This is a genomic window from Bradyrhizobium sp. 187 (assembly GCF_023101005.1).
GTDB classification, from domain to species: domain Bacteria; phylum Pseudomonadota; class Alphaproteobacteria; order Rhizobiales; family Xanthobacteraceae; genus Bradyrhizobium; species Bradyrhizobium canariense_D.
On sequence record NZ_CP064694.1, the window covers coordinates 346,028 to 403,698 of the forward strand.

General features: G+C 60.5%; 40 protein-coding genes and 21 pseudogenes (2 of these 61 running past the window's edge). 31 read left to right on the forward strand and 30 right to left on the reverse strand.

The features are described from left to right. The 6 genes and pseudogenes from IVB19_RS38780 to IVB19_RS38805 form a co-directional block, all read right to left on the reverse strand. Window positions 1-431, reverse strand: partial view of an ABC transporter permease gene (locus IVB19_RS38780; RefSeq protein ID WP_247821802.1) — the 5' portion only. It extends 388 nt beyond the left edge of the window; 431 of the gene's 819 nt are visible here — the first part of the coding sequence; its start codon is at window positions 429-431; the stop codon falls past the left edge of the window. Continuing rightward, a complete protein-coding gene (locus IVB19_RS38785) occupies window positions 428-1,228 on the reverse strand; it encodes an ABC transporter ATP-binding protein (RefSeq protein ID WP_247821809.1) in 801 nt (266 codons plus the stop codon). Before IVB19_RS38785 ends, IVB19_RS38780 begins: the two co-directional genes overlap by 4 nt. Window positions 1,229-2,239: 1,011 nt before the next feature. Next, window positions 2,240-3,158: pseudogene (locus tag IVB19_RS38790) on the reverse strand (integrase core domain-containing protein). A gap of 305 nt (window positions 3,159-3,463) precedes the next feature. Beyond that, the gene (locus tag IVB19_RS38795) at window positions 3,464-4,465 is read right to left on the reverse strand and encodes an ATP-grasp domain-containing protein (RefSeq protein ID WP_247821811.1); all 1,002 of its coding nucleotides are present in this window, start codon (window positions 4,463-4,465) and stop codon (window positions 3,464-3,466) included. Window positions 4,466-5,204: 739 nt separating this feature from the next. Further along, window positions 5,205-6,116 (reverse strand): dihydrodipicolinate synthase family protein, encoded by a 912-nt coding sequence (locus tag IVB19_RS38800; RefSeq protein WP_247821813.1) that lies wholly within the window; start codon window positions 6,114-6,116, stop codon window positions 5,205-5,207. An 11-nt stretch (window positions 6,117-6,127) separates the two neighbouring features. Continuing rightward, window positions 6,128-6,481: pseudogene (locus IVB19_RS38805) on the reverse strand (ATP-binding cassette domain-containing protein); the annotation flags it as partial. Between the two features lie 773 nt (window positions 6,482-7,254). Between IVB19_RS38805 and IVB19_RS38810 the strand changes: the two are divergent. The 5 genes and pseudogenes from IVB19_RS38810 (at window position 7,255) to tnpB (IVB19_RS38830) (ending at window position 11,896) form a co-directional block, all read left to right on the forward strand. Continuing rightward, a complete protein-coding gene (locus IVB19_RS38810; RefSeq protein WP_247821815.1) occupies window positions 7,255-8,271 on the forward strand; it encodes a Rossmann-fold NAD(P)-binding domain-containing protein in 1,017 nt (338 codons plus the stop codon). 72 nt (window positions 8,272-8,343) lie between these two features. Next, window positions 8,344-8,613, forward strand: coding sequence for a hypothetical protein (locus IVB19_RS38815; RefSeq protein ID WP_247821817.1), 270 nt, complete (start codon window positions 8,344-8,346; stop codon window positions 8,611-8,613). 1 nt (window position 8,614) lies between these two features. Further along, window positions 8,615-9,541, forward strand: a complete 927-nt coding sequence (locus IVB19_RS38820; protein ID WP_247821818.1) for an ornithine cyclodeaminase family protein — start codon at window positions 8,615-8,617, stop codon at window positions 9,539-9,541. 739 nt (window positions 9,542-10,280) lie between these two features. Further along, a pseudogene (locus IVB19_RS38825) lies at window positions 10,281-10,942 on the forward strand (IS5 family transposase); the annotation flags it as partial. A gap of 561 nt (window positions 10,943-11,503) precedes the next feature. Continuing rightward, entirely contained in the window at window positions 11,504-11,896 is a 393-nt protein-coding gene (tnpB, locus tag IVB19_RS38830; RefSeq protein WP_247821820.1) for an IS66 family insertion sequence element accessory protein TnpB, read from the forward strand. Window positions 11,897-12,139: 243 nt separating this feature from the next. Here tnpB (IVB19_RS38830) and IVB19_RS38835 read toward each other — a convergent pair whose 3' ends face one another. Together IVB19_RS38835 and IVB19_RS40980 are read right to left on the reverse strand one after the other, a co-directional pair. Continuing rightward, window positions 12,140-12,505, reverse strand: a complete 366-nt coding sequence (locus tag IVB19_RS38835; RefSeq protein WP_247821821.1) for a hypothetical protein — start codon at window positions 12,503-12,505, stop codon at window positions 12,140-12,142. A 525-nt stretch (window positions 12,506-13,030) separates the two neighbouring features. After that, window positions 13,031-13,979: pseudogene (locus IVB19_RS40980) on the reverse strand (IS5 family transposase). Between the two features lie 281 nt (window positions 13,980-14,260). Here IVB19_RS40980 and IVB19_RS38850 point away from each other — a divergent pair. Together IVB19_RS38850 and IVB19_RS38855 are read left to right on the forward strand one after the other, a co-directional pair. Continuing rightward, a pseudogene (locus IVB19_RS38850) lies at window positions 14,261-15,321 on the forward strand (IS256 family transposase). Continuing rightward, the gene (locus IVB19_RS38855) at window positions 15,318-15,641 is read left to right on the forward strand and encodes a hypothetical protein (RefSeq protein WP_247337951.1); all 324 of its coding nucleotides are present in this window, start codon (window positions 15,318-15,320) and stop codon (window positions 15,639-15,641) included. Before IVB19_RS38850 ends, IVB19_RS38855 begins: the two are co-directional and overlap by 4 nt. On the opposite strand, the gene IVB19_RS38860 is transcribed toward IVB19_RS38855, so the two are convergent. After that, window positions 15,620-15,883, reverse strand: a complete 264-nt coding sequence (locus IVB19_RS38860) for a hypothetical protein (protein WP_247821824.1) — start codon at window positions 15,881-15,883, stop codon at window positions 15,620-15,622. The genes IVB19_RS38855 and IVB19_RS38860 overlap by 22 nt on opposite strands. 152 nt (window positions 15,884-16,035) lie before the next feature. Further along, window positions 16,036-16,365: a hypothetical protein gene (locus tag IVB19_RS38865; RefSeq protein ID WP_247821826.1), complete on the reverse strand. Its 330-nt coding sequence runs from the start codon at window positions 16,363-16,365 to the stop codon at window positions 16,036-16,038. 515 nt (window positions 16,366-16,880) lie between these two features. Between IVB19_RS38865 and ectB the strand changes: the two genes are divergently transcribed. Beyond that, window positions 16,881-18,128 carry a diaminobutyrate--2-oxoglutarate transaminase gene (ectB, locus tag IVB19_RS38870; RefSeq protein WP_247822302.1) on the forward strand — a complete coding sequence of 416 codons (1,248 nt, stop codon included), beginning with the start codon at window positions 16,881-16,883 and terminating at the stop codon, window positions 18,126-18,128. Between the two features lie 525 nt (window positions 18,129-18,653). On the opposite strand, the pseudogene IVB19_RS38875 reads toward ectB, so the two are convergent. Then, window positions 18,654-19,448, reverse strand: a pseudogene (locus IVB19_RS38875) (IS110 family RNA-guided transposase). Between IVB19_RS38875 and IVB19_RS38880 the strand changes: the two are divergent. Together IVB19_RS38880 and IVB19_RS38885 are read left to right on the forward strand one after the other, a co-directional pair. Further along, a pseudogene (locus IVB19_RS38880) lies at window positions 19,447-19,885 on the forward strand (IS66 family transposase); the annotation flags it as partial. The pseudogenes IVB19_RS38875 and IVB19_RS38880 overlap by 2 nt on opposite strands. Before the next feature lie 789 nt (window positions 19,886-20,674). Then, window positions 20,675-20,941, forward strand: coding sequence for a hypothetical protein (locus IVB19_RS38885; RefSeq protein WP_247821830.1), 267 nt, complete (start codon window positions 20,675-20,677; stop codon window positions 20,939-20,941). Between the two features lie 557 nt (window positions 20,942-21,498). Here IVB19_RS38885 and IVB19_RS40985 read toward each other — a convergent pair. Next, complete coding sequence (locus IVB19_RS40985) at window positions 21,499-21,663, reverse strand: hypothetical protein (protein WP_524536803.1); 165 nt, start codon at window positions 21,661-21,663, stop codon at window positions 21,499-21,501. On the opposite strand from IVB19_RS40985, the gene IVB19_RS38890 reads away from it, so the two are divergent. Continuing rightward, on the forward strand, window positions 21,662-21,913 hold the full coding sequence (locus tag IVB19_RS38890) for a hypothetical protein (RefSeq protein WP_247821832.1): 252 nt from the start codon (window positions 21,662-21,664) through the stop codon (window positions 21,911-21,913). The two genes, IVB19_RS40985 and IVB19_RS38890, sit on opposite strands and share 2 nt — an antisense overlap. A gap of 82 nt (window positions 21,914-21,995) precedes the next feature. On the opposite strand, the gene istB is transcribed toward IVB19_RS38890, so the two are convergent. The 3 genes and pseudogenes from istB to IVB19_RS38905 all read right to left on the reverse strand — a co-directional run. Then, on the reverse strand, window positions 21,996-22,757 hold the full coding sequence (gene istB / locus IVB19_RS38895; protein ID WP_247821834.1) for an IS21-like element helper ATPase IstB: 762 nt from the start codon (window positions 22,755-22,757) through the stop codon (window positions 21,996-21,998). 15 nt (window positions 22,758-22,772) lie between these two features. Further along, entirely contained in the window at window positions 22,773-24,311 is a 1,539-nt protein-coding gene (istA, locus tag IVB19_RS38900; RefSeq protein WP_247821835.1) for an IS21 family transposase, read from the reverse strand. 807 nt (window positions 24,312-25,118) lie between these two features. Beyond that, window positions 25,119-25,336 (reverse strand): annotated as a pseudogene (locus IVB19_RS38905) (ATP-binding protein); the annotation flags it as partial. A gap of 303 nt (window positions 25,337-25,639) precedes the next feature. Here IVB19_RS38905 and IVB19_RS38910 point away from each other — a divergent pair. The 11 genes and pseudogenes from IVB19_RS38910 to IVB19_RS38960 all read left to right on the forward strand — a co-directional run bounded on the left by IVB19_RS38910 (window position 25,640) and on the right by IVB19_RS38960 (window position 36,827). Then, window positions 25,640-26,491, forward strand: coding sequence for a recombinase family protein (locus IVB19_RS38910; RefSeq protein WP_247821836.1), 852 nt, complete (start codon window positions 25,640-25,642; stop codon window positions 26,489-26,491). Further along, window positions 26,491-26,736 (forward strand): annotated as a pseudogene (locus tag IVB19_RS38915) (recombinase family protein); the annotation flags it as partial. The gene IVB19_RS38910 and the pseudogene IVB19_RS38915, both read left to right, overlap by 1 nt. 30 nt (window positions 26,737-26,766) lie before the next feature. Next, window positions 26,767-27,585 (forward strand): recombinase zinc ribbon domain-containing protein, encoded by an 819-nt coding sequence (locus IVB19_RS38920; protein ID WP_247822303.1) that lies wholly within the window; start codon window positions 26,767-26,769, stop codon window positions 27,583-27,585. Window positions 27,586-28,239: 654 nt separating this feature from the next. After that, a complete protein-coding gene (locus IVB19_RS38925; RefSeq protein WP_247821837.1) occupies window positions 28,240-29,475 on the forward strand; it encodes an NAD(P)/FAD-dependent oxidoreductase in 1,236 nt (411 codons plus the stop codon). Window positions 29,476-29,568: 93 nt separating this feature from the next. After that, window positions 29,569-30,411, forward strand: coding sequence for a transporter substrate-binding domain-containing protein (locus IVB19_RS38930; RefSeq protein ID WP_247821838.1), 843 nt, complete (start codon window positions 29,569-29,571; stop codon window positions 30,409-30,411). Between the two features lie 70 nt (window positions 30,412-30,481). Further along, entirely contained in the window at window positions 30,482-31,384 is a 903-nt protein-coding gene (locus IVB19_RS38935) for a proline racemase family protein (RefSeq protein WP_247821839.1), read from the forward strand. Between the two features lie 11 nt (window positions 31,385-31,395). Beyond that, complete coding sequence (locus tag IVB19_RS38940; RefSeq protein WP_247821843.1) at window positions 31,396-32,049, forward strand: amino acid ABC transporter permease; 654 nt, start codon at window positions 31,396-31,398, stop codon at window positions 32,047-32,049. Next, window positions 32,049-32,888, forward strand: a complete 840-nt coding sequence (locus tag IVB19_RS38945) for an amino acid ABC transporter ATP-binding protein (RefSeq protein ID WP_247282772.1) — start codon at window positions 32,049-32,051, stop codon at window positions 32,886-32,888. The genes IVB19_RS38940 and IVB19_RS38945 overlap by 1 nt, the downstream gene beginning before the upstream one ends. Before the next feature lie 11 nt (window positions 32,889-32,899). Then, the gene (locus tag IVB19_RS38950) at window positions 32,900-33,799 is read left to right on the forward strand and encodes a dihydrodipicolinate synthase family protein (RefSeq protein WP_247821844.1); all 900 of its coding nucleotides are present in this window, start codon (window positions 32,900-32,902) and stop codon (window positions 33,797-33,799) included. 169 nt (window positions 33,800-33,968) lie between these two features. After that, window positions 33,969-35,402, forward strand: a complete 1,434-nt coding sequence (locus IVB19_RS38955) for an NAD-dependent succinate-semialdehyde dehydrogenase (RefSeq protein ID WP_247821846.1) — start codon at window positions 33,969-33,971, stop codon at window positions 35,400-35,402. A gap of 36 nt (window positions 35,403-35,438) precedes the next feature. Next, window positions 35,439-36,827, forward strand: coding sequence for an aminotransferase-like domain-containing protein (locus IVB19_RS38960; RefSeq protein ID WP_524536777.1), 1,389 nt, complete (start codon window positions 35,439-35,441; stop codon window positions 36,825-36,827). A 213-nt stretch (window positions 36,828-37,040) separates the two neighbouring features. Here IVB19_RS38960 and IVB19_RS38965 read toward each other — a convergent pair whose 3' ends face one another. From IVB19_RS38965 to IVB19_RS38985, 5 genes and pseudogenes are all read right to left on the reverse strand, one after another. Beyond that, entirely contained in the window at window positions 37,041-37,253 is a 213-nt protein-coding gene (locus tag IVB19_RS38965) for a hypothetical protein (RefSeq protein WP_247298893.1), read from the reverse strand. Between the two features lie 45 nt (window positions 37,254-37,298). Continuing rightward, window positions 37,299-37,879 (reverse strand): annotated as a pseudogene (locus IVB19_RS38970) (LLM class oxidoreductase); the annotation flags it as partial. Window positions 37,880-37,891: 12 nt separating this feature from the next. After that, a pseudogene (gene tnpC, locus IVB19_RS38975) lies at window positions 37,892-39,475 on the reverse strand (IS66 family transposase). Window positions 39,476-39,544: 69 nt separating this feature from the next. Beyond that, complete coding sequence (gene tnpB, locus IVB19_RS38980) at window positions 39,545-39,898, reverse strand: IS66 family insertion sequence element accessory protein TnpB (RefSeq protein WP_247821849.1); 354 nt, start codon at window positions 39,896-39,898, stop codon at window positions 39,545-39,547. Beyond that, window positions 39,895-40,317 carry a transposase gene (locus tag IVB19_RS38985; protein ID WP_247821852.1) on the reverse strand — a complete coding sequence of 141 codons (423 nt, stop codon included), beginning with the start codon at window positions 40,315-40,317 and terminating at the stop codon, window positions 39,895-39,897. The genes tnpB (IVB19_RS38980) and IVB19_RS38985 overlap by 4 nt, the downstream gene beginning before the upstream one ends. A gap of 403 nt (window positions 40,318-40,720) precedes the next feature. Here IVB19_RS38985 and IVB19_RS38990 point away from each other — a divergent pair. Further along, window positions 40,721-40,876, forward strand: a pseudogene (locus IVB19_RS38990) (IS3 family transposase); the annotation flags it as partial. A 287-nt stretch (window positions 40,877-41,163) separates the two neighbouring features. On the opposite strand, the pseudogene IVB19_RS38995 reads toward IVB19_RS38990, so the two are convergent. Beyond that, window positions 41,164-41,407, reverse strand: a pseudogene (locus IVB19_RS38995) (IS256 family transposase); the annotation flags it as partial. A 268-nt stretch (window positions 41,408-41,675) separates the two neighbouring features. Between IVB19_RS38995 and IVB19_RS39000 the strand changes: the two are divergent. After that, window positions 41,676-42,893: pseudogene (locus tag IVB19_RS39000) on the forward strand (IS110 family RNA-guided transposase). On the opposite strand, the gene IVB19_RS39005 reads toward IVB19_RS39000, so the two are convergent. The 4 genes and pseudogenes from IVB19_RS39005 to IVB19_RS39020 all read right to left on the reverse strand — a co-directional run bounded on the left by IVB19_RS39005 (window position 42,872) and on the right by IVB19_RS39020 (window position 45,224). Then, window positions 42,872-43,195, reverse strand: coding sequence for a hypothetical protein (locus tag IVB19_RS39005; protein WP_247821857.1), 324 nt, complete (start codon window positions 43,193-43,195; stop codon window positions 42,872-42,874). The pseudogene IVB19_RS39000 and the gene IVB19_RS39005 sit on opposite strands and share 22 nt — an antisense overlap. 5 nt (window positions 43,196-43,200) lie before the next feature. Continuing rightward, window positions 43,201-43,517 (reverse strand): annotated as a pseudogene (locus IVB19_RS39010) (transposase); the annotation flags it as partial. 329 nt (window positions 43,518-43,846) lie between these two features. Continuing rightward, window positions 43,847-44,626 (reverse strand): annotated as a pseudogene (locus IVB19_RS39015) (IS256 family transposase); the annotation flags it as partial. Window positions 44,627-44,867: 241 nt separating this feature from the next. Continuing rightward, window positions 44,868-45,224: an RNA-dependent RNA polymerase family protein gene (locus IVB19_RS39020; protein ID WP_247822328.1), complete on the reverse strand. Its 357-nt coding sequence runs from the start codon at window positions 45,222-45,224 to the stop codon at window positions 44,868-44,870. Between the two features lie 21 nt (window positions 45,225-45,245). Between IVB19_RS39020 and IVB19_RS39025 the strand changes: the two are divergent. Beyond that, window positions 45,246-45,769 (forward strand): annotated as a pseudogene (locus IVB19_RS39025) (IS701 family transposase); the annotation flags it as partial. A 403-nt stretch (window positions 45,770-46,172) separates the two neighbouring features. Next, on the forward strand, window positions 46,173-47,999 hold the full coding sequence (asnB, locus tag IVB19_RS39030) for an asparagine synthase (glutamine-hydrolyzing) (protein WP_247821859.1): 1,827 nt from the start codon (window positions 46,173-46,175) through the stop codon (window positions 47,997-47,999). 273 nt (window positions 48,000-48,272) lie between these two features. On the opposite strand, the gene IVB19_RS39035 is transcribed toward asnB, so the two are convergent. Further along, the gene (locus IVB19_RS39035) at window positions 48,273-48,602 is read right to left on the reverse strand and encodes an RNA-dependent RNA polymerase family protein (RefSeq protein ID WP_247821861.1); all 330 of its coding nucleotides are present in this window, start codon (window positions 48,600-48,602) and stop codon (window positions 48,273-48,275) included. Further along, window positions 48,599-49,609, reverse strand: a pseudogene (gene ltrA, locus IVB19_RS39040) (group II intron reverse transcriptase/maturase). Before ltrA ends, IVB19_RS39035 begins: the two are co-directional and overlap by 4 nt. A gap of 569 nt (window positions 49,610-50,178) precedes the next feature. Between ltrA and IVB19_RS39045 the strand changes: the two are divergent. Together IVB19_RS39045 and IVB19_RS39050 are read left to right on the forward strand one after the other, a co-directional pair. Then, window positions 50,179-51,111, forward strand: a pseudogene (locus IVB19_RS39045) (IS256 family transposase); the annotation flags it as partial. 59 nt (window positions 51,112-51,170) lie between these two features. After that, a protein-coding gene (locus tag IVB19_RS39050; protein WP_247821865.1) for an IS3 family transposase occupies window positions 51,171-52,306 on the forward strand; the annotation gives its coding sequence in 2 pieces (ribosomal slippage) (window positions 51,171-51,435 and window positions 51,435-52,306; 1,137 coding nt in all). Here IVB19_RS39050 and IVB19_RS39055 read toward each other — a convergent pair. The 3 genes and pseudogenes from IVB19_RS39055 to IVB19_RS39065 form a co-directional block, all read right to left on the reverse strand. Further along, the gene (locus IVB19_RS39055; RefSeq protein WP_247821867.1) at window positions 52,276-54,345 is read right to left on the reverse strand and encodes a recombinase family protein; all 2,070 of its coding nucleotides are present in this window, start codon (window positions 54,343-54,345) and stop codon (window positions 52,276-52,278) included. The two genes, IVB19_RS39050 and IVB19_RS39055, sit on opposite strands and share 31 nt — an antisense overlap. Next, window positions 54,335-54,505, reverse strand: a complete 171-nt coding sequence (locus IVB19_RS39060) for a hypothetical protein (RefSeq protein ID WP_164988433.1) — start codon at window positions 54,503-54,505, stop codon at window positions 54,335-54,337. Before IVB19_RS39060 ends, IVB19_RS39055 begins: the two co-directional genes overlap by 11 nt. A 621-nt stretch (window positions 54,506-55,126) precedes the next feature. Then, window positions 55,127-55,552 (reverse strand): annotated as a pseudogene (locus IVB19_RS39065) (transposase); the annotation flags it as partial. A gap of 498 nt (window positions 55,553-56,050) precedes the next feature. Between IVB19_RS39065 and IVB19_RS39070 the strand changes: the two are divergent. From IVB19_RS39070 to IVB19_RS39080, 3 genes and pseudogenes are all read left to right on the forward strand, one after another. Beyond that, entirely contained in the window at window positions 56,051-56,395 is a 345-nt protein-coding gene (locus tag IVB19_RS39070) for an FAD-dependent oxidoreductase (RefSeq protein WP_247821869.1), read from the forward strand. A gap of 28 nt (window positions 56,396-56,423) precedes the next feature. Continuing rightward, window positions 56,424-56,741, forward strand: a complete 318-nt coding sequence (locus IVB19_RS39075; protein WP_247821871.1) for an FAD-dependent oxidoreductase — start codon at window positions 56,424-56,426, stop codon at window positions 56,739-56,741. A 157-nt stretch (window positions 56,742-56,898) separates the two neighbouring features. Beyond that, window positions 56,899-57,671, forward strand: a pseudogene (locus IVB19_RS39080) (IS630 family transposase); it runs 295 nt beyond the window's last position.

Sequence of the window (57,671 nt, forward strand, 5' to 3'; positions counted from 1 at the left end):
GCATAAACGTTGAAGTGAAACAGGAACAACGCGAGCAGCGTCATCGGGATGACGCCGATCGCGAGCCGGATCAGGCTCATGATCATCAGGGACAGCAGAAATTCGATCGGCTTCAACGGGCTCATCATGAGATTGCCGAGGTTGCGCGCCCACATCTCTTCCAGGAACGAGATCGAAAAGCCGAGCTGGCCGCGAAACAGGATGTCCCAGAGGATGACGGCGCCGATCAGGGTGCCGCCGGCACGCGCGAAGAAGTTGGCATTCTGCGCGATATAGAGCTGCAGGAAGCCCCAGGTGATCACCTGCAGCGCCGGCCAGTAGAGCAGCTCGAGCAGCCGCGGCCAGGACGCCATCAGCAAATACCAGTAGCGCAGGATCATCGCGCCGATGCGGTGCATGGAGATACCGCGGTGGAGGGAGATTTCGGTCATCGTGCCGCCTCCTGCGCGCCGTTCACCCTTCCGCGCGCGACGTCGAGAAACACCTCTTCCAGCGTGGTGCGGTTGTAGCGCGCCATGATGGCCTCGGGCGTATCGTCGTCCTCGATACGGCCGCGCTTCATGATGATGACGCGGTCGCAGAGCCGCTCGACCTCGAGCATGTTGTGCGAGGCCAGCAGGATGGTGGCGTTGTTCGCCTTGCGATAACGCTCCAGATGCCCCCGGACCCAGTCGGCGGTGTCGGGATCGAGCGAGGCGGTCGGCTCGTCCAGCAACAGCAGCTCGGGCTGATTGATCAGCGCCTTGGCAAGCGCAACGCGCGTCTTTTGTCCTGCGGAGAGCTTGCCGTTGGCGCGGTCGATGAACTCGGTGAGATCGAGATCGCAGGCCAGCTCAGCGATGCCCTCGGAGAGGTTCTTCACCGCATAGAGCTTGCCGAACACGGTGAGGTTCTGACGCACCGTGAGCCGCATCGGCATGTCGACATAGGGGCTCTCGAAATTCATCCGTCCCCGCACGGCGGCGCTGTCCTCCGGCATCCGATGCCCGAGCACCTGCACGCGGCCGGAGGTCGGCAGCACGAGGCCCATGATCGTCGCGATGGTTGTGGTCTTGCCTGCGCCGTTGCCGCCTAGCAGCCCGGTGATGCTGCCGCGAGGAAGCGAAAAGGAGATGTCGTTGACGGCGCGGGTCTGCTTATAGACCTTGACGAGGTGATCGACCGCGATTGCCGCGGACGTGGGGCGGCCGGCGACAGCCACGCGGCAAGCCTTGTCATTTTCGGTCATGCGGGCCATTTTTGCTTACCTCTGGACGGACAAGTGCTCGGTGAGCAGCAATTGGTCGCGAGTCTCAACCCCAGCCAATCGCTAAGATGGCACAGTCGGTCGGAGAGGATAGGATCGGTGTGTCGCTCATTGCCGACCTCCACAGGCGGAACCAAGAGATTTAAACCGAGCATCGGATGGGGCACCAGCGTTCTCAATTGGGCAACAAGTCGCTGGTCGGCGTCCTTGGATGACTCTGGTCGCGAAAGAAGGTCACTTTGTGCTCGAACAAATCTTGATCTCGTCTGGTTTGGCAGATCGCCCGAGAGCTGCTACTGCTGCCGCGAATGCGCAGCGTGTCCGATCCCACGAGGCTTCTGTTCAAAGGCCGTTTCACTCGTGGCATCCAAGGGGTTTCCGATGACTTCGCCATACATGTGCATTCAGCCATGCAGCACCATATTGAACTGATTGGTTCGACGATCTGGCAGTTCAACTGCTTCAATGCACGCAATTTCCCACGTTCTAATCATTCGCTCCGGCTCAAGAAGGTGCGAAACGGCGCGTCGTCGGCTCGGCGACGTTACTGACCCTCACACGCAGGCGCGCGTATGGTGGTTTCCAGCAAACACCGTGCCAGCTGCAAGACCGTGCCTTGACCGGCTGCCTACGATCGGATGCTGAACGGATCGGCCCCCGTTCAATTGATAGTTGGACCAGCTCGTCAAGCAGCTCAACGTCACGTTCTAGCCACCGGATGGAAGAAATCGAACAGAACCCGTCGGAATCCTCTCGCCAGCGCGTTGCGCACGCCAGCATGCCTTTGGGGCCCCGCGGGTTGATACTTCGCGATCAAAGATGCCTTACACTAGAAGCAGTGGTCGCTATCTGATGGTTGTGGCCTTTCGCGCCAGCCGAACGGGCGCCTGCCGAATCCACGCGCCTTCGTTGTTCTTAACTGGGGCGTATCGTTCGTTGGCTTTCGAGCATGCGCCGCCTGGACGTTTAGTCCTGGCATTTTCCTGGAGTGGATTAAGTTTGAATCATTCTGGCTGGCAAGTCCACTATTTGCAGATGTATTCGAGCGCGTGAGGCCTTCAGGGACTTCAACTCCCGTGCGTAGTTGTGCGCATCAATGAAGTCGCAAGGTGTGCTTCGTTTCGATCGTAATGGTAGTATTGGACAGTCGCTTCCTTGATCGTGCGGTTCATGCGCTCGACCTGCCGTTGGTCCATGGATGCTTGATCTTGGTCAGCCGATGTTCGATGCCATTCTCTTGGCGGCGCATATCGAACATATCTGTTGCGTATCTTGCCGTCGCGCCGTCCGCGTAGCGCGGGTGGAAGTGAACTGGATCCCATTGTCGGTGTGAGCCGGTGGATCTTGTAGGGGACAGCAGCGATGAGAGTTCGAGGAAGGCCGAGGCGGAGGTCCTTCCCGCCTTCCTGACCAGTTGTACGAAGGCGAACTTGCTGGTGCGATCGATTGCGCCGTAGCGGTAGAGCTTGCCTTCGGCGGTCTGGAGCTCAGCAACGTCGTGTGGAAATAGCCGATCGGCAGCCTTGAACATTGGAACATTTTCTTCAGACGCTTGCTCGCTCGACCTCCGGCAATAGGCTGATGCCGTGGCGCTGTAGACACCGAAGCAGGGATGATTGCGTCGATGCGGGGATGGCTGGCCGGAGCGAATAGAGCCAATCATCGATCGGCAATAGCGTATGCGGCCCGAAAGCGACGATGATCGCCTCCTCCTCGATGGAAAGCACGGTCGAATTTGGCTTCCTTCGGGCCTGTCCGGGAGATAAGCAAGGCCTCGCGCTCCTTCCACTTCGCGACGGTCTTTTGATTGATCCCATAGCGCCTAGCGAGCGCTCTCAGGCTCCCTTGACTTTTGTATTGCTCGACGGATTGCCTCCGTCGTGGTGGCGCAGCCGTGTAAAACTTGCCCCACAGCGCATCCTTCGAATCGCGATAAAAATGCACCGTCAAAGCTTGGGACCAAACACCCGACCGGCTCTCCTGATGGGCCGTCCAAATGGACGTCCCTTTTGCTGTCCAATCCCGTCCCAAAGCTCCGTCAAAGCTCGGGGCTTCTGCACATTCATCCGTGGTATCCGCTTCCCCTTAGGGACCAACGAGTTGGCCGCACCGGTTCCCCGATGCTATCTTATTCGCTCCGAACCCAGCTGCTCCGGCGAACGTGCCTCGGGATACAGACATTGGGCGCACTGCTCTCCCGAGCGAAACCCAACAAAATCATGAAGGCCAATGCTTGGTAAAATGAGCAATGATCAGTTCCACAGCCTGATCCGAGCGGTCCACCCCAGAAACTCGTTTGCCGTCGTAAAAGCCACCTGGGAATCCAAGATCGAATTCAATAACATACGGATAAGCCATATCCATCGCACCGAAATTGATTCCGTGGGCCATCAACTTCTTGCCAATCAACTCAGCAAGTTTCATTTCGTTGGAATTCAAATCGACCGGGATCGCTTTTCCTCCTTGCGTTAGATTTGATCTGTGATCATTTGGATCGGCTTGCCGACCATGCCAAGCAACGACCTTACCACAAACAACGATGATGCGTTTTTCGCCTTGCACGACCTCGGGAATAAACTTCTGGAGAATCGCATATTCAGCTTTGAATCCACCGAGTCCGCCATAATCCATTTCGCTTTGCGCGACAGTGTTTCCAGTGAGGCATTGGAGGATTGTTCGAACGTTTGATCCGTTGTGAGGAAGCATGAAAACGTTCTGCCCACAGCCGGAGTTTGGCGGCTTCGCCACCCACCGCTGTTTGGGGGCCTTCTGATAGCGCTCCCACAGCGAGAAGAAATCATTCGATATATATGAAAAAACTCGATTCTCTTTTGGGACAACATGGCCGATTGCATGCTTACTATTTAGGAAGACCAGCCCGTCAATGCTATTGACAAAAGGCGTCTGTTGTGAAGCTAACCACAACATGCGCCAGACATCTCGATACACGCGAGCTTGGGGTGACCCTAGGACCCAAATAAGTTGGCATTCATCCAAAAAATATATTTCTCGAGTCCAAGGCGCAACTGACCCCGGAGAGTACGGCTCAGAGTTTTCTGGTATGAGCACTCCTCGTGTGAAATAGCGGTAGTCATCCGCCGCAACGGCATTGATTTCGCCGAGAACAACTTGCCAGCCGAACCGACGAAACGCGCTGCTAAGAACTGCATCATTTTCGCCTAAGCAATCGAGGCTGTTTATGAGCATGAGCAATCTCATCACCTTCTCCTATATAGCTAACCGACGGCCATTAACCGCACAGCAGAGCTCTTGTCCTTGAAGCGTCCTGGTAAATCAGGTTAACATCGGGTCATTTCGCAACGATCTGACTGTCTCTGTGAAGTTCGGGGATCTAACTACGCCATCGCTCAGTGTTGCAGGATCATATTAGCAATCGCTGTGCCAGTCTTATCCGCGCGGTGTAAGCTTCTGACCCTACTTCGAAAAGTCAACACTCACATGACGTATTTGAACCTGACAGAATGATCTGCCGTTGTTGGAAAGGGGACAACGACCACACAGTCGGTCCGCGTCACTCTACGTCGATGGGGTTCGGCGCGCGTTGCACAGGAACAGCTGAACCGCTCGACGATGAAAGCTGTGACAGGAACTGGCGTAGGCGATGATTTCAACACCCACCAGCTGCTCTCCGCTATGTGGTCAGGACTCACGGGTTTGCGGCTCAAAACGCATACCTGCCGAACCGGCCGCTTGTGCGATAACCTGGTCAATGTCTTTGTCATTGACAAATCTGTTCTTGCAACAGCGTCACGTGTGTTTAGAACGCCGATAGTCCGGAGCACGGGTAGACCAAAATCTTTGAGCCGGAGTGTGCCGATACAAAAGGTTCGCGCTAAGCCCCGCAGTATCTGCTTTCCAACACCGATCACTGCGTCGAAACCAACGCATTTGCTAGTCGGCATGGTGTCGATGATCTCGCGTATGACAGGGTTGAAGCCTATGCTGCTCCTCCTTCCTTAGCCCAGCGAGTAAGACCAGCATCGGAGATGATCTTCGCGATGGCCGCCTTCTGTTCGTCTGCCAACGGCAGCAGCGGCAGACGCGGGTCACCCACGCTCCGACCGAGCTGGCTCATGGTCTCTTTGATGGCCGCGTAATAGGATCCGGACTGGAAGCAACGATAGAAGGCGAAGACATCGCGGCCGAGATCATCCAATGCCTTGTCACCATTCAGGGCCTTGTCCCAGTAGTCGCGGATCAAAGGCCCTGCGATTTGATGCGCCATGGCGACAACGCCGTGGGCACCAACAGCGCGGGCGGGCACGATCATTGTCTCGTAGCCGACGAAGACACGAAGTCTGTTCCCGACACGCTGCACAAGTTCAGTCACTTGAGTAATGACGCCGGAGCTATCCTTGATCGCGACCACCGTTGGCAGTGCGGAGAGCTGCTCCACAAGGGCTGGCGTGATGTCGACGCCAGCGCGCCGCGGGCTGTTGTAGAGCATCAGCGGCAGTGACGTGTTACGGGAGATGTGTTCGAAGAAGGTGACGATCTCACGCGGACTCGGCATGGCGTAGATAGGTGGCAGGATCATGCCCCCCGCGCATCCCGCTGCCACGGCCGATTGGCACGCTTCAAGCACGTCCTCGACACGCAAGTCGGCGACGCCCGCCAGCACGGGAACGCGGCCGCCCACATGGTCAACGGTCAACTTGTAGAGACGCGCGCGCTCGGCCTTGGTGAGCGCATAAAATTCTCCGGTGCTGCCGGCCGCCACGACGCCCTGCGCGCCATTGGCGATCGCATCGTCAATGAGCGCCTTATATCTGGTCTCATCAATCGAGCCATTGACGCCGAAGGGAGTGACGAGCACGGGGAAGATACCGCCCCAGTTCACGTTGGTCATGATCTACTGTCCTATGCTGGAGATGTGGTTGAAGGTGCGGCCGCCTGCGAAGTGAGGGGGCCGAGAAGACGGGCCTGCTCAGTGAACCGGCCGACGAAGGCAGCGAGCCTCGGGTTTGCGTTCGAAAGCAGGAGTTCACGCGGAGCTCCGCTGGCTGCAACGACTCCTTGGTCCATGAAGACCACTCGATCGGCTAGCTCATAGGCGAAGCCGATTTCATGGGTGACGATCACCGTGGTCATTCCTTCGGCGGCGAGCTGGCGGATCGCGGCGAGCACCTCGCCCACTAGTTCTGGGTCCAGCGCCGAGGTCGGCTCGTCGAAAAGCATGATGGTGGGCTGCATAGCGAGCGCCCTAGCGATGGCAGCGACGACTATCAGGTGTTGGAAGCCAGCGTAGCTTTGGAAGCCGTTCGCCAGCTCTGCGGCTCGCGGAAGCTTGGCCTTCACGGCTTGTCGGAGAGGGTATCATTGGATAATTTCTTTCCACACCGTGACGCAATCGCGGACATTCCTGCATTTATTGAGCCAGACCAGAGACTCTGTTTAGGAGCAATCGGAAGGCTCGCTGCTGCTGTGCGCATGTTCCACAGCGGACAATGGGGGCGCGGTTGCATGATACGTAAATCTACGGTTTCCTGCGGAAGATCAGCCACTCCTTAAAGACGCGCAGAAAACCGACAAGTGTCGGGTTTGTCGAACGGAAAACGGAGCGGTATTCGGCTCGCCTCCTTTCGCTCTCTCGCGCTAGACCTTTGACAAACATGCAGAAGGTTTCTTCTGAAGCTCCTTTCTGCGCAGTTGGCACGATTTTTGGAATTCTCTTGTTGCAGACAGGTGTAGCTCCAAATGAAACGGCATCGCTCCATGCAAAAAGGAAATCGACGTGTCAGGCATCGTGAGGTTGCGTTCCATGGACATGTATATCGGAAAGTCTGTCCGTCCTCCAAAGAACGCGCGGACCTGGACCAGAGGTTCCTCATTTCGGGCACCACAAAGCCGAATTCACCTGCCTGATCTAAATCGACGGGCCGCGATACCGGCCTGCGTCTACCGCCAGCGATCGGCGGAAGACCTCGATTTCGAGGGCGTTCGTCGTCAACTGCTCCTTGAGCTTCAATAAACTTCGGAAGGTAACAATGACCGAGCTCCATGGCGTTTATGTTGATCACCAGATGACCACACCCTTCGCAATGGCGCAGCTTTCGGCGAAGACAAAGCCACTTGCGACGGAACTTGCGAGCAGTGGAGTTCTCCTGCTCACAACCTGTGTACGAGTTGAAGCCTATGGTGAGAGATCTGCACTCAACAATGTCGATAGCACGATATTTTCTGGCTTATCATACGACCGCATCGAGGGCACCGTCGCAGTTGCTCAACGTCTCGCCGAGATCGCATCCAGCGCTCATTCCCAGATCCTCGGTGAGAGTTACGTGAGTCATCAGCTTGCGAAGGCTATCGGACTTGTAAGTCCAAACCTTCCGATTTTCCATGTCGCACGGTTTGCCCTTGACGTTGGTCGTGCCGCGCGCGAGCGACTAAGATTCATCGCCTCGTTCAACTATGATCAGATCGTCCGAGACATCATAGCTGACCGACTTCCGAATGGAGAGCAACCCGACAGACTTTACATCATTGGGGCAGGTATGCTTGGCCGCGGGCTGATCAGAAGCGGCGTGGGAGAACGATTCCATTCTACCATAGTGGTGACGCGAAACCCTAAATCTCTTCGCAAACGTCTCCGGTCTTGCGCTGATATAGGAGTCACGCTCATGCGCCCTGAAGAAATTGGACAAGAACGCGAATCACGTTCGATCGTTATTATCGCAACCGCCGACGTCAATGATGAATACGCGACCATCCTTCTGAACGGCCTTCAGCGGCTAGAGCCGCGCACGATAGTGGATCTATCGTCAATCCCGGCGTTATCGAACGCAGAGGTCAGAAAGCTCAACTATGTGAACATGTACAGCGACGAATTTCTCCGCTTCATCAAACACAACAATAAAAAGCTAGCTCCAAAATTGCCGCTCTTGTTTTCCGACATAGAGGCAACACTCCGAACAGTGCAGATCTATCTCTCCTCGAAGACAACGAAGCCCATAGCAGTACGGGGAGAAAATGATGCTCAGACCTCGAATGATCACGCCAAATAACTTGCGTCCGAGGGCATGACATTCGCAAGCCGCTCCAATCGCTGGCCTGCCGGCATTCACAATCAAGACTGATTGACCAGTCTCGGCGAGAGTTACTGTCGCAAGCACCCAGCAAAAAACAACACCGACGTTCGCTTCGGCCATGAGTTGGTTCTGGATGTACGTGAGGCGCGCGTGTCACCGGATGATCAGCAGCAAATCGCCGAACCTCAGCTGAAATTTTGCTTGGACCAATTCGGCGCGATCCCTCCTCCAAAACGGATGACCAAACCGTTCCAAGGCGATCTCGACATCAACAGACGAGGTAACGATGTGTATCGTAAGATGGCTAAGTCGAAATGATGTGACGCGGGCTAATCTGCCACTCGCCTCAGCACTAGACGTTATCGAAGAGACTCTTCGTGATCACGGCAATGGCGCATTCGAGAACCCACCTAAGATCGGAATCCATCCAACTCGCGACACATTCATTCACGCAATGGCTGGCTGGCTTCCAAAGCAACGCCGAGCTGGCCTCAAATGGATTGCTGGTTTCTCAGGTAATCAGCAGGTTGGCTTGCCGAACATGGTTGGACTCTTGGTATTAAACAGCCCGGAAACGGGCCTACCTGTCTGCGTGATGGATGCGACTTACCTCACAGCGGTTCGGACGGCGGCAGCGTCGGCTATCACCTGCAAGTACTTGTCGCCGGACCGCGTGGATAGGATAGCGGTAGTCGGTGCCGGTCTTCAGGGCCTGTACCATGTAAAAATGCTCTCATTGATTCACCCCGCCGCGGAGTTCCAAGTGGTGGATATCAACGAGACTGCCGTAAGCCGGTTGGCTGAACAGACCTGCTCCGAACAAACGATCGTTCGCGCGAAAGGAGCTGAGGCCGCGATCCGCACCGCTGACATCGTCGTGACCGCTACAAGTCGATTGGAGGACGTGGCCTTCCAGTTCGGATGGGTCAAGGAGGGCAGCTTGGTTCTGCCCGTCCATGTTCGTGGATGGTCACAGGATATAACGACGGCTTCGGATTTATTGTTGGCTGATGACGTTGAGCAATTCAAAAGCTACGTTATTGCTACAGGCTCCCCTTATAGGGATATTTCCCGAGTTCTCGGATCTGTTAGCGATGTCATCGTAGGAAGGATCGCCGGCAGAGCTCAGAACGCCGATCGCGTTGTTGTTTTCAACGTCGGCCTTGCATTGCATGATATCGCGATAGGTTCCGCCATACTCGACATCGCAGAGCAGCACGGCTTGGGGACAATTGTATCCTACTAGCGGGAACGTCTTAAAATGGTCGAAGCTCAAGGGCGATACCAGCGCCGGGCAAGCTCGATCTCTGCGCCCCCTTGAAGAGGTGATCCCGCATATCGGCAGGGAACTCGGTGCCAGTCATCTGTTCGACGCAGTGGCCATGGTCTGATTTCGCCTTTCTCGGGCCGTCGTTCCAGCAATCCGAACAGAATGCACGTCAGGTTCTTCGCCCACTCGAAGTAGCTGACAACCACGTCGCAGACGTTAGCATAGAGATCTGGGAGCGATTGTCACTCCGCGAGAATGAGCATCTTTTGAGCCTCAAAGTGGCAGGGCCGGTTGACGGCTACTACTACGCCGCATGCTGCCCGCCGCGACCCAGTTTCCTCTCACCCAACCCGGGTCTATCCCGACCTCTCGCCTGATTTGCTTTCACAGCGGGAGCTTTAAGGTTGCTCACCTCCAACCCGTCCCTCCAAAGGCTGCGGCAATGCCGCACCACCTGACGTGAGGCTAGCATTCGAAGGATTACGAGCGCTTCCGAAGTGGACCGTCTCTAACGTCTTTCATATTCCGGAGTAGTTGGTCCCTTCAAGAATGCGAGATCCCGCTGCCTGGATGCGCAGCAGCAATCCACGTTGTCTGTTTGTTGCCAGTTGTTCTTCTTGCCTCCCCTTGCGGTTGGCAGCTTGAGCATTGGCTTCTGTACTCAATAGACGCTTTTCGTACCATCGAACCGTCATTCAAGCTCTGAAGCTTCGGACTGCGATACGATCTGACTGGTTTCGAGTGGAGCGCTATAGAGCTGCTGCTGCCAATGGATCGGCGCGGGCCGAAGCCGAAGGAGAACGGTAAGGTTCTCAACGGCATCTTCTCGATATTGCGCGCGGGTGCACCCTGGCGCGATCTGCCTGAGCGACACGGGCCTTAAACGACGCATACAATCGCTTCAACCGCTGGCGCAAAGCAGGAACCTGAGATCGGCTGATGGTTGCCGTCGTCAATGCGCACGACGGCAAGGTTCAGTTGATCGACATTTCGATCGTGCGCGTGCATCAGCAGGCCGGGGTGGAGATCGTTGCGTGGGCTGAAGCCGGGGCGACCTCACCACGAAAATCCACGCGCGCGTCGACGCGAAAGGTCGCCCGGTCCGCCTGATCATCACGCCCGGCAAGGCCCACGACGTCAGATGCGCCGAGGCCCTGCTCAAGGCCTTGAGCCCTCGCACCGTCGTCATCGCCGACCAAGGCTATGATGCCGATCGTGTTCGTGCCTACATCCGTGATCAAGGTGCGATCCCCAACATTTCCCAACAAATCCCACCGGAAGAAGCCGTTCCGCTGGAAGAAAGCCACCTGTCGTGAGCGCAACCACGTCGAGCGCTTCTTCAAAAGGCTGAAGCAGTTCCGGCGTATCCCTACCCGATAAGAGAAACTGGGCGCCACCTTCTTCGCTTTTCGTAAGCTCGCCTCCGTGCTTCAGCGCTTTTGTCGTGCGAAAACTACCCGTTTCGCGCAAAATCCGACGTGCGCGCCATGCGCTGCGCAGATGGCGGCGTGCCGTGTGGCGGGGCCAGCCTCGACTTTTGTGCAGTTCTGTTGCCCCTCGACGAAGACTGACGCGTTCGCGTGATATCACTTGTGAATGCGACCCGAAGATTTGCCGCCGAGTGACACCAGCCCACGCTTCCATCGATCGTCTGAAGCGCAAAATTGATCGTCATCGTTTTGTCGTCTGCGGCTTCTTCGATCAAACCGCTCCCTTTGTGCGTGCAGCCGCAATCAGCTGCTGTCGAGTAAGGCGCTTCTGGGCCCAACTCCTGCACAAGCTCGACGCTGAGCACCGTAGAGTCCACGATTGTCAGTGAGCCCTCGGCCCGCTGGGCCGCACGATTTCTCCTTCACGGAGTGAACGTGCATGAAGCGGGTACGAGCGGTTCGCTGCTGCGGAGTGGGGCGATCTGCGGCGGGTCGATCGAGATCGATTTTGCTGCCGGGCTCGGATGCGGATCACGGGTACGGTCGACGCGGCGACGCTGAAGGCCGCCGTCGCGGCGCTGGCAGATCGACGCTTACGGTGATCCCCATTGCGTCGGGCGTGCGGGTGTGGATTGCGACCGACCACACCGATATGCGTCGCGGCATGAACTCGCTGGCCTTGCTGGTGCAGGAAGCGTTCACGCGAGACCCGCACGGCGGCGACCTCTATGTGTTCCGTGGCAAAACCGGCAAGCTGATTAAAATCCTTTGGCACGATGGACTGAGCATGCCGCTTTATGCCAAGCGGCTGGAGCGCGGCCGCTTCCTGTGGCCGGCGCCGGCTGATGGCGTGGTGACAATCACCAACGCCCAGCTTGGCTACCTGCTCGATCCATGTTGATGCCCTTTCTTCCTAGGCTGACAGATTCTTGTTGCGCAATGACCTGGCTTCGAAGGTCTCCGATAGCGCCAGATGGTGTATTCGGACAGGGATAGGCGCGGCTTGACTGCGATCAATCAGCAAACGCTTACTTCGGATCTGCACATACATCCAGTTCACCGGGATCTCAAGCGTTCGGGCCAGTTCGGGCGGGCTGAGGAGTGAGTCGGCATGCACCGAGTCGGTTGCGCTGGGTAGTCACCTTCATGGTAGCGGCACGACGGAGCCGCCCAACGTTGATGGGCAGCACCTTTCGGGGCAATGAGGAGAGCGGTGGCTTTCCTGAGTAAGGAATGCGGCGATCTCGTCGTCTGGGACGCCGTCGCGGGCAACCGTGAGCGCCCGCATTTCTGTGCCTCGCGTCAATCTGGTGACGGAGTTGACGCTCATCCTCACCTCGAGCTCCGTCACGGCGCCTCCTCGCCAGACGATCCTGGCCAGGGCCAAGTCGTGCTCACCGCGGTCGAGGACGACCTTTTCGATGAGGCATCGCAACGACGCCTTGCGATGCGCATCCGAGATAGTCTCGTCAGCCCATATCTGCGGCAAGCGGCGGGTGAGGCTGATCACCTTGTTGTCGAGCTCCTTGCTTATGGCCCTTGTGTGATGGCTTTGGAGGGCGTCTGTCGGGCAAGCGCCTCTTCGGCGGCGCGCACATCGGTTAGCGCCGCTTCCCATCGGCGCTCGAGTTCTGAGGCGACCAGGCGATTGGCTGGGATCAGCTCGATTGAACTGCCGCTCGGCGAGCGCCGCCGTGTATCACTTGTGTTCGAGCTCTCGTTCTGCGCTGGCCGTAAGGCACCCGGCGGGAGTGCGATAAGGATCAAGTTCGGCCCGCGCTAATGCAGTTAGGAATGCATCGGCAACGGCCGCATCGATAGGGGGGGCCCGGATGTGTTGCAGGTCGGCTGGCCTTCCTGGGTCCGCAGGTGATTGCATACATGCTCGCCGCCCCCCCTGTAGCGGACGTACATCTTATGGCCACGTCGTGCACACCAGGCGATGCCGTGGAGCAGAAGCTCGCCATTGCGAGGCGCCTCGGGTTCTGATGCGCATGTATTCGGCTCGGTTTCTCTGATGACGGCTCGGAGTTTTTTATAAATTTGGCCAGTCGATATAGGGAGGATATCGATCTTTGACGACGATCCGCCACTCCTCAATCGCCCGCTGAGCCTTTTGCGGCAGGGCGCCCTCCCGCCTCGGTGGCCGGAAGCGGGTTCGTCCATAGACGAAGGCACCCGCGTATGCGGGGTTCTTCAAGACGGGCCACCGCAGGACGCTGTTGCTGCTCGCGCACGCGCCGCGCCAGCGGCAGCAGCTTTGCAAACGCGGCTTCGAGCCCGCTGTTGCCATCTTGCGGCCGATTTCGCGGATCACGCGGCCGAGATAGGTCCGCAGTGTCTTGAGCGCCCGGTTGGCGCGCTTGAACTGCTTGGCGTGGGCGTAGCGCTGATGCTGGATCAGGGCGAACTTGCCCACCCGCGCATAGGATTGACGCAAGCTCACCCCATGGCGCTGCGCCAGCCGCACCGGCTTCTCGCGCGCCCCGTTCAGAAGCTTCGCATCGGTGGGGAACGTCACGTTCTTGGGCTGAACCGTGGTGTCGACGATCACCCGAGACAAGTCAGACGGCTTGATCGCCTTGGTCCTGGCGGCAAGAGGCTCTCCTGAATCAGCGCAGCCAGTCGCTCCTCGCCCATGCGGTTGCGCCAGCGCGTCAGCGACGAGCGATCGAACACCAGCCGGTGCTGGAAGAACTCCTCGCCGCAGAAGTATGGTAATAGGGGTTCTCGGCCCAACGCTCGCACAGCACCTCGTCGGACAGGTCGTAGGTGTGCTTGAGGATCGCCAGCCCCGCCATCAACCGCGTCGGCAGCGGCGGCCGCCCGGGATCATCGGTGTACACCTCGCCGAACCGCTCCTCCAGGAACTCCAATCACCGTGCGGCCCAGCGCGACCAGCGGATGCTTCATGTCGATGATCTGATCGAGCCGGGACCGGAAAGGTCCTGCGCTCCCGTCTGGATCCGCTCCCGTGGTCGCATCTCGTTCCTCGCCAACCCAGTCAAAGGCGAGTGAATCACAAATCAAGTTTGCAAGGAATCCCGATCGAAAAACCGATTTCCGGCAAATCCGGTCACGGCAAAACGCCGTTTCCAGATTCCAAATCAACAGCTTGGGAGCTCTTCACGGACGACTAGCTCAAGCTCGGAGATCGAACCGCCGAGGAGCTATCGCCCAAAGTTGGTGACGGCGGGAATCGGAAAGGCGGCATATCGTAGGGGTGCTTGACGCCTCCACTTCTCCACCGAAGGAGCGATATGCCGTGTCCAACGATAACGTCATCCATCTGATTCAGCCAGGAATCTTCGACGATCAACTCACAGAAGTCTTGCGCAATGGAGCGCGTGCCCTGCTGGCCCAGGCGGTCGAGGCCGAGGTTGCAGACTTTCTAGGCCAGCATGCCGATTTGAAGACCCTGGACGGCCACCAGCGCGTCGTCCGCCACGGTCACCTGCCGGAGCGCGAGGTTATGACCGGCATCGGTCCGGTCGCCGTCCGCCAGCCGCGTGTACGCGATCGCGAAGCGGACGCCGCCGATCCTGCCCGCATCCGGTTCTCGCCGTCGATCCTGCCGCCCTACATGCGCCGGTCGAAGTCGATCGAGACGCTGCTGCCGATCCTTTACCGGAAGGGTGTCTCGACCGGCGACTTCGCTGAGGCGCTGGCTGCGCTGCTCGGCAAGGATGCTGCCGGGTTGTCGGCATCCGCCATCGGTCGCCTGAAGGATGGCTGGCTCGACGAGCACGCCGCGTGGCAGAGGCGCGATCTGTCGGCGAAGCGCTACGTCTACATCTGGGCCGATGGCACCCATCTTCAAGCGCGCCTCGAAGACGAAAAGCAGTGCATCCTGGTGCTGATCGGCGCGACCCCGGAAGGCCGCAAGGAACTGGTCGGCTTCACCGATGGCGCCCGCGAGAGCGCGCAGGACTGGCGCGATCTGCTGCTCGATCTGAAGCGGCGCGGGCTCGACGTGGCGCCGCAGCTTACCATCGCCGATGGCGCACTCGGGTTCTGGAAGGCGGCCGGCGAGGTCTGGCCGAAAACGCGCGAGCAGCGCTGCTGGGTGCACAAGACCGCCAACGTGCTCGCCAAGTTGCCGAAGAGTCCAAACGCGCGTTGCAGGAGATCTGGATGGCTGAAACGAAGCTCGCCGCCGAGCTGGCGTTCGACACCTTCATCGAGAGCTACGCGCTGAAGTACGAGAAGGCCGCCGATTGCCTGAGCAAGGATCGAGACACGCTACTGGCGTTCTACGACTTCCCGGCCGAGCACTGGAAACACTTGCGGACGACGGATGAGATGGACAAGCGATTTTTTTCATGACCGAGATGACGATTGCAGAAATCGCGTACGTCCATTCTTTTGTTCGGCTGCGCCGCGGGCCATTCTTCCGTCCCGGCCATCGATCTCGCAGCCGCCGCGCGCAGGGGCGGTCAAGGCTGGCCGCGTTTGCGGCCACCGCAAGGCTTGGCCTTGACCGGCCCGAGCACGGCGGCATGCTGGCGTGGAACGGGACTGCATTCCTGGCTGGCACTTGCCGTCAGGCGGGATTATCCTGGGTGGGCGCGGGCGACCTCGTGGCGAAGCGTGGCGCATCGGCTGCAAGCGCCACCAGGCTGCCCTATTTTGTCTTGCCGAGCTGAGGCGCCCGCGCGCCGGTTTTTGGCCGCCGTGGTTTCCATTGCCTCACCAGGCGCTCGTAGCTTTGCTCCGCCTGTGCGGCAATCAACACCTCGCGGTCGCGCAATGCCTTGATGTTGTAGGCATACGCTGGCCCACGCCGGCTGCCTTTCTGTTGCGGATGTCCGGCTTGAAGTTGCATCGCGCGGGTCTTGATGGCGACCAGTGCCGGGCGTGCCCACAGGTAATCCTCGCCCTTCGTCAACAAATGCCAGCAAAGCACGCCAGGGGGCCGCTCCCCGGATGCGTAATTTTGCGCGGAGTTGGCTAGGTGTTGACCATGACGTACTCACGCTGCCGAAATTCATCGATCCGCAATAGCGGCTATGACGCATCGACACTGGCGCTGGGGACATCCTACATTTTGACGGTGGAGCGCTGGTTGTAGCTCGCCGCCGGCATGGACCTCTTCAGTCGCAAGATCGAGGTTTGACGAGCGCTGCCATAGCCCGGGATAACAGACGAGTTGCTGTGATGGATCACCCTAAAGTTCAAGGTGGCGACCAGCACTTGAAAGCGACGAATCAGCACGGTCAGGACGATCATGATTTGAATTCGTCCACCCAGCAGCCGGCGCGTAACTCCGCAGGAGCTACGCGACCCGGAAGTGCTCGAATTAAGGCGCGACACAGCACCAGCTTGGCTGGCTGCCGCTTGCCGCGTGGATATATCGATCTGCTTGTGCATTGCTGCTCCTCGATCGTCGGCCTCCTTTCCTTTCGAGGAAGAGTAGTGCGCGAGCCTCACCTGCAGCGAGCTTTGCCAGCTGCCCGGTGCCATTCCTGCGACCACCTCTACAATCCCGTCCGATTTCTGACGTGGCGCAAATGATGTCCGGTCTAAGACACCGAGCGTCAAATCCTGTTTGCTGGCAAATTCTCAGGACTACGCTCTGAATCTGGCTGGCATGGCTATTGCTTTTTTAGGCACAACACAAGCGAGGGAGTATCGCATGCGCAAAACAGCTGGCTTCTGCGACAGGGAGAGACCCATATTCTTCCTGGTGGCTTCTGGCATATCCGACCGCGCCTACCGTACTGGGCTCAAACGCTGATGAACCGTCCACTTTGGGGGCAGGAGTTTCTCACGGCGCTAAGTAGGACCGCCAGAGCGAACACGTGCTTTCCTTCCGAAGAGATAACGCGTTGGCAAGCGCTTTCGGTAACGCGCTTTGTTAAACAAAGGCAGGTACACACATGAGCATGACCACCATTGAAGCTCTAGAATCCGCTGTGCGCACGTACTCACGCTCCTTTCCAGCTGTTTTCACCACAGCGCGAGAGTCCATCATGCTGACCGACAGCGGCCGCAAAATTATCGACTTCCTCTCCGGTGCGGGAGCACTAAATTACGGCCATAACAATCAGGAGATCAAAGCTGCTCTAATCGAGTACCTGGCATCGGATGCCGTGATTCACGGTCTCGACCTAGCCACTCCTGCTAAAGGCGAGTTTATGGAGACCTTCAACTCTGTTATACTTAAGAAACGCGATCTGCAGTACCGTTTTCAGTTTACGGGGCCGACCGGGGCTAATGCTGTTGAGGCAGCTCTAAAGCTGTCCCGCAAGATCACCGGGCGTCAAAATGTCATTTCATTCACGAATGGATATCACGGCATGAGTTTAGGAGCCGTTGCCGCGAGCGGAAATCGCTGTTACCGCAAAGCAAGCGGCATTTTACTATCTGGCGCAATTTTCATGCCGTATGATGGCTATCTTGGTCCGGCTGAGAATACGTCCGATTACCTGCGAAAGGTGCTGAGGGACGAGGGCAGTGGTATGGACAGTCCGGCTGCCATTCTCGTCGAAACTGTTCAAGGCGACGGAGGCATAAACGTCGCCGGCAAGGAATGGTTGCACTCAATTCAGACCATAGCAAACGATGCTGGCGCCGTTTTCATAGTAGACGACATTCAAATGGGCTGTGGTCGTACGGGCGATTTTTTTAGCTTCGAGTTCGCGGGGTTGAACCCAGACATTGTCGTAATGTCAAAGTCGCTAAGTGGATATGGTTTACCACTGTCAATGTTGTTAATTAAGGAGGAGCTCGACGCATGGCACCCTGGAGAACACACAGGCACCTTCCGGGGAAATAACCTTGCGCTCGTATCCGCAAAGGCTGCTCTAGATTTATATTGGCGCAGCTCGACATTCGTGCAGGAGGTGAAGCGCATGGGATTGCTTATGCGAAACCGGCTGGAGAACATTGCATACAAGCACGGAAACGGTTTTGCTGTTCGGGGGCGAGGCATGGCGCTTGGGTTCGATTGCAAGACGACCGAGATCGCGCAGGCGACCTCACGGAGGGCATTTGAACACGGATTAATGATTGAGCGATGCGGAGCGATTGATCAGGTCCTGAAATTTCTTCCTGCACTCACGATCGACCGTGAAACGCTGACGGAAGGTCTGGATATATTCGAGTATGCCTTGAGCGGGCCGAAGCGTTGAAATCGAGAACGATCGGAGCGAGCTGATCCATTCTCGTGCAGATGCCGCACACACCTCTGAACTTACGGAGATTGGCCGAACAATCCTTCCGTCGCACTCAAAAAAGCTCGGCAAATTCTTTGTGCGGCAGGTCGTCACCGTTAAAGGCTGGGATTCACCAGAATAGATTGTCAATCGGCCCTTTAATTGCGGTTTGTTGTCAAGCTACCCTTCTTTTTCTCTCCAGTGACACGCCGGTAGCGATTGCTCCGTCGGAGCGGGTCAGGTTGCGGAGTCGGAGCGATCGCGGGTGGCGAGACGATTGCCTGGCGGGATTGGCAACCGACGTCGTTGGCCGCTTCAGCGGAGTTGGGTTGATGTCGTAGCTGGGGTCATGGTCCTTTCCGAGGTCGCGAGCGCCTCATGATATGTCCGGATCGGGCGCCTCAACGTTTGCAGCGGAGTGCGGGCGAACCGCCACCACGACCACCGCCCAGCGGGACATCGCCAGTCCGGCGGACCGGACCAGGAATTTGCGAGCAAATATCAGATTGGCTTCGGCTGGCCCCAGTCAAACGATGTACCATCGACCCAGATGCAGGGGAGAATCACGGCGATCTTTCGGGCGATGGCGACCTTTGCCTTCTTCATGCCGATCCGCTTGGCGAGCTTCATGCCCCAGGCCGTTACGGAGGACCACTTTTTGGTTCGATAAAGAAGGACAGTGGCGGCCTCGAACAACTAAGTTCGGAGAAGCCGGTCGCCCCATCGAGATATCTTTCCATTGGCGTCGGTTTCGCCGGATTGGCTGCGCCTCGGAAGGCCGAGGTAGGCGCCGACCGTCGAAGCCGATCGGAAGCGGGAGGGGTCATCGATCGTGTGGCGGAACGTTAGGGCCGTCACGACATCGACCCCCCGGACCGTCATCAGGCGACGCGTTGTCTCGTCCAGCTTTGCCAACCGGTGGACCTCGTTGTCGAACTTACCTTGTTGTTGACAAACGTTCTCATGGATCGAGGGCAGCGGCGATACTACCCTAAGAAGCAAATGATCAACGCCCAAGAGTTCGCTGACCTGGTTGCGGAACTGTTGGCCGATCGCGCGAGGGAATAGTAATCCACGTTCCTTGATCAAACTGCGAACCTGGTTCTCGATGTCTCGGCGCATGGACACTAGCCGAGATCTGGCGACGAGGATCGCTCGGATCTTCTGGCTCTCCTCACTTTTGACTTTGACCTCTCGATACCATCCAACCCGCACCAGTTCGGCAAGCCCTCGCGCATCATTCTGATCGCTCTTGGCGAGTCCCATCTCGTCCATCTGTGATTCACTGCGCCGCATGGATGCCGACCGCGACGCTGTTCCGGATGAGATTGCCGCCCTGAAGAAAGCACTGGCAGTCGAGCGCACGAAGGGTTTGGAGATCGCCGCCGAACTCGCGGTCGCCCGCGCGAAAGTGTCGGAAGACGAGGCGCTGATCGCACAGCATAAGCTGCAGATCGCCAACCTAAACCATCAGATCTATGGTCTGCGGTCTGACCGTTCGACGCGGCTGATCGAGCAATTCGCGTTGGTACTCGAAGAGCTGGAAGCGACGCCACCGAGGACGAGCTGGCGGCAGAACGGCCATGGCGAAGACGGCCACGGTGCGCGGATTTACGCGCAAGCCGCGCCGGGCGCCAGACCTTCCCCGTGCACCTTCCCGGGAGCCCGTAGTGATCGACGGGCCTACGGCTTGTCAATGCTGCGGCAGCAATCGCCTTCGCAAGCTCGGCGAGGCCGGAACTCCTCGGTGTTCTGCGGCTCTGATCGCGGCGGACGGCCCGCGGAGCCCATGTACAGCCTAATCGTCACGGCGAAAATGAACGGCGCCGATCCGCAAGCGTAGCTTTCCTTGCAAGCGTTGCCACCCATTCGGCTCATCGGCTCGACGAGCGATGCCGTCCAGAGCCGCACACGCAACGCTGCCGTAGATCGCGCGCAAGGAGCTCACTTGGCTGATTCATGGATCTAGGCCAAGCAGCATAACGCCTCATCGCCTAGCGTATGCCAATGTGGTCCTGAGCGGCGGTTGGTATCGTCTCTTGCGATCGATGTTCGCTACCAGACCGCTGATGGCGAAGAACCGACACAATTGGTTGGGCCACTCCCTAGGTATGCTGGGCCGCGTGCATCTGGTAAGCAAGACCTATTCACCATGAGCAAAATGGCACGTCTGTTGCTTTGAGGTAAACGAAAAAGGTGTAGCGAACGCAGAGCAAGCCTCAATCAGGTTGCCGATAACTGTTTCTCGAGTGGTTCGGACGAATGTGCGGCTTCTGGACACATTTTTTAGGCAGATCACGCCAACTGCGCGGTCCCGGCGCTTTTGTCGGCCTAAGACGGTGAGTATCGAGTTGGTTGTCTCCCAACGTGAGCTAAGTGTACCAAGGACTCCGGGCCCTGCGGCTGGCGCGGTGCCGACGCTTAGCACAGCAGCGTTTATGAGATCGGTAGGGCCTGGGCTCGAAGTTATACGGGACGAACGAGTATGCTACGGCAGTCGTCAACGAGTATGCAGCTGACCGATGGACGAGCCCTTCAAAGCTATGACACACAAAGTCGAGGAGTGCCCTTCTGCCAGCCGCAGACCATTAGTCGTCTTTGTTGGCAAGAATAGCCGCGGGAACTGGGTCGCCCGCGAGCAAAGCGGTATTTTTGGAGGCCTGTTCCTGACACGTGCTCAAGCGCTCAAATACGCATTGGCGGAAAATGACCATCATGCAGAAGCCATTGTCGAGGTTTCAGTCGAAATGGATCTGGATATCCCCGGAGGCCGGTCGGAAGCGGTGTGATATGCCGTCCCAATTGGCCCCGTTTCGAGAATTCTTCCGACCAGACGCACATCATCAACAGGATCACACCACAAGGAACAGGTCTTCGGCTATCGTGATAGATCGCCATGGCGAGTTGCCGCATGAGTGCCGACGCTCCGAGATGCCCAAATCAGAGCGGCCAACCGCGCAGGGTGATTAGTAGCGAAAGAACTCTCCCTCCCATGGGCAGCGTCATACGGATGCGGACTGCTAGAGCGCGATGCTTTTTACACGGAAACGTAGGCTGACTTTTTGAGGTAGTTGGCGCACTCCTCCGCAGAGAAGAGGCCGAGGAGTTCGCCCACCTTAGGCCAGGTTGCCTCGAGATCGCGCGGCTCCGCAGGTCGCATCATGTGTTTGAGCTTGACGAATACCTATTCGATCGGATTGAGATCAGGGCTGTAGGGCGGCACGAAGAGCAGGTGCGCTCCGGCGGCGCGGATCGCGATTTCGAGCGGACTGGCCCTTGTGGCTGCGGAGGTTGTCGAGGATGACGACCTCGCCTTTTGCCAGAGTTGGAGCCAGCACCTTCTCGACTAGAGGGCGAAGAGTTCGCCATTGATGGGGCAGTCTATAACCCAAGGTGCGCTGATCTGGTCGTGCCGCAGAGCTGCGATGAAGGTCATCGTCTTCCGGTGACCGAAAGGCGCGGATGCTTGGAGCCGCGCTCCACTTGGTCCCCAACCGCGCAGTGGCACCATGTTGGTCTTGATCCAGGTCTCGTCGATAAAGATCAACCGTGAAGCGTCAATCTTGGCCTTGATGGGCCTTCCAGCGGGCCCGTTTACGCGCGATGTAGGGACGATCCTGTTCGGCTGGCAGTCTCGTTTTTTTGAAACTCAGCCCTTCGGCATGCACAACACACCGACCCGCACGTCTGTCTTGATACGCCGCGCGGCCAGCTCCTGTGTCAGCTTCCGCAAGGTGAACGGTTCTTGCGCATTTCGCTGATGGTGAGCGGTGATTTCACGCGATGGTGAGCAGGGATTTCGCGCGATCGTGAGCAGCCGCTTTGGCCGACATGGTTATTGGGTCAGGGGTTTGAGTTGGCGTCAAGAGTGTGATTGCGGGCGTTTTGTTTTCGCATGCTTTCTCCGGAGAGTTGAAGGCGGTGAGCGTTGTGAACGAGGCGGTCCAGGATGGCGTCGCCGAGGGTTGGGTCGCCGATAACGTCGTGCCAATGTTCAACAGGGACCTGACTGGTGACGATGGTGGAGGCGCGACCGTGGCGATCATCGAGGATCTCCAGAAGGTCGCGCCGTTCGGGCGGATTTAGAACTGACAGGCCCCAATCATCGAGGATCAGAAGTTGAACGCGGCCGATGGTTTTGAGCAGCCGGCCATATCGGCCGTCGCCGCGAGCCAGGGCGAGCGCCTCGAACAGGCGCGGGACGCGGTGATACTGGACCGAACGATTGTCGCGGCAGGCCTTGTGGCCGAGGGCGCAGGCAATCCAGCTCTTGCCGAGCCCGGTTGCCCCTGTGACGAGCAGGTTCTCGTTGCGGTCGATCCAGTCGCCGCCGACGAGCCTGGCGAAGACGGCGCGATCGATACCGCGTGGCGTGCGCAAATCGACGTCTTCCACGCATGCGCTCTGGCGCAACGCGGCGAACTTGAGACGGGTCGTGAGACGTTTGGTGTCGCGCTCGGCGGCTTCCCGATCGACCAGCAATCCGACGCGCTGCTCGAACGACAGGGCATCGAGATCCGGTGATCGTCGCTGCTCCTGGAGGGCCTTGGCCATTCCGGTCAAGCCGAGCGTAATCAGCCGTTCATGGGTCGGATGTGTCAGCATTGGGGGGTCTCCCTATCAGTGGAAATAGCCCTGACCGCGGATGTTGCCGTGGTGCAGGGGCTGGTGGTCGGACGTCTCGTCGAGAAAAGCGCGATCAAGGCCATTCTTGAGGATCGAACGGATCGAGGCGACGGAGCGAGCCTTGATCAGGATGCCGCGTCGGCAGGCGGCATCGACACGCGCGTTGTCGTAGCTCCTGGCCAGCGACAGGATACCGAGGCAGGTGCGAAAGCCTTGCTCGGGATGCGGCCGGGCCGCGATGACGGCCTGGAAAAACGCCGCGGCAGAGGGACCGATCTTCTCGCCGGCAGCGATCAATCCTCCCGGCGTCCATTTGCCGTAGCGGCGGTGGGCGCTCGGCATATGATCGGCGATGGTGGTATGGCCACGCCGGTTGGGCGCGCGGGCGTGGCTGGCGATCCTCTGTCCCTTCTGGAAGACCTCGATGGTCTTGTCGGCGATGCGGACATCGACGAGTTCACGGATCAGCCGATAAGGGGTGGAATACCAATGGCCGTCGATCTCGACATGATAGTCGGGCGCGACGCGGCAACGCTTCCAGCGCGCAAAGACGTAGGGCTGGTCCGGCAGTTCTCCCAGCTTGGGACGATCGATCTCGGCGAACAGCTCGGTCCGGCTGGAGCCAAAACCGCGCATCTGGCGGGCGTTGAGTTCGACGACGAGGCCGCGGATGGCCGCATTGAGCTCCGCCAGGGAAAAGAAGCGCTGGTTGCGCAGGCGGGCCAGGATCCAGCGCTGGGCGATCTGGACGGCGACCTCAACCTTGGCCTTGTCCTTTGGCCGCCTCGGCCTCGCCGCCAGGATCGCGGTGCCGTAATGACCGGCCATCTCGGCATAGGTTCGGTTGATCCCGGGATCGTAGCGATCGGGGTTGGTCACGGCGGCCTTGAGATTATCGCAGACCACGAACTTCGGCACGCCGCCGAGATACCTGAACAGGTTGGCATGCACGCCGATCCAGTCGGACAGGCTCTCGCTTGGGCAGGCCTCGGCGTAGGTGTAGTTCGAGGCCCCCATCGCCGCGACGAACAGCTTCATGGCGCGCACTTCGCCGGTGATGGGATCGAAAATGTCGATGGTGTCGCCAGCGAAATCGACGAACACCTTCTCCCCACCGATGTGGGTCTGACGCATGCTCGGCTGCGCCCGCTGCTTCCAGGCCTCGAAAGTCGTGCAAAACCAGGTATAGCCAAAGCCGTCTGGATTGGCGGCGCGATACTCTTCCCACAACAGCAGGCGTGTCACGCTGCGCCGGCGTAGCTCCTTCTCCACATAAACCCAGTCGGGGGACGGTCGTCGGTCGCTTTGCGAGGCAGCCTTTGGCGCCGGGAACAGCAGCAGCTCCAGGCCCTCGTCATCCATGCCCTCCGGCAGCTGCCAGCTCAGCCCGGCAAGGCGGGCGCGACGCACGTAGCCATGCACGACACCATTGCTCACTCCCAACGTCCGCGCGATGGCGCGCTCGGTCAGGCCCTGATGCCTCAAACGTAGAACTTCTCGGATCCGGCGCATCGACAATCTCTGGGTAGGCATCAGGCTTCCTCATTGGTTGAATGAGAAACCCGTAGCCCGGTTGAGTTGTCGGCCGAAGCGTCCGGCACCGCCAAACGGTGCTCATGATCGCCTGAAATCGCTGCTCACGATCCTCTGAAATCGTTGCTCACGATGCGGTGAAATCTGTGCTCACGATCCCGCGAAACACGCAGTTCCGAGAGAACGCGCTTGCGCAGCCGGTCAGCATCGGCGGACAGAACCGGCTTCTTGTGAGCGCCAATCTTGCCTGGCGAAACACCTCGTTCTACCGTGGCAGAATCTTCCACTTCGTTACACAGCATGGGTGATCTGAAGCGCTTCTGCGATCGAGCGAACCGTCTCTCCCGCATTCGCCCGCGCCAGGGCTCGTTCAGGAAGGTATTCTGAATACGGTCGCGTCTTCCCTGCTGGCGCGCCGTTCTCCAGCATGAAGTTTGAATCAGAAATCACGCCCGCTGGGAATCACGATTCTGGTAAAACAATCTGGTTCTTCGCGCATGTCGAGCTCGCGGCTGGCATCGGTGGAACTTGCGTGGCTCGGACCACGCGCGCCAAAGCAGCCTGTCTGTCCTGAAGTGCCGTGCTCGCTTCAGCCAGGCGCCACGGGCTCCGGCATTGCGCCAAAGCAGCGATATTCTTGGAAGTTCTCCGGACCGGGCTTGCGTTCGATCCGTCGTGCTTGGACGTTACGTGCGAAGAACTTCGAAACGCGCGAGCGAACGGGGCGTGTAGCGCGACAAACCGGATAAGAGGCGGGCGACAATCAGGATGAGAATCCGTTGTCGCGGGAGAACGATAATTGCGGCGTTAATTGTCGCGCGCAAGGACTTTGTCAGGTTGATTGTCGCGGCGCGTCAATCAGCAGCGATATTGGCAGGTCTGACGTATGAGGCCGGCCGCCCCGAACCTCGCTTTCGTTCGATGGCCTCGCGCCGGCGGTAGCTCTCGACATTCATCTCGAAGATGCTGGCGTGATGGACCAGGCGATCGACAGCGGCGAGCGTCGTGGCGGGATCACCGAACACGTCAGAGCACCCCTATTCTCGAGCGGTCGTGTCTCACGTCACCATTACTGACCCGCATCATTTTCTGTTCGGGCACCGGCTTGAGGTGCTGAAGGAGCGGTCGGGGCGCGGTCCCGCCTATGTCGTTCGCGCTGCCGGACGGCCGGCCGCGGGCGGTTCGGATCGCGTCGACGGATCTTGCCGAGACAATAAGTTCTGGCCCGAACGCCACCGATCTGCCGCGCATCAGCGCACGTACGCTGATCCCATTGATGCAACATTTGAGCGCGAGTCTGAGCCTTCTTGACGAGAAGGTGATTCGCGATGACCACCGACCGCTTCGAGGTCGCGTTGCGTATCGACCCCTGCCGACGTTGGCAACTCCAGCTTGCCGTCCGGCCGACATTCCGCGCCTGTGGCGGAATCTGTCGACCACGACGCAAACCCAGATCGCTCAAATGTTCGCCGCGCTGCTGCGGCGAATGCAAGCGGTTCCCGGCAAGCCCGGAAGGGGACTGGGTCGTGCTGAGCAGCTTGAACGTCGCTGACGAGCAGCTCACCACTGCGCACCGAGCCAAGTTGGCCTATGTTTACGTGCGGCAGTCATCCGTGAACCAGGTGCGCCAGCATCAAGAGAGCACGGAGCTGCAGTACCGCCTCGTCGATCGGGCCATCGGTCTGGGCTGGCCGCCGGAGCGCCTCCAGGTCATTGACGAGGACCTGGGCAAATCCGGTGCTGGCGGTGTGGATCGTCATGGCTTCCAGAAGCTCATTGCCGAGATCGGTCTTGGCAACGCCGGTCTTGTGGTGAGCCTCGACGCTTCTCGCTTGGCCCGCAACAACCGGGACTGGCATCAGTTGCTCGAACTGTGCTCGTTGTTCGGTGTGCTCATTGCGGATGGCGAGCGGCTTTACGATCCGCGCGCCTACCACGACCGCCTGATATTGGGCTTGTCCGGCATGATGAGCGAGGCGGAGTTTTGCATCAGCTTCGAATGCGCCTTCACCAAGGGGAACGCCAGAAGGCGGCGCGGAGCGAACTGCGGCTGCCCCTGCCAGCCGGGCTCGCCTATGGTCGCGCCGGCACGATTATTCTCAATCCTGATGAGGAGGTGCAGGCCCGTCTTCATCTCGTTTTTGCCAAATTCCAGGAACTGCAAAGCGCCCGCCGTGTGATGCGGTACTTGGACCGGAACGGATTGTCCTTGCCGGTTCGGCCGCTGCTTGGACCAGCTCCACACGAGACCGTCTGGCGTGTGCCAGATAGTGCACGCGCCCTTAGTATCCTTCAAAATCCGGCTTATGCTGGGGCGTATGTATATGGCTGCCGGCAAAAGGATCCGAGCCGATGCCAATCGGGATCGCTGACAGGAACGGTCAAGGTGGCGATCGCCGACTGGGCGGTTTGCCTCCGCGCTGCTCACCCGGGTTATATCAGCTGGGAGGAGTTCATGGCCAACCAGCGCCGACTGGCAGATAACGCCGCCCACTTTGAGGCAGGACATTCTGGCGTGCCGCGCAAGGGGGCAGCCCTGTTACAAGGAATTGCGATCTGCGGCCGTTGCGGACGGCGCATGAGCATGCGCTACACTGGCCCGAATGCCGATTATCCGGTCTATTGCTGCCGGTCGGATCGGGATCAGGAAGGCACTGCACTTTGCCAGGAACTCCGGGCCTCAGCGGTTGACGCGTTGGTCCAGCGGGTGGTCCTCGACGCCCTGTTACCGGATCAGGATGAGATCGCACTCGCGGCAGCGAGCCAACTGGCGCAGGACAGCCGTCAGCTCGAGCGCCAATGGGCGCTTCGCGTAGAGCGCGCCCGCTACGAGGCCGAACGCGCTCGACGTCAGTATGATGCCGCAGAGCCCGAGAACCGTCTCATGGCGCGCTCACTTGAGCGGGCTCGGGAAGAGAAGCTGCGTGCCGTCGAGGCGGTCGAGCAGGAGCATGCGCGTTTGGCGCGGGCAACAGCCGCTTCTGATTGGCCCGGTGGAACGCGCAGGGCTACAAGCACTCGGCGAGAACCTGCCGCACATTTGGAAAGCGGCCACCACGTCGGCAGCCGATCGCAAGCGCATTCTGCGATTTGTCATAAAGGAACCAACTCGGTCCCGGCCATCACCTCTAAAACCGTTTGGACTGCCCCGGACTGGGCAAAGGGAAATATCCGAACGGAGGATGCGGCTGAGATTGGTATCTCGCAGACGGAGCTTTTGGCGATCGCGCCTTTCCATCTGGCGGGAGGGCGTGTCGCGGAGCGAACGCGGTAGTTCAAGCAAATACTGGCGATCCATTACCTCGCTTGGGCGGGCGAGCTTGGAGCTGTCTTTCGACATCTGAAGAAGATCGTAGAACGCACGGTAGCGATCGGCATAGGCGGCATCCTTCGGGGCAATTGTTACGCTCACCCTACGGAATATCAAGCCTTCCGCGAGCTGTGCGTCCCCTGAGCCCTCTGCGTCGGGCGGCGGCTTTCGAGGGCACTCCAAAACCATGCTCAAAGCGTCGCGGAGAGGCGCTCCGGGTTTTCTTTAAAGACCCCCTTCTTTGAGAAGTTCCGAAATAACAAGGCAGGCTTCGCTTGCCGAGGCTTCGCCGGTCTCGACCTTTGCTACGTCCTGCCCTACATCACCACTGTCCGGATCATTTGCAACTTCACTCTGATTTTTAGCCCTCGGAAAGCGTTGGGTTGGACGTACGTTTGGGCGGTCGCCCGGTTGAGTTCGACCTCGCGGTCACCGCGACAGCTCAGGCGATGCCCCGACAACCTGCCGGTGAACAAGATAATCATTGAATAGCGCCGCGCGCCATGATTGTTATATATCAATAGTATGTGTTGCGTTCGATAAACTAGATCAATCGTAACGCAGGGCGCGTGGACGCGGCGGCTTCGGTCGCGACGTGGCTCGAACAGGAGATGCTACATGGCTGAATCGCGTGCGGTCGCGGTCATAGGTGGGGGCGTGGTCGGCGTAAGTTGCGCGCTCATGCTGGCGCGGGAAGGGCACAACGTCACCGTGGTCGAGGCGGGGCGCATCGGCCATGGCTGCTCTTGGGGCAACGGCGCACAATACAATGCGGGGTCGGCTCTCCCCATGGCGCATCCCGGTGTCATGTGGCGGGCGATGCGCTGGTTTGCTGACGCTAATGGCCCGGTGCGCTTGGCCCCTCGGGAGTTACCTCGCATCCTACCTTGGCTCGTCCGCTTCCTGCGTACGGGGCGCCCGCAGGCTTGGGAGGCGGCGTATACGGCTTTGCACGCTCTGAACCAGCCGTGTTCCGCGCTTTATCACGACATGCTCGGCGACACCGATTGGAGACGATTATTCCGGCCGAACGGTGCGCTCCACGTGTGGCGCGACCTAACGCCAAGTGCGCTAGATGAGCGAGTGGACAATCTGCGGACCAAGCATGGCGTGACTTTTGAGAGGCTGAGCGCCGACCAGCTTCGCGAATTGGAGCCAGCTTTATCCCGCGACTACAAACGCGGGATATACTTTCCAAACAGTGGTCATGTGACTTCCCCTCTGGCTCTCGTGGAGGGTCTGATGGAGCGAGCCGCTGCGCTTGGCGTTTCAATTCAGGCCGCGCGGGTTGAGGCCGTAGAGCCGAGCACGGAAGGTGTAACGGTGCAGACCAGTGCCGGGCCCTACCGCTACGACACGGTCGTTATCGCAGCGGGTATCACTAGCCGCGATCTGGCCCGCTCCCTGGGAGTTTCCCTGTGGCTGGCCAGCGAGCGTGGCTATCACATTACAATGCCGGGGACGTTCGGCGCCATCAGCCGCCCGGTTACCGACGCAGCGGCAGCCTTCGTTGCAACGCCCCTCGACGCAGGACTGCGCATCGTCGGCATCGCCGAATTCGATGGGCCCGATGCGCCGCGTGATGCGAAGCAGAACAAGAAGCTGCAAGCATACGCCCGCACAATGCTCCCGGACATATCCATCAGCCAGGTGAATGACTGGATGGGCGTAAGACCATCGACTCCAGACAGCCTCCCGATCATCGGCGCCCATCCCAAGCACGCGTCCATCTTGTTCGCCACTGGTCATGGTCACATGGGCATCAGCGGAGCCCCCATGACTGCGGCTATCATCTCCGACCTTGTCGCGGGCCGCGCACCACGTATTTCGAGCGCGCCATACCGCCTGCGATAACCAGTAGGCCGCGCAAGTTTAACCTTGCGCGGCCAAACAGTTATGTTATGGTTCATTCAGTAAATTGACCTAGTTCAATGCGAGGAGGCCCTGATGAGCCGTTGGATCTGTATGATCATCGCTGCTGTGATTGGTGCGGTCGCGCTGTGCGGGCCGGCTTCCAAGCCGGCCCGCGCCGAAAACCCCTCCCTGGTGCTCGACCGCATCAAGGCGAGTGGCAAGCTCAAATTTCCGGTCATGGTTGCGGAAGAGCCAGGCTACATCAAGGATCCGCGCACGGGCGAATGGTCCGGATTTTTCGTCGACTGGGGCAAGGACATCGCGACACTGCTCGGCGTTCAAGTCGAATATTATGAGACGACCTGGGGCAACCTCGCTGCCGACTTTCAGGCGGGTAAAATCGACCTTGCCGTGGCGCTAAATCCGAACCCTCGCCGTGGCCTCGTCATCGATTATGTGCCGGGCTCCATCGTCGAGGGCATCTGGGCGCTGGTCGCGCGTCCTGGCTTTACGCCCAAGACCTGGCGCGAGATGGACAAGAAGGAAGTGCGCATCGCCGTGCAGAAGGGCGGCACAATGCAAGTCATCGCCGAATCCGTGATCCCGAACTCCACCATCGTCGTGGTGCCCACGCGCGACCAGGCGGTACTCGAGCTACAGTCAGGCAAAATCGATGCGATGATCATTGCCGACCAGGATGCGGCCCTTCTCGACTCCAAGGGCGTCGGCAAGGCCGTGGTTCCGACACCGATCCTGCGCAACCCTGCGACGATCGGTATCCGCCGCGAAGCCGGAAACGAGGGCTTCTCCAACTTCCTCGCTAATTGGATGTCGCAGCAGAATTCGCTCGGCCTCGCTTGCTCGCGCATCACTCGTTACATGCTCGAGCGCGGCATCGACATGAAAGTGGTTCCCCAGTCCGGCAAGTATTGCTGACGCCATGCGTACGAGCCGTCTCTTCACAGTCATCGACAGCCACACGGCAGGGCATCCCACCCGAACAGTCATGGCAGGCATCCCTGTGTTGCGCGGGAACAGCGTCCGCGAGCAGCGGGACGATTTCCGTAACAATCATGACGGCTTGAGAACGTTACTGCTCCATGAGCCGCGCGGGCATGCCGCCATGGCTGCGGCCGTGCCGGTGGCTTCCCGTGAGGCGGACCAGGGGCTGTTTTTCATCTTCTCCTACGTCTACGCCGACATGTGCGGGCACGCCACGATCGGCTACATCGCGAGTCTGGCTGCAACGGGGGCTCTGCCGCAGGGCTTTGAACAAAACGGCATGTCGATCGAGACCCCGGCGGGTATCGTCCGTGTGACCGGCACGTTCGACGCCGGCCAGCTCACGTCCGTCTTGTTGCGCAACGTGCCCTCTTTCGTGCTCGCCTCCGATGTTGTTTCCGAGGTCGAAGGTCTCGGCACGGTGACCTGCGATATTGCTTACAGCGGGATTACCTACGCATTGGTCGACGCTGATAAACTCGATCTTCCATTCAGCATTGATCACGCCAGCCGCTGGTGCCGTGTGGGATTGGGAATCAAGGAAGCGCTGAATCAAAGCGGAGTGCCGAAGGTCGACAGCGTTCTGTTTTATCAGTCGATCACGGGTGGCGGCCGCCATCTGGTGATTTTGGCCGGCAATAAGTTCGACCGTTCGCCTTGCGGCACCGGGACCTCCGCCCGATTGGCCCAGCTTCACGCCCGCGGGCAGCTGGCCGTGGGCGCGCACTACCGAGCGGAGAACATTCTTGGCGTGCCCTTTGAGGCCAAGATCGCCGAGTTGGGCAGAGGGCATGATGGCCAGCCCGCGGTGATCCCGGAGGTGCGGGGCATGGCTCATATAACGGGATTCTCCACGCTCGTGCTGGAAACGGACGATCCGCTGCCAGCCGGCTTTCTTCCCAATTGATGGAGAGTGCCATGAAATTCGATCCCTCCATCGTCTTCGCGAATTGGGACATTCTGGCCTACGGGCTGCTCGTCACTCTGAAATACACGATCTACACCTGCGCCATCGGGCTCGCGATCGGCCTCTTTGTGGCGCTGCTTCAGCTCACCCCATGGATGATCTTGCGCTGGACCGGCCGTGTCTGGGTCGAGTTCTTCCGCAACATCCCGCTGCTCGTGCTGCTGATGTGGACCTATTATGCCCTGCCGATCTTTCTTCAGATCCAGATCGGAAAAGAAACTGCGGGCATTCTGGGTCTCGGATTCTATGCCAGCGGCTTCTATGCCGAGATCCTGCGCGCTGGCGTCCAGTCGATCGACCGTGGCCAGACTGACGCCGCAATCGCCTTGGGAATGGGGTACGTGCAGCGCATGAAGCGGATCATCCTGCCGCAGGCACTCCGCCGCATGGTGCCGCCGCTGATGGGCCAGACCATCATGCAGCTCAAAAATACGACGCTGCTCTCGGTGCTCACCATCCCTGATCTGCTTTATCAGGCAGGCTACATCGCGAGCTTCACCTACCGGCCAATGGAGGTCTACACCGCGATCGGCGCCGTCTTTATCCTCTTGCTGTTCCCCCTCAGCGCTCTTTCTCGCCGCTTCGAGCGCAAGGAGGCCGCGTGATGACCGTGACATCCGCCGAAATCGTACTGAGCGTTCGGGGCATCGAGAAGTCCTATGGTAAAAACCATGTACTTCGCGGCGTCGATCTCGACGTCCATCGCGGAGAGGTGGTCTGCCTGATTGGCGCGAGCGGCTCGGGCAAAACCTCGCTGCTGCGATGCATGAACCTGTTGATGGAGCCAGACCAGGGCGAGATCGTCATCGAGGGGGCGCCTCTCTTCCGTCGCTCCGGGGCCGAGCGGCTGAAGCTCTCTGGCCGGCAGGTCAGCGCCGCGCGCGTCAAAACCGGAATGGTGTTCCAGAGCTTTAACCTGTTCCCCCACCGTACGGCGCTAGAGAACATCATTGAAGCCCCAGTGGTGGTGAAGAAAGTGTCGCGCGCCGAAGCCGAGGCTCGGGGTCGCGAGCTCCTCACCCGTATGGGTCTTCCCGAGGCCGGGCACAAATATCCTTCGCAATTATCGGGCGGTCAGCAGCAGCGCGTTGCCATCGCTAGGGCGCTCGCTATGCAGCCCACCATCATGCTTTTCGACGAGCCGACCTCGGCGCTGGACCCAGAACTAGTTGGCGAGGTGCTCGCCGCGATCCGCCAGCTCGCCGCCGAAGGAATGACCATGGTGATCGTCACCCATGAAATCGGCTTCGCCTATGAGCTAGCCGATCGAGTGGTCTTCATGGACCAAGGAGTCGTTGCAGCCAGCGGAGCTCCGCGTGAACTCCTGCTTTCGAACGCAAACCCGAGGCTCGCTGCCTTCGTCGGCCGGTTCACTGAGCAGGCCCGTCTTCTCGGCCCCCTCACTTCGCAGGCGGCCGCACCTTCAACCACATCTCCAGCATAGGACAGTAGATCATGACCAACGTGAACTGGGGCGGTATCTTCCCCGTGCTCGTCACTCCCTTCGGCGTCAATGGCTCGATTGATGAGACCAGATATAAGGCGCTCATTGACGATGCGATCGCCAATGGCGCGCAGGGCGTCGTGGCGGCCGGCAGCACCGGAGAATTTTATGCGCTCACCAAGGCCGAGCGCGCGCGTCTCTACAAGTTGACCGTTGACCATGTGGGCGGCCGCGTTCCCGTGCTGGCGGGCGTCGCCGACTTGCGTGTCGAGGACGTGCTTGAAGCGTGCCAATCGGCCGTGGCAGCGGGATGCGCGGGGGGCATGATCCTGCCACCTATCTACGCCATGCCGAGTCCGCGTGAGATCGTCACCTTCTTCGAACACATCTCCCGTAACACGTCACTGCCGCTGATGCTCTACAACAGCCCGCGGCGCGCTGGCGTCGACATCACGCCAGCCCTTGTGGAGCAGCTCTCCGCACTGCCAACGGTGGTCGCGATCAAGGATAGCTCCGGCGTCATTACTCAAGTGACTGAACTTGTGCAGCGTGTCGGGAACAGACTTCGTGTCTTCGTCGGCTACGAGACAATGATCGTGCCCGCCCGCGCTGTTGGTGCCCACGGCGTTGTCGCCATGGCGCATCAAATCGCAGGGCCTTTGATCCGCGACTACTGGGACAAGGCCCTGAATGGTGACAAGGCATTGGATGATCTCGGCCGCGATGTCTTCGCCTTCTATCGTTGCTTCCAGTCCGGATCCTATTACGCGGCCATCAAAGAGACCATGAGCCAGCTCGGTCGGAGCGTGGGTGACCCGCGTCTGCCGCTGCTGCCGTTGGCAGACGAACAGAAGGCGGCCATCGCGAAGATCATCTCCGATGCTGGTCTTACTCGCTGGGCTAAAGGCTAAGGAGTTCGGACGAATCCTGCCACTGGGGAAATCAACGTCGATCGCAGAGCCCACTTGCTTGCGAGCAGAGACGGTTCACATCGGTGCCGCCTCGACAGATCGGGCTCGGTCGAATCGGACTCTCGTTCACTCGCGCCTGAGCGCAACATATCCGTCTAAGGAATCGAAGATGTATACGAAACTGGCACTCCTCATCGATGGTGAGTGGATCGAGGAAACCAATGCTGGAAGCGAGACCGTTCTCAACCCAGCGACGGAGCAGCCGCTTGGCAAGCTGCCGCACGCGGGGACGGAAGAACTAGACCGCGCACTCACGGCGGCAAACCGGGCCTTCGCAGGCTGGAGGCGCACCTCGCCTTATGAGCGGGGGCAGATCTTGCGCCGCGCGGCTGGCCTGATGCGAGAGCGTTTAGACGATATCGCCACTGTGCTGACCCTGGAGGAAGGTAAGACCTTCGCGGAAGCGAAGGGTGAGATCACCGCCGCGGCAGAGTTTTTTGACTGGTTCGCGGAAGAGGGGCGGCGCAGTTATGGGCGAGTGATCCCGGCGCGCCTGCCCGATATGCGCCAGACGGTCACGCAGGAGCCGGTCGGTCCCGTCGCTTGCTTCACGCCCTGGAACTTCCCGGCAGTAACGCCCGCGCGCAAAATCGCCCCCGCTCTTGCCGCCGGATGCACTTGCATCATCAAGCCAGCTGAGGAAACGCCGGGTACGACGCTGGAGATCGCGCGGGCGCTCACCGACGCAGGGCTCCCCAAAGGCGTGCTGAACGTGGTTTTCGGCATCCCGGCAAAAGTCTCCGAATATCTCCTGCGTTCCCCCATCATCCGCAAAATCTCGTTCACGGGATCAACACCCGTGGGACGTCACCTCGCTCGGCTTGCAGGAGAGACCCTGACCCTCGCCACAATGGAGCTGGGCGGCCATGCACCGGTGATCGTCGCGAAAGACGCCGACGTACAGCGCGCGGCGGAGCTCTCCATGACCATCAAGCTGCGCAACACTGGCCAGGTTTGCACTTCGCCGACACGGTTTTTCGTGGAACAGCCGGTCTACGAAGAGTACCTCGAACACGCTCGTGCCTTCGTGGAGAAGCAGGTTGTCGGTGATGGCCTGCAGGCGGGCACCACAGTGGGGCCCGTCGCCAACACGCGCCGTGTCGCTGCCATGGACGACCTGATCTCCGACGCCTTGTCCCACTCGGCGCGCCTTGTGGTCGGAGGTGAACGACTGAAGGGGACGGGTCTGATGTATCGACCCACGATCCTGGCGGATATGCCGGACCGGGCGCGGGCTATGAGAGAAGAGCCGTTCGGCCCGCTTGCGCTGGTACAACCTGTTGATGACCTAGAACAGGCCATCGCACGGGCGAATGCATTGCCCTACGGTCTGGCCGGATATGCCTTCACCCGCTGCGCCGCGACTGCCAATCGCATAGCGGAGGAGATGGAGGTCGGCGTCATCGGCATCAACCAGATGGTGGTGACGATACCCGAGACGCCATTCGGCGGAATCGGCGACAGTGGCTGGGGCCGCGAGGGCGGCATCGAGGGTCTGGAGTCCTACACTGTCAGAAAATATGTCGGCCATCTTCATGTCTAGCATCCGATGGGACCGAAAGGAAAAGGAGCGCGAGACGTGAGCTTGGACGGGCCACTTTCCGCCTGGCGACCTCGGCAGCTCGCTTCCGAGGGACCGCGCTATCTAGCCTTGGTCAATGCTCTTGAGCAGGACATCGCCGATGGCCGGCTATCGGACGGCGATCGTCTGCCGCCGCACCGTGACCTGGCACGTGAGCTTAGTCTCTCCGTCGGGACTGTGAGCAAAGCCTATCAGGAGGCCGAACAACGCGGTATCGTCAGCGGTCATGTCGGGCAGGGTACGTTCGTCCGGCGCCGTTCAGCCGCCCGAGCCGAGCCGCCACCTAGAGATGAGCCGATCAATTTGGCCTTGAACGTACCCGTCGAGGGCGGCGAGACCCAGATCCTCTCACAGACGTTCAGTGAGGTGATGCGCGAGGCTGATCTTGCACCGTTGCTCCGCTACCATCCCCATGGGGGCATTTGGCAGCATCGCGAAATCATCGCTGCTTCGATGTCGGATAGCAAGCTGACCGTCAACCCGACTCAGCTGTTCCTGTGCAACGGCGCTCAGCACGCGATCGACATTGCCCTTCGCTTGGTAGCAAAGCCGGGCGACAATATCCTGGTCGATACCTTCACCTATTCCGGCTTCAAAGCGATCGCGGCGGCCAGCCACCTCAACTTGGTACCAGTCGAGATGGACGACGAGGGCATCAAGCCGGAGGCGCTAAAAGAGGCCTATCGCACGTCCGGGGCGCGGGTGCTCTACTGCATGCCGACGTTACAGAGCCCCACGGCTCGTACGATGAGTCTCGCCCGCCGGCAGCGCATCGCCGAAGTGGCCGAAGAGCTCGATCTCGCCGTGATAGAGGATGATGTTTACGGCTTTTTCTTCACCGAGCGTCCGGTGCCGATCGCCTCCTTGGCACCGAGCCGCACCTTCTACATCACCTCCTACTCCAAGTGCCTTGCTCCCGCCTTCCGGCTCGGAACATTGACGGTCCCGACCGACCACATTTCTCAAACCGAGCTCCTTATGCACGCCTCCGCCTGGTTCGTAGCTCCGATGCTGAGCGAGGTGGTGGTGCGGCTGATCGAGAGCGGCAAGCTTGAACATCTTCTGCGTGAGCGGCGCCTGCAGGCGCTTGAGCGTTACCGGGTGTTCCTGGACGTCTTTCCCAAAGCCCCAAAGCTTCAGTGCCCGGCGTTCTATGCATGGTTGCCATTGCCGCGGGAGTGGTCCGCAGATCAATTTGCCGCCGCGGCCCGCGGCCGCGGCATACTCGTAACCCCACGCATCGCATTCGCGGTTAATGACGGCGACCCCGGCGCAAGCCGCATCTGCCTTGGCGCACCAAAAGATGTTGTCGCACTCTCCGATGCGCTACAGACTTTACGCGAAATCCTCGTCCGGCACCCAGTAAACGTCGTTTCTGTCGCCTGACGTTGCAACCGGCGAGCGGAAGACATTTACGCCACGCAATCCGTCGCGGAACTATACTGTCGATCAATCGCAAGAAACCGTGTTTGCTCCCGCAACCTGAACTTACTAGCCCTTGGCGAACGACCGCCCATTTCTGCCGACTCTCCAACACTCGGTCCTTGGGATTGCGTCGGTTGACGCGGTCGGCCGCCCTTCGCGTAGAACCGGACCTTATTATCGGTCGCGTCGATTTAGAATGAAATAGTTGGCCAGCCCGATCGTTAATAGCAAGAAGGCCGACACCACTGTACGAATCAGGATGGAGTCGATCTCGGACTTGAACACGGCGTTGTTGGCTTCAGCACCTGTTGAGAAATCGACATAGGACCCGGCGGCGAGGAGGAAAATGGCCAAAAGGCTGGAGAGGAGAAAGAAAGCCGTCTTCATGCCTGCTTACTGTTCGCGAGTCTGGATGTGGGTGCGGAAACAGTCTCAGGCAATCGCCTTGACTGCGCTGGAGTAGACGCTGGCCGGCCGCGCGAGTCCGTAGTGCTCGCGCAAGGTCGTGCCGGTGTAGTCCTCGCGGAACAGGCTGCGCTTGCGCAGGATCGGGATGACCTGCTCGGCGAATGTATCGAAGCCGCCGGACAGCCATGCCGGCATAACATTGAAGCCATCGGCCGCGCCGCCCTCGAACCAGGTCTGGATGTTGTCCGCGATCTTCTCCGGCGTGCCGGCAATGACCCAGTGGCCGCGCGCGCCGGCGAGGCGCTGCACCAGCTGGCGAATGGTCGGCTTCTCGCGGTCGACGATATCGACCACGAGCTTGAAGCGGTTGCGACTCCGCGCGCGCTCGCTGTGTCGATGAGATCCCGGGGAACCGGGCTATCGAGATCGTAGCCGGTGAGGTCGAGGCCGATCATCTGACGCAGCTGCGTCAGGGAGAATTCGGGCTGGATCAGCTCGTGGAATTCGTCCTGAAGTCGATCGGCTTCAGCCTGCGTGCTGCCGATAAAGGGGCTGATGCCGGGCAGGATCTTGATCTCGTCGGGACTGCGATCGAAGGTAAGCGCTTAGCCGCAACCCTATTGAGGCTGGCTTGACGTTTTGCGGAATCGCCACGGCATGAGGTCTTCGATGCGGCTATGGGGATGGCCGTCGATGATCGTCTCGAGTGTTTCGGCGATGTAGGCGGCCGGGTTGACGTCGTTGAGCTTGCAGGTGGCGACGATCGAGGCGAGCAAGGCCCAGTTTTCGGCTCCGACCTCATGACCGGCGAAGAGCGCATTTTTTCTGGTCAGGCAGACTGGCCGGATGGCGTTCTCGACAGGGTTCGTGTCAAGCTCGAGGCGCCCGTCTTCGAGGAAGCGGGTCAGACCTTGCCAGTGATTGAGCGCGTAGCGGATGTCCTCGGCGAGCGTCGAACCGCTGGAGATCATCGACAGCTGTTTTTCGAACCACGACTTCAACGCGGCTACCATTGGCAGCGAGTGCTCCTTGCGCGCGGCCAACCGTATGTCCGGCGATGAGCCGCGCACCATGGCTTCGATGGCGTAAAGCTGCGCGATGTGCCGAACAGCGGCCTTGGCGATTGGTGACTTGCTGTTGCGCACCAATTTGACGAAGCGCCGGCGCAAATGGCTCCAGCAATGCACGAGCGTCCATGGCCCTTGCGGTCGAACGACTCCGTTCAACCGGTCATACCCGTCATAGGCATCGCATTGCAGGAAGCGTCCGCCAAAGCCATCTAGGAACTGCTCAGCGAAGGCACCGCTGCGACCGGGGCATATCGGAACAGCACGATCGGCGGACTTGCCCCGCTGTGGCCGCGGTCGTCTGAGGCGATCGCCCAGAAGTAGCCTTTCTTCGTTTGGCCGCGCCCGGGATCGAGTACCGGCGCCTTGGTCTCATCCATGAACAGCCGATCCGCCATGGCCAGGTGGTGGCGCATGTGGTCGGCGATGGGCTGAAGATGGAAGCAGGCGCGGCCAGACCAGTTGCCCAGTGTCGCCCGATCAAGCCGGATTCCCTGGCGCGCATAGATCTCGGCCTGACGGTAAAATGGCGTATGGTCGCCAAATTTGGAGACGATCACGTGCGCGATGGCCGCTTCGGTCGGCAGCCCGCCGGGCACGACGTGCTCCGGTGCGTGCGCCTGCACGACGGGGCCCGAGCAGCGGCGACAGATATATTTCGGGCGGCGCGTGACCAGCACGCGCCATTGCGCCGGGATCACGTCAAGACGCTGGCTGACGTCCTCGCCGATCTTCGTCATGGCGCCGCAACCGCACGGGCAAAGCGTGCTCACAGGCCCGATAATCCGCTCCACCCGCGGCAAATGGACAGGCAAGCAGCCGCGATTGCGATGAGAACCATGATCTGGCGCGTTCCGTGATCGGCCCTGGATCGCCGCCTCGGCTCTGCGCGGCATCCAGGATGCCTTGCGCGATCTCCACGTCTTCGAGCGGCAAATGATACTGATCTGGTCGCAGCTTCTCGGATTTCGCGCCGAACCTGTCGCGTCGCAATTCGCCGAGAATGATCTCCAGGCGGCGTCGGGCTTCTTCCGACGCCGCCAGCGCCCCCTGATGCTCGCTCAAGGCCGCCTGCGTTTGCGTCAAAAGCGCCTTCAGGCGTTCGTTTTCGTCGCGCAGCGCCGCGATGCTCATGCGCTATTTCGAGCACATCGCCGCCGCGTGTGCCACGATCAAAATAGCTGCCGAGTCAACCTGCCGCAGTCATCCAGCTGCCTGGGAACGCCGCGCTTCTTCCGGCCGGACCAACCTCCAATCCAGCCCTTCGAACAGGGCTGCGAACATCGCCGGCGATATCCGTATCACGCCGTCTGCGATCGTTGGCCAAACAAACTTGCAACCTTCAAGACGCTTGTGCACCAACACCAGACCCGTTCGATCCCAGACCAAAATCTTGATCCGGTCCGCTCGTTTCGATCGGAACACGAAGGCTGCGCCGCTGAACGGGTCCAGACGAAGCATCTCCTGCACCTTCGCCGCAAGCCCATCGTGGCCACAGCGGAAGTCGATCGGCCGCGTCGCGATGTAAATCTTCAGATCGGCACCGGCCGCGATCATCGTGACGCTCGCATCGCGCGGATCACACGGGACAGCTGCTCGCCATCTATGGCTGTGTCCGTCCGCAGCACGACATCGCCGATCGCGATCTCAAGCTTGATCGCCGGAACCTGACGCTCCTCCAACGCACCTTCCACGACTAGCGGCGCGAATGTCGGCTGCGATACCTCGCGCGGCGGCAACATGCCTCGCTGTCGAAACCGCCGCCGCCAATCGTAGATTTGCCAGCGCGTCGCTCCGTGCTTGCGCGCCACCTCGGACACCTGGGCACCGGGTAACAGACTCTCGGCGACGATCCGAGCTCTCTCAGCTTCCAAACGTACGCGGCGCCCCGATGCTCCTTCAAGAACCTCCAGCCGGCTCACCGACCCCCTCGTTGAGCCGTCCAAATGGACGTCCTTTTTGCTGTCCAATCCCATCCCGAACCTCCGTCCAAGCCGGAGGCTTCTTTCGCACCTTCATTCGAATTCTGAAGCAAGGGTATCGGCTTCGCGCTTACCTCCAGACGCGGTTCGGGTTGCTATGGAAACCGGGCCGCTGGCGATCTGGCTTTGGCATGGGCTGCGCGCTCTCGAAGTTCCAATCGACTGCATCCACGCGCGCCATGTCGCGGCGACGCTCTCGCTACAAGTGAACGATGCATTTGGGATCGCGCAAGTGGTCCGCTCCGGTTGTACCGGCCCGTCGCCATCAAGAGCCTGCAGAGCTGTCGTATCCGAGCCCTGCTCTCAGCCAGAAGCGAACTCGTCGCGATTCGTACGACGCTTTACAATCAAATTCGTGGTCTACTGAAGACCTTCGGCGTGGTGCTCGCAGCCGGTAAGGGTCCGGGCGCTCGGGACCAGGACGCGGATGGTGGTGCCGATAGTGCCGAATGACCGCTGCTTGCTCGACTTCGTCTCCGATCAGCTTACCGATGGCCGCTGCTTCCGCATCCTGACCCTGGTCGACAAGTGCACGCGCGAGTGCCTCGCGTTGGGCTGTAGAAGTGTCGACTTAATCTGATGGCAAGGTTTGAACTGGCAGGGAATGGAGCTGCGGGCGAGCAGGAGCGTTCACCCAAAGGGCACCCCCGGGCAGCCCGGAGCGTCTCACACAGACGTTACCGTGACCCAGGAACAGAAGGTCATTCCGCGAAAGTCGGAATCCTGGAAGATCGTGGTCGAGTAGCTCAGCCATTTGGCTTTCGCCCTCACAGATCCGGGCGAGCGGATTTCCCGCACCCGGCTGAGCTATCGCCAAATTTTGGTGACGGCCGGCGCCGGTCAGGCGGCGGCGGTTGTGGGCTGACGGTCGGTCGGCTTGGCGATGACCTCAATCCCGTCGTTGAATGTCACACCAAGAACGAGTTTTGGCAACTGGTTGGTGCCGTCGAGGCCGCGCCAGCTTCTCTGCGCGGTTTCCAGCAGTTTGAAGACCATCGCGAGCGCGGTCCTGTTTGGACAGGCAGCCCTTCGATCGGATCGTGCGATGGCGCACGGTGGCGAAGGTGCTTTCGATCGGGTTGGTACCGGTATGAGAGTTTCTGGGTGCCGATGTTCCGCTGCGATATTCAGGATCGTAGCGTATGGTGCGACCATCGGGACAGAGGCACCGGGAGCACGAAAGGTGCGGGCAGGCCGATGCATTCGATGAGCCGCGAGCTCGAGTTAGTAGCTGGCCGCCTCTGCGACTCGCCCGGTTGCGCTGAGAGCGCGAATCCGTAGTTGTCGTGTCGCCCGTAGCTCCCGTCATGTGGTCTGATTGGCAGGAGGTGCGAATGCGACGGGTGATTGGCATCGACGTCCACCGAACTTTCGGGGAAGTGGTGATTTGGGAGGATGGCAGGCTCCGACATGCGGGCCGGGTTGATATGACGCGGACTGCGTTGGAGGGATTTGGCAAGACGCTGCTGGCCAGTGATGAGGTGGTGGTCGAAGCGACTGGCAACAGCATGGCGGTATCGCGGGTTCTGGCCCCGTTCGTGGCACGGGTGATTATCGCCAATCCGCTGCAGGTGTGAAGGCGATCGCCCAGGCTCACGTCAAGACCGACAAGATCGATGCCGGCACGCTCGCCAGTCTGCAGGCGGCTGGGTACCTGCCGCAGATCTGGACGCCTGACGCGGAGACGGAACGCAAGCGTCGGCTGGTGGCGCGGCGCTACCAGGTCGTGCGCCATCGCACGCGGCTCAAGAACGAGGTGCATTCGATCCTGCACGCGCACCTGATCCCGAAGTGCCCGCATGCCGATCTTTTCAACGGCCGCGGCCGGGTGGTTGGCCGCCCAACCGTTGCCGGACGATGAGCGCGCGGCGATCGATCGGCACGTCCGCGAGCTTGACCGGCTGACGGAAGATCTGGCCCTGCTCGACCGCGAGATCGCGCAGGACGCCATCGACGATTCCGCGGTCAACAGATTGATGACGATCACCGGCGTCAACTTGGCGGTCGCTGCCGGCATCATGGCGGCCATCGGCGACATCAGCCGGTTCAACAGCCCGCAGAAGCTGGTGAGCTATTGTGGGCTGAACCCGCGGGTACGGCAGTCCGGACTGGGCGCCGCCCATCACGGCCGCATCAGCAAGATCGGCCGCAGTCACGCGCGCGCCATGCTGGTCGAGGCGGCCTGGGCAGCGGCCAAGGCGCCCGGTCCGCTGCATGCGTTTTTCGTGCGCATCCGCGCCCGGCGCGGCCATCAGATCGCCGCGGTGGCCGTGGCCCGGAAGCTCACCGTGCTTTGCTGGCATTTGTTGACGAAGGGCGAGGATTACCTGTGGGGGCGCCCGGCACTGGTCGCCATCAAGACCCGCGCGATCCAGCTTCAAGCCGGACATCCGCAACAGAAAGGCAGCCGGCGTGGGCCAGCGTATGCCTACAACATCAAGGCACTGCGCGACCGCGAGATGTTGATTGCCGCACAGGCGGAGCAAAGCTACGAGCGCTTGGTGACGCAATGGAAACCACGGCGGCCAAAAACCGGCGCGCGGGCGCCTCAACTCGGCAAGACAAAATAGGGCAGCCTGGTGGCGCTTGCAGCCGATGCGCCACGCTTCGCCACGAGGTCGCCCGCGCCCACCCAGGATAATCCCGCCTGACGGCAAGTGCCAGCCAGGAATGCAGTCCCGTTCCACGCCAGCATGCCGCCGTGCTCGGGCCGGTCAAGGCCAAGCCTTGCGGTGGCCGCAAACGCGGCCAGCCTTGACCGCCCCTGCGCGCGGCGGCTGCGAGATCCATGGCCGGGGCGGAAGAATGGCCCGCGGCGCAGCCGAACAAAAGAATGGACGTACGAGATTTCTGCAATCGTCATCTCGGTCATGAAAAAAATCGCTTGTCCATCTCATCCGTCGTCCGCAAGTGTTTCCAGTGCTCGGCCGGGAAGTCGTAGAACGCCAGTAGCGTGTCTCGATCCTTGCTCAGGCAATCGGCGGCCTTTTCGTACTTCAGCGCGTAGCTCTCGATGAAGGCGTCGAAAGCCAGCTCGGCGGCGACTTCGTTTCAGCCATCCAGATCTCCTGCAACGCGCGTTTGGCCTTCGGCTGCTGGCTCTTCGGTAACTTGGCGAGCACGTTGGCGGTCTTGTGCACCCAGCAGCGCTGCTCGCGCGTTTTCGGCCAGAGCTCGCCAGCGGCCTTCCAGAAGGACGGTGACAAGTACAGCGTTGCATTTGCAAAGCCTGGAGCTGACAAAGCGAGCGATCCGGCTACGGGCGTGCAGCGGTTTACGCTTCAACCTGCCGAGATGAAGGCGCTGACGAGCGGCGCGGCTCTTCCAGCCGATCACGCCATTGTTCCCTTGATCAATCAGCTGAAGGATGCCGCCATCGTTGAATGTTCCAACCCATTTATGGCCGCCGACAATGACAAGAGTTTCGCGTGGCGGCTGACTCTTTCGCATTTGGTCTTCAGCGAAGCTTTCCCGAGAGACAGATCTATCGAGACTCACTATCGGACCGAACGGCGTCGATTGTCGGGAACCTGAGCGCACACGCCGTCGGCAACCCGAGCGCGCCGTCGGCGATGGTAAGCTGCGGCGCCACGTCGAGCCCGCGCCGCTTCAGGTCGAGCAGCAGATCGCGCCAATCGTGCGCGCTCTCCCGGGCGCCATCGGTGAAGCCGACCAGTTCCTTGCGGCCTTCCAGCGTCACGCCGATCAGCACCAGGATGCATTGCTTTTCGTCTTCGAGCCGGGCTTCGAGGTGGATGCCATCAGCCCAGATGTAGACGTAGCGCTTGGCCGACAGATCGCGCTTCTGCCAGGCGGTGTGCTCGTCGAGCCAGCCGTCCTTCAGGCGGCCGATTGCGGATACCGACAATCCGGCAGCATCCTTGCCAAGCAGCGCCGCCAGCGCCTCGGAGAAGTCGCCGGTCGAGATACCCTTCAGATATAGGATCGGCAGCAGCGTCTCGATCGACTTCGAGCGGCGCATGTAGGGCGGCAGGATCGACGGCGAGAACCGGATGCGGCCAGGATCGGCAGCGGCGGCATCGCGATCGCGTACACGCGGCTGGCGGACGGCGACCGGACCGATACCGGTCATCACCTCGCGCTCCGGCAGGTGACCGTGGCGGACGACGCGCTGGTGGCCCTCCCGGGTCTTCAAATCGGCATGCTGGCCGAGAAAGTCCGCGACCTCGGCCTCGACCGCCTTGGCGGCGAGAAGGGCACGTGCTCCGTTGCGCAAGACTTCTGTGAGTTGATCGTCGAAGATTCCTGGCTGAATCAGTTGGATGACGTTATCGTTGGACACGGCATATCGCTCCTTCGGTGGAGAAGTGGAGGCGTCAAGCACCCCCACGATATGCCGCCTTCCCGATTCCCGCCGTCACCAACTTTCGGCGATAGCTCCACCCGGCTCTTCCCGAGGGTAACCCGCGTCATATCCGCGCCTGCCCAAGTGCGAGTGATGCGTGGAACGGGCAGACGGAAGCGTGCCGTCAGGGTCTCGAACTCCGACCAGCCCATGCGCCGACTTTTCTGACTGCGCCGTCTCAGACAGCGCATCCACGTCCGACGCACTTCGCGGTAGAAGCCGTTGAGCGCTGGATAAGCGGTCTGCCGTAGTAGCCGTAGTGTCCACGCAGCACTGCGGCGAACCACTCGTGCTGGGTGGTCAGTGACTCGTGCATGAGCCGCCAGGCTTCCTGGCGCAACGCCGTCAGCTTGCGCGTCAGGCGCTTCCCTTCCGTTTTGTGCTTCACGATAAACCGGCCGTCCCGGGTCCGCCCGCAGTAGTGGGTGAAGCCGAGGAAGGCGAAGGTCTCGGGTCGCCGCTCGCCGCGCCGCTGACGCGAGAGGGCCGCAAATCGACCGAACTCGATCAGCCGCGTCTTGCCCTCATGAAGCAACAGGCATGCGGAGAGGCTGAGATGGGTCTGGCAAAATCGGGGGACGTCGCGTCGCGGTTTTCCGCGTATGTTGATGGTCTTTACGAGCTTGATCCGGCACGCAGGCCGAGCGAAACCGCTTCGCGATTACTGTACCGGTCTGATGATGCCTTACGATCGCGAGAGTGTCGAGACGATGGCGGCGATCACGGCTCCTGAGCGGACAGCAGCGCAGCACGATCGCTATTGCAATTTGTCGCTCAACGCGACTGGTCGGACCAGCAAGTGTTGGCCAAGGTCCGTGAGTTAGTGCTGCCGAGCATCGAACGAGCGGGAGAGATCGAAGCTTGGATCATCGACGAAACGAGCTTTCCTAAGAAAGGGCGGCATTCGGTCGAAGTTGCACGGCAATATTGCGGCCAACTGGGCAAGCAAGACAATTGTAAGGTCGCCGTGACCCTATCAACCGGCAGCGAGCCTGCCGGTGGCGTATCGCCTTTATCTACCAAAAGGAGTGGGCGACCGGCCGTCCGCGTCGGCGCAAAGCCGGCGTGCCCAAGGAGATCACGAGGCGTGCTCAGATTTCACTTACGTTATGGCCCGCTGGATTGCTCCCACCCAAGACGATCCTTTGTCTCGAGGCTTCGGTCCGTCCGGTTGCTCGTCCAAGCCGCTCGTCAGCACCAGATCATCGACAACTATCTGGGTGGATCCTTCCTCTCCACTGATAATGCGCGCCGTCGGGAAGGCACATTTTCGTTTGGCATCGGTCTTCACCGAGATTGACGCGGACCACCAGAACAGGTCGGTGTTTGGTGTGTAGTGTTGTGCTACGTCAGCCTGTAGGCACGAGCCGTCAAGATCGTCGAGGCTGCTCAAGCCGGACCGACCAGGTTGCCATGAGCGATTAGCGTGGCGCGGTGACGTAGGCCCTGGACTTGCGTACAAAGGCTAAGATCGGAGCAGAAAATGTGCGGCATCTGTGGATGGATTGACTTCGATCGAGATCTAAGAGCGCCGGACGCGCGACTGGAGATTGCCACCATGACTGACACCATGGCCCGCCGGGGTCCAGACGGCGAGGGGACTTGGATCGATGGCCCCGCGGCGCTGGGACATCGCCGCCTCGCGATCATCGACATCGAGGGCGGTCGCCAGCCGATGACTCTCGAAGAGGAAGGTCGACCCGCATTGGTGCTCGTCTACACCGGCGAGACCTACAACTACCGCGAGCTGCGCCAGCGGCTCGCCGCGCGAGGCCATCGTTTCGAGACGAACAGTGACACCGAGGTGGTGCTGCGTGCCCACCGCGAGTGGGGCCAACGCGATCCCCGCATGGCCGTGAGCGAACTTAACGGGATGTTTGCCTACGCCCTCTGGGACACTCACACGCGGGAACTGCTTCTCATCCGCGATCGTCTCGGCATCAAGCCGCTTTACTACTATCCCACAGAGCACGGAGTGTTGTTCGGCTCAGAACCAAAGGCGATCCTCGCTAATCGTCTCGCGGAAAGAGTCATGGACGCCGACGGGCTTCGTCGCACGCTATGTTCTGTGGCCGACCCGTATAACACCGTATTCCGCAGCATGCGTGAGGTACGGCCCGGCCACATCGTGCGCGTAACCCGCGACGGGATCAAGCAGGTGAACTACTGGCAGCTCACCGACAGCGCGCACTCTGACGACGTCCCTACCACCGTGCGCCGCGTCCGAGAGCTGCTCGAGGACACGATCCAGCGGCAGCTCATTGCGGATGTACCACTGTGCACGCTGTTGTCGGGGGGGCTTGACTCGTCCGCCATGACCGCATTGGCCAGTCGCTTCAGCGACGAAGGGCTCCGGTCCGTCGCGATCGATTTCGTCGGCTACACCGACAACTTTATGCCTGGCCCGATGTGCGCCACGCCCGACGGCCCATACGTGCAGGAGGTCGCCAAGTTCGTTGGCACCGACCACACGAACATAACGTTGTCGGCCGACGAGCTCATGGACCCGGACGTGCGGATCAGCACGCTCCGTGCGCGCGACCTACCGTTCACCATGGGCGACATCGACAGCTCGCTCTATCTGCTGTTTCGGGCCATCCGGCAACACTCGACGGTCGCCCTGTCCGGCGAGTCAGCCGATGAGCTTTTCGGCGGATACTCTTGGTTTCACGATCCCGCGCGCCTCCAGTCCGACACGTTTCCCTGGTTCGGCGTTAGCGTGGATACCGTCTGGCAGTCCCTAGAGCGCGGCCTCGTGGACAAGCTCGACCTCCCCGGCTACCTCAACGCGCAGTACCGCAGGGCGCTTGCTGAAGTCCCCCCCATCGCGGGGCCCGCCTCGGCCGATCCGCACGAGCGTCGCATGCGCGAGGTCTGCTACCTCTTTCTCACGCGTTACCTGCCTAGGATGCTCGACCGCAAGGACCGGCTAAGCATGGCTTCGGGTCTCGAGGTACGGGTCCCTTACTGTGACCACCGCCTTGTAGAATACGTGTTCGGCACCCCTTGGGCCCACAAAGTTTTCGACGGGCGCGAGAAGAGCCTGCTGCGGGCTGCGACCGCGGACCTGCTGCCGCAGTCCGTCGTACAGCGAGTCAAAAGCGTGTATCCGCCTATCCAGGACCCGAACTACGACGGAATGCTGCGCAAGCGATTCAACACACTGCTGAATGACCGGAATGCGGCAATTGCACCATTATTATCCCTCGAAGGTTCCCGCGCGTTGCTCAACGACAACGTCAGGTCCGTCGAGAATCTCCTGACCCTCCAGGATTTCCTGACCGAGTACAAAGTGAGCGTCAAAATCTGAGAGGGCGGGACCAAAATTGTGGTTGAGCGGGACCAATCGGCCCTCAATGCAGATAGTCGCCCGTGAAGTAACGCGAACAGCCCGAAGTTACGGGCGAATTCGAGGAATGCCGACGATTGATTTTGCCGGCAATCGCAATGGCGGGGCCGATTTCCTTGCAAGATCGAATGAGGGATTGGGTCATGGTCGAGTAGCTCAGCCATTTGGCTTTCGCCCTCACAGATCCGGGCGGGTGGCTTTCCCGCACCCGGCTCTTCCCGAGGGTAACCCGCGTCATATCCGCGCCTGCGCCCAAGTGCGAGTGACGCGTGGAACGGGCAGACGGAAGCGTGCCGTCAGGGTCTCGAACTCCGACCAGCCCATGCGCCGGCTTTTCTGACTGCGCCGTCTCAGACAGCGTAGCCAAGTCCGACGCACTTCGCGATAGAAGCCGTTGAGCGCTGGATAATTGTGCGGCCTGCCGTAGTAGCCGTAGTGTCCACGCAGCACTGCGGCGCACCACTCGTGCTGGGTGGTCAGTGATTCGTGCATGAGCCGCCAGGCTTCCTGGCGCAACGCCGTCAGCTTGCGCGTCAGGCGCTTCCCTTCCGTTTTGTGCTTCACGATAAACCGGCCGTCCCGGGTCGCCGCTCGCCGCGCCGCTGACGCGAGAGGGCCGCAAACCGGCCGAACTCGATCAGCCGCGTCTTGCCCTCATGAAGCATCAGGCCAAAGCTGGCCAGCCGCGCCTTGAGGGCCAAGAGCATCTCCTGCGCCTCCGCCTTGTTCTCGAAGCCCATGACGAAGTCGTCCGCATAGCGCACGGCCACAACGCGACCGCGTGCGCGGCGACGGCGCCATTGATGGATCCAGAGGTCGAGGATCTAGTGCAGAAAGATGTTGGCGAGGAGCGGGCTGATGCCCGCCCCCAGCGGGGTACCCCTGTCCGTTTCTTGCTTCTCGCCGCTCTCAAGAACGCCGGCCCGCAGCCACAGCTCGATGAGCCGCAAGATGCGAGGATCGGCGATCCTGTGCGCCACCATCCGCAATAGCCACTCGTGGTCGACCGCGTCGAAGAAGTTGCGTATGTCGGCATCGAGCACCCAGTTGACGCGCTGGCTCATGATCGCCGTGTGCAAGGCGTCAAGCGCCATATGAGGGTTCCGCCCCGGCCGGAAGCCGTAGGAGAACCCGAGGAAGTCGGCTTCATAGACGGCACTCAGCACCTCGGCTACCGCGCTTTGGACAATCTTGTCCTCTAGCGCCGGCACACCAAGAGGCCGCTTACCGCCATCGGCTTTGGGGATGTAGACTCGTCGCACCGGCTGTGGCCGGTAGCAACCCGTGTGGACGCGTCCGCAGAGCTCGCGCAGGTTGTCCGTGAGCCTCTCTTCGTACTTCGCCACCGTTACCCCATCGACCCCCGCGCTGGCCTGCCGCTTTTGTCGTCGAAACGCCCGAAGCAGGGCGTCCTCGTCGACGTGGTGCAGCAAGGCTGTGAACCGGGTTTGGGCAGCCTGCTTGGCCGCCGCGTTCACCCGTTCGAGGTTCGGCGGCAAGGCAACCCGGCTCTGTGTCCGGACCCTGGCCTTCTCGCGCGGGCTCCCCTCGGGCTGCTCCCTTCCCTCCATGCGTCTCGTTTCCTTCGACGACTTCACAGGTACTATGGACCAGTCCGACTCCCGACCTCAGCTCGGACCGCGGCTCTGGCAGTGCCTTGCCGCTGCCCCCCGTTGGAGACCAATCCGACGGACCCGGTCGGGCCTCTCATGTTCCGATGATTGCCTTCCATGCGTGATGCGGCCATCGACCCCGACCGAGCGGCATCGTCTCGCATAGCGACAATGCTCATGCTGCCTTCGTGTTTAGGGAACACACTCGGCCTCCGCGAACATCCACCTTTCGAGGCTCATTCCCGCACCCCGCATGGCTCCTGTCTACACTTCGAACCCCGCGTTGCCGCGACGCCCGCAAGACTTGGTCCCGGCTTGCCTGCTATGGCTTTGGCCGGATGGGACTTGTACCCACAAGCATTCATCAGCTTGGCATGACGTACTCCCCGGTGGTGGTGTAGCTCGGTAGAGCAAAGCCGCCCGGACGCGCGCCCCCAATAGCGCCGTAGCGGGCGGGCGGCTTTGCGGTGGTCATCGGCAGTTCTCCGGTAGGATTGCGACACGCCAACGCAACCGAGGAACCACTGATGACCGACGACATGATGAACCTGCGCACGCTGGTAGAGAAGACCCCCGACGCCGATCTGCTGCGCGAGGTGATCGGCTTTGCCGCCCAGCGTCTGATGGAGCTGGAAGTGGGAGGCCAGACCGGGGCGGCCTATGGCGAGAAGAACCCCGAACGCCTGGCCCAGCGTAACGGTTACCGCGACCGGATCTGGGAGACCCGTGCCGGCGCCGTCGAGCTGCGCATCCCCAAGCTGCGCAAGGGCTCCTACTTCCCGGGCTTCCTGGAGCCGCGGCGCATGGCCGAGAAGGCGCTCACCGCCGTGGTGCAGGAGGCCTATGTGCAGGGCGTTTCGACCCGCTCGGTCGACGATCTGGTGCAGGCCATGGGCATGACCGGCATCTCCAAGAGCCAGGTCAGCCGGCTGTGCGGCGAGATCGACGACAAGGTGAAGGCCTTCCTCGCCCGTCCGATCGAGGGCGACTGGCCATATCTGTGGAACGCCACCTACGTGAAGGTGCGCCAGAATGGCCGCATCGTCTCAGTCGCGGTGATTGTCGCGGTCGGCGTCAACAGCGACGGCCGGCGCGAGGTTCTGGGCATGGACATCGGGCCGTCCGAGGCCGAGACGTTCTGGACGGCGTTCCTGCGCAAGCTCACCCGCCGCGGCCTGCGCGGTGTCAAGCTGGTGGTGTCTGACGCCCACGAGGGCATCAAGGCCACCGTAGCCAAGGTGCTCAATGCCGGCTGGCAGCGGTGCCGCGTCCACTTCATGCGCAACGCGCTGGCGCATGCCGGCAAGAGCGGCCGCCGCGTCGTCTCGGCCTTCATTGCCACAGCATTCGCACAGGACGATGCCGAAGCCGCGCGAGCACAGTGGCGGAAGGTTGCCGATCAGCTCCGGCCAAAGCTGCCGAAGTTGGCCTGCTTCCTAGACGAGGCCGAGACCGACGTGAGCTGCTGCCGGTTTGATGGACACCGAGATTGGGTGTTTTATCGAGCCAGAGGTGGGTCATGCAGAGACGGAAGTTCAGTCGAGAGTTCAAGATCGAGGCGGTCAAGCTCGTCAGGGAGCGCGGGGTATCTGTGGCGCAAGCTGGCCGAGACCTGGGCGTTCATGAGAACGTGCTGCGCAAATGGGTGAAGGAGTTCGGCTTCGACGCTGCGCAGTCGTTCCCCGGCCACGGGCAACTGAAGCCTGAGCAATTGGAGATCGAGCGGCTGCGGCGCGAGGTCAACAAGCTGAAGGCGGAGCGGGATATCCTAAAAAAGGCCGCTGCCTACTTCGCGAAGGAAGCGACATGAAGTTCGGCTTCATCGCGAAGCACCGGGGCATCTGGCCGGTGGCATGGCTATGCGAAGCGATGGGCGTGTCGCGGTCGGGCTTTCATGCCTGGCTGAACCGATCGCCCAGCGCCAGATCCCGGAGCGACGAGACCGTAGGCCAGCAGGTCAAGGTCAGCTTCCTTGCCAGTGACCGGACTTACGGCGCGCGGCGCGTCTGGCGAGACCTTCTGGCGGACGGCGTCGAATGCGGCCTGCACCGGGTCGAACGGCTGATGCGCCTGCAGGCCCTGCGGGCGCGGCCACGACGCCGGCGTCTGCCGAAGGACGCAGGCCATCGCCAGATTGCGAATGTGGCGTCGAATCTTCTGGATCGGCAGTTCGAGGCCGAGCGCCCGAACCAGAAGTGGATCGCCGACTTCACCTACATCTGGACGGCTGAGGGCTGGCTCTATGTGTCGGCGGTGATCGACCTGTTCTCGCGCCGGGTGGTCGGCTGGTCGATGAGCGCCAGCATGACCGCCCAGTTGGTTGCGGACGCCCTGTTGATGGCGGTCTGGCGGCGCGGCAAGCCGGATGCCCTGATGCATCATTCCGATCGCGGCAGCCAGTACGTCAGCGAGCAGTTCCAGCGCTTGATGGCTGATAGCGGCATCGTCTGCAGCATGAGTCGGTCCGGCAACGTCTGGGACAACGCGGCGATGGAGAGCTTCTTCTCGTCGCTGAAAACCGAACGCACCGAGCGCAAAACCTATCGCACCAGGAACGAGGCCAGAGCAGATGTGTTCGATTACATCGAGCGGTTCTACAACCGCGCATCAGAACACCCATCTGTCTATGTTGTTGAAGAGAAAAGACTTTGCTGATTGGGATTCGATCCCGTGGGGTATCTTGGGTTCTGTCGCGCTCGTTCGGCGATAGATCGAGCAGCAGTTGTTATCAGCGAGCTGCGGGCGAAGATCCAAGGACCATCCGACAGAGGATGGATGGCTTCGATTTCACCGGCTTCAGCGGCCAGCCGGAGCGTCTTGGGCGCGATCTTCAGGAGCTTGGCGGCGTTGCTGAGGTTTAGCCAGTGCTCGATGCCGTCCTCGGCGGGCTTGAACACCGGGATGCGATAGTTCGAGCGCAGCGAAGTAACACGCTCGCGCGTCCAGCGATTGCCGTTACCGGTCTCGAGGCCGTTGCGGTTGAGGAGGCCGGCGATCAGATCGTCGCTGGCGATCAGCACCAGTCGGCGCACAGCCTCGATGATGTTGGCGGAGGTGCTGTTACGCTGCCCGCGCCGGCGCTTGGGCAAGCGTATCTCGCTGTGAACGCCGCCGACCCAGTGGACGATGAGGACGATCTCGGAGGCCGCATCGTCGATATCGGCCACGACCTCATGGACGAGGGTGCGCACAATGCGCTTCTTGAGGCGAGCATCCGTCGTCGGCGCATCCCAGGCCGTTTTGAGGTTCGAGGCCAGTACGCCGAGCGAAGCTGGATCAGCAATGGGTGCGGGCGTCGCCGCATCATGCATAGCGATCTTGTCCTCGACCTCCGCCGCGTGAGCGAGCGCTCTGTTCCAGCGCGCTTCAAGCTCACTCGCCACCAGCCGGTTCGCGGGGTCAGCGGCATCGTATTGCCGGAAAGCCCGGTCGGCGGCATAGCGCGCCGCTTCGAGGTCGCGACTGAGAGCATCGCGCACCTGATCCCGTCGTTCTCCGGCTTCCTTGGCGGCAGCGGTTGCAGCGGCGATAGCGCCTGGGCCGACAACGCTAAGCAGTGCTTCCTCGATTGCATCATCGACGCGCAATCCTCCGAAGGCGATGCAGTGAGGGCCACCATTGTCCATCCAAGCGCGGCTGCAGCTGTAGCGCGGGATATGGTGCTTCATGCCGGAGTACCGGAGCGTGAGCTTGCGGCCGCAGCGCTTGCACCGGATCAGACCGGCCAGCAGCGCGTCTCCATGCTTGGGCGCGCCGTGATGCCGACCAGTGGGAACGTTGCTGCTGTCCATCGCGCGGATCGCCTCGAACCTCTCCCAGCTCACATACCCGTCGTGGGTATTAGGCTTCAACGTCAACCATTCGTTCCGCGTCTTGCGGCGGATCTTCACGCTCACGCCCTCGGCGGTGTATCCCGCCGCCACAGCCGTCTTACCATAGGCATAGGCGCCGCCGTAGACCGGGTTCTCAATGATCCGGTGGATGGCGGAGTAACTCGGTCGCCGCCAGGCTGTGTCGCCGTTGGACTGCTTCACCGGCAGATCGAGATTGTACTCGTGGAGCCAGCAGAGCGCCTGTCGGGCACTGCCCAGTTCCTCGACCTTGTCGAACACCAACTGGATCGCTTCCTGGACGCGCCGATCCGGATCTTTCTCATAGCGGTCGCCGGCCTTCACGAAGCCAACGGGCGCCGCCACAATCAACTCGCCCCGGCGCGCCTTCTCGTAGCGGGCCGAGAGCGAGCGCTGGCGCAACAGATCCAGCTCGTACTCGTTGAGGCTACCCTTGAGCCCGAGCAGCAGGCGGTCGTTGCCGTGCCTTGGCGCATAGATAGTCTCCTGATCGACCAGAACGGTGTCGACCACGCGGCACATCTCGATGAGTTGCTGCCAATCCCGGCTGTTGCGAGCGAAGCGCGAGACCTCGCGGGCGCAAACCGCACCAACCTTACCGAGGCAAACCTCCGCTACCATCCGCTCAAAACCAGCGCGTTGTACCCCGCCGGCGGCTGAACGACCGAGATCATCATCGATCACTTCGATCTCAGACCAACCGAGCGCCGTCAGCCGGTCCCGCATGGCGTATTGCAACGCGCTGCTCTCGCGATTGTGCAACACCTGATGTGCCGAGGATTGACGCACGTAAAGAATCGCCTTGCGCTCCAGATGATGAGGCCTGACCTTGTCAGAGATCATGACCGACCTCCTTCGCGCGCGGCGTCGCTGTCATCGCAGCATGGTCGACGATCAACTGCGTCATCAGGCTTGTGAGGGCCGCCCGGGCTTCCGCCGGCAGCTCCAGCCATGCTGGTGCGCCGATGGCGCCGTTCGACAGGCCGCTCCCGAACAGATCCATCTGCGGCCGCGATCGTCGATTGTGTCGGTATCCGCTCCCTGGCATTGCCGTCTGCCGTGACATGGGTCTCTCCCCGATTCTGGTCGTGAGAGGCTCTGGATGCGCTAGAAAGCAGGACAGCTGATGGCGTTCGATCCATCAACGCCAGATCGAGAAGCGCAGAAAGCGCTGCAAGTGCGGTTATGCTGACAAATGGCCGAGCTGCCAAAAGCTCCGCCTCAGGGCATGCCGTCCGGTCGAACATCCATGCTGGAACCTCCAGCCAACGATCTGCTTGCGATCCATCCAGCGTGCAGCGGAAGGCGACATCGCCAGCCTTGTCGACGGCCCCATGAACGCAAACTCGGCAACCAAACCAAGGATGATATCGATAAAGAACCTCGCGAAGAACGGTCCTGTGGGCGTTCTCAAACCTCGTTGTACAACACGACCCGACGTCACTCGACGATCGGTTACCTCAGCCCTGTTGAGTTCGAGCGCAAGGTGGGATTAGCTTAACCCGGTGTCCATCAAACCGGCAGCAGCTCATATGTCCAAGCCAACATAAAGGGTCATCATATGCTCCTCGTTTGCACTAAGGAGAACATTCTGCCTCAGCCTCGCGCGTGCGATTTAGGCCATGTGGTTGACCCGATAGCCCTCCCGCTTGAGCACAACATGGAGGCGCCGATAGCCGAAGCGACTGCGCTCATGCGGCACCAGCCGATTGCTTTACACGCCCGCCGTTCGCTCATCCCGTGGGCATCCACGAGATGGGCGACAGCTTTCCGCTTGCCCGCGGGCGCCACCACTTCTTCCCAGGAGATCCTTCAAAGCCACATTGTCCAGCATGGCGTCGGCCAAAAGCCGCTTCGGCCGCGTGTTCTCGTCCTCCAGCGTCCTCCGCCGCTTGGCCTCCGAGACCTCCATTTCGCCAAACTTGGTTCCATTTGTAGATGTTGGCATCGCTGACGCCGTGCTTCCGGCACAAATGGCAACCGACACGCCACCCTCGTGCTCCTTCCATATCCCGATGATCTGCTCTTCCGTAAAGCGGCTGCGCTTCATGTTTTGGTCCTCATATGGGCCAGAGCGAACTTCAATCTGGACTAAGTCCAGGGGGCGAGGTCAGCGCCTTTGTAGATGGGGACGTGGGCATAGAGTAGATTGGCGAGGAGCCTACTCCCGATAAGATCAGGAGCCTTCAGAGAAAGCTTTATTGCAAGGCGAAACGCGGAGCCCGACTTCCAGTTTTACTTCTGTACAACAAGATCTTCCGCGGGGGCATCCCGAGCCATGCTTCAAGGCCCGCGCAATGCGGGTGCCTGGAGAGGATGAGATAGCCTTCGAGCAAATCGACCGCGGTGCGGCGGGTGATGATCCTGAAGCCCGGCGGGGCGAACGTGGAAATTTCATTGAAAGCTGCGATAAGCTATTGTACCGACACAATCAGACCAGATAATACATCTATTTGATCTATTTCAATTCCTGGCTCCAGACGGAGCTGCCGGTGGCCTCGCTGGGTTATCGAGGACCACGCTGATTGGCGTGGATGGGAGATATTGCATGCCTAAACGGTGTACTGTTGCTGTTATTGGCGGCGGTGTAGTCGGCGTGAGTTGCGCGTTCATGCTGGCGCGGGAAAGGCATCGCGTCACGTTGGTCGAGAAAGGGCGCGTCGGTCATGGTTGCTCTTGGGGCAACGGCCGCCAATACAATGCAGGATCTGCCTTGCCCATGACTCACCCCGGCATCGTGTGGCGTGCACTGCGCTGGTTCGCTGACGCCAACGGCCCAGTGCGGCTTGCCCCGCGCGAGCTACCCCGCACCCTCCCATGGCTGGTCCGCTTCTTACGCACCGGGGCGCCCGTAGGCTTGGGAGGCTGCTTATGCGGCGCTGCACGCCCTTAACCAACCGTGCGCTGGACTCTATCGCGATATGCTCGGTGACACCGATTGGAAACGCTTGTTCCGGCCGAATGGTGCCCTCCATGTATGGCGCGATGTATCACCTAGCGCGCTGGATGAGCGCATAGCCAGTCTGCGAATGCCGCGCAGAGTGTCTTTTGAGAGACTGGGCGCGGAGCAGCTGCGCGAGTTGGAGCCGGCTTTGTCCCCCAGCTACAAGCGCGGGATATACTTTCCCGACAGTGGGCATGTAATTTCGCCGCCGGCCCTCGTAGCGGGTCTGATGGATCGGGCAGCTGCGCTTGGCGCTTCGATCCTGTCGGCCCGGGTTGAGGCTATAGTACCTTAGCACCCGAAGAAGTTGTGCTGCAGACGAGCACCGGATCTCACCGGTACGACATGGTGGTGGTTGCGGCCGGCATCGGGAGCCGGGATCTTGCGCGATCGCTAGTGGTCTGATTCATTCGAAGATTCCCAAATCGACCGAAGCAGTTCAAGCTCTGGGCATGAGAGCAGGAACTATCGTAAAGGTGACCCGGGCGGACCGCCATCGGCTTGAGGCGATCGTCTCGGATCGCAGCGCACCTCAGAAGCACGTGTGGCGGGCCAACATCATTCTTGCCACTGCCGACGGCTGTGGCACCGCCGAGATCATGCGCCCTCCAAGCCCGTGGTGTGGAGATGGCAGGCCCGGTTCATGGCGGAGGGTGTCGAAGGGCTAACGCGCGACAAGACGCGAAAGCCCGGCAAACCACCGCTGCCGACGGGCACCGTGCAGAGAGTGGTCGACCTGGCGCTCGGGCCGCCGCCGGGAGAAACAACCCACTGGACCGGCCGGATGCTGGCGAAAGCCGCAGGGGTGAGCCTGCGTTCGGTGCAGCGTATCCTCGAAGCCCACCAACTCGCGCCGCATCGCATCCGTACGTTCAAGCTGTCGAACGACCCGAAGTTCGCCGAGAAACTCAAGGACGTCGTCGGCCTCTATGTCGATCCTCCCGCCCATGCGGTCGTCCTCTCAGTCGACGAAACGAGCCAGATTCAGGCGCTCGACCGCACCCAGCCAGGGTTGCCGATGAAGCCGGGCCGTGCCGGCACGATGACCCACGACTACAAACGTCACGGCACCACCACGCTGTTCGCTGCCCTCAACGTCCTCGACGGCACCGTCATCGGCCGCAACATGCAGCGCCATCGCCACCAGGAGTTCATTCGCTTCGTCAACACGATCGAGGAGCAGGTCCCGGCAGGGAAAGTAATCCACGCCATCGTCCACAACTAT

Excerpts from the sequence above, each read along its gene's own strand:
- IVB19_RS38785 (WP_247821809.1), bottom strand. The coding sequence starts at position 1,228 with ATGACCGAAAATGACAAGGCTTGCCGCGTGGCTGTCGCCGGCCGCCCC.
- IVB19_RS38795 (WP_247821811.1), bottom strand. The coding sequence starts at position 4,465 with ATGAGATTGCTCATGCTCATAAACAGCCTCGATTGCTTAGGCGAAAAT.
- IVB19_RS38800 (WP_247821813.1), bottom strand. The coding sequence starts at position 6,116 with ATGACCAACGTGAACTGGGGCGGTATCTTCCCCGTGCTCGTCACTCCC.
- IVB19_RS38810 (WP_247821815.1), top strand. The coding sequence starts at position 7,255 with ATGACCGAGCTCCATGGCGTTTATGTTGATCACCAGATGACCACACCC.
- IVB19_RS38855 (WP_247337951.1), top strand. The coding sequence starts at position 15,318 with ATGACCGAGATGACGATTGCAGAAATCGCGTACGTCCATTCTTTTGTT.
- IVB19_RS38865 (WP_247821826.1), bottom strand. The coding sequence starts at position 16,365 with ATGCACAAGCAGATCGATATATCCACGCGGCAAGCGGCAGCCAGCCAA.
- ectB (WP_247822302.1), top strand. The coding sequence starts at position 16,881 with ATGACCACCATTGAAGCTCTAGAATCCGCTGTGCGCACGTACTCACGC.
- IVB19_RS38885 (WP_247821830.1), top strand. The coding sequence starts at position 20,675 with ATGGACGAGCCCTTCAAAGCTATGACACACAAAGTCGAGGAGTGCCCT.
- IVB19_RS38890 (WP_247821832.1), top strand. The coding sequence starts at position 21,662 with ATGTTGGTCTTGATCCAGGTCTCGTCGATAAAGATCAACCGTGAAGCG.
- IVB19_RS40985 (WP_524536803.1), bottom strand. The coding sequence starts at position 21,663 with ATGGTGCCACTGCGCGGTTGGGGACCAAGTGGAGCGCGGCTCCAAGCA.
- istB (WP_247821834.1), bottom strand. The coding sequence starts at position 22,757 with ATGCTGACACATCCGACCCATGAACGGCTGATTACGCTCGGCTTGACC.
- istA (WP_247821835.1), bottom strand. The coding sequence starts at position 24,311 with ATGCCTACCCAGAGATTGTCGATGCGCCGGATCCGAGAAGTTCTACGT.
- IVB19_RS38910 (WP_247821836.1), top strand. The coding sequence starts at position 25,640 with ATGACCACCGACCGCTTCGAGGTCGCGTTGCGTATCGACCCCTGCCGA.
- IVB19_RS38920 (WP_247822303.1), top strand. The coding sequence starts at position 26,767 with ATGGCCAACCAGCGCCGACTGGCAGATAACGCCGCCCACTTTGAGGCA.
- IVB19_RS38925 (WP_247821837.1), top strand. The coding sequence starts at position 28,240 with ATGGCTGAATCGCGTGCGGTCGCGGTCATAGGTGGGGGCGTGGTCGGC.
- IVB19_RS38930 (WP_247821838.1), top strand. The coding sequence starts at position 29,569 with ATGAGCCGTTGGATCTGTATGATCATCGCTGCTGTGATTGGTGCGGTC.
- IVB19_RS38935 (WP_247821839.1), top strand. The coding sequence starts at position 30,482 with ATGGCAGGCATCCCTGTGTTGCGCGGGAACAGCGTCCGCGAGCAGCGG.
- IVB19_RS38940 (WP_247821843.1), top strand. The coding sequence starts at position 31,396 with ATGAAATTCGATCCCTCCATCGTCTTCGCGAATTGGGACATTCTGGCC.
- IVB19_RS38945 (WP_247282772.1), top strand. The coding sequence starts at position 32,049 with ATGACCGTGACATCCGCCGAAATCGTACTGAGCGTTCGGGGCATCGAG.
- IVB19_RS38950 (WP_247821844.1), top strand. The coding sequence starts at position 32,900 with ATGACCAACGTGAACTGGGGCGGTATCTTCCCCGTGCTCGTCACTCCC.
- IVB19_RS38955 (WP_247821846.1), top strand. The coding sequence starts at position 33,969 with ATGTATACGAAACTGGCACTCCTCATCGATGGTGAGTGGATCGAGGAA.
- IVB19_RS38965 (WP_247298893.1), bottom strand. The coding sequence starts at position 37,253 with ATGAAGACGGCTTTCTTTCTCCTCTCCAGCCTTTTGGCCATTTTCCTC.
- tnpB (WP_247821849.1), bottom strand. The coding sequence starts at position 39,898 with ATGATCGCGGCCGGTGCCGATCTGAAGATTTACATCGCGACGCGGCCG.
- IVB19_RS38985 (WP_247821852.1), bottom strand. The coding sequence starts at position 40,317 with ATGGGATTGGACAGCAAAAAGGACGTCCATTTGGACGGCTCAACGAGG.
- IVB19_RS39005 (WP_247821857.1), bottom strand. The coding sequence starts at position 43,195 with ATGACCGAGATGACGATTGCAGAAATCTCGTACGTCCATTCTTTTGTT.
- asnB (WP_247821859.1), top strand. The coding sequence starts at position 46,173 with ATGTGCGGCATCTGTGGATGGATTGACTTCGATCGAGATCTAAGAGCG.
- IVB19_RS39055 (WP_247821867.1), bottom strand. The coding sequence starts at position 54,345 with ATGATCTCTGACAAGGTCAGGCCTCATCATCTGGAGCGCAAGGCGATT.
- IVB19_RS39060 (WP_164988433.1), bottom strand. The coding sequence starts at position 54,505 with ATGGATCTGTTCGGGAGCGGCCTGTCGAACGGCGCCATCGGCGCACCA.
- IVB19_RS39070 (WP_247821869.1), top strand. The coding sequence starts at position 56,051 with ATGCCTAAACGGTGTACTGTTGCTGTTATTGGCGGCGGTGTAGTCGGC.
- IVB19_RS39075 (WP_247821871.1), top strand. The coding sequence starts at position 56,424 with ATGCTCGGTGACACCGATTGGAAACGCTTGTTCCGGCCGAATGGTGCC.